Below are 54,453 nucleotides of genomic sequence, written 5' to 3'. Positions count from 1 at the left end.
TCAATGACACCGGCCCGTATGACGTCAACAAGAACTCGAACACCAAGTTCCCGCCGTTGATCAACACCACCCAGGACCGCGAGAACCTGTTCCGCCTGCGCGCGCGCCTGGGCATGAAAGCGGTGATCTCGCCGGAGTGGACCGCGGGTATTCGCCTGGGCACCGGCTCTGACAATAACCCGGTGTCCACCACCCAGACCCTGGGCGGTGGCTTTGGCAAGAAGGACATCTGGCTCGACCAGGGTTACCTGAGCTGGAAAGCCAACGATGCCATGACCCTGACCGCGGGGCGTATCGCCAACCCGTTCTACTCCACCGACATGATGTATTCCACCGACCTCAATTTCGACGGCGTGGCCGCGATCTTCAATCACACGCTCAGCAACGAATGGGGCCTGTTCGGCACCCTGGGCGCGTTCCCGGTCGAATACACCTCGGATGCGGCCACTACCAACGGCATCGACAAGCAAGACAGTGAGACCAAGTGGCTGTTCGGTGGGCAGATCGGCGCGGACTGGAAGATCAACCGCAGCAACCGCCTCAAGCTGGCCGCGGCGTACTACCAGTTCCAGGATATCGAGGGTGAACGCTCCAGCCCTTGCTCGACGTGGAAGGGCGCACCCGGTTGCGACACCGACGGCACCCGCGTGGCCTTTATGCAAAAAGGCAACAGCGTGTTCAACCTGCGCAACAACACCACCAACCCGGCCACCCCAACCACCACCCCGGACCCACAATACGTGGGCCTGGCATCCAAGTTCGATGTGCTGGACCTCAACCTGGTCTGGGACAGCGAACTGCCGAGCGACTTCAAGCTGCGCACCCAGGGTAACTTCATCCACAACCTGGCCTACGACAAGGGCGAAATGCTCAAGCGCAGCGAAGGCGAGATCGTCAACAACATCAACAGCAATGGCCAGTTTGAAAGTGGCGGCAATGCCTTGATGGTCTCCTTCACCCTCGGCAGCGCGCTGGAGATGCGCAAGCGCGGCGACTGGAACGTCTTGGCCGGCTACAAGTACATCCAGCCGGACGCCTTGCCCGACGGCTTCAACGACTCCTCGTTTCACCTGGGCGGCACCAACGCCAAGGGGTATTTCATTGGCGGCAACTACGGTATCGACAAGAACATCTACGCCAGTGCGCGTTGGTTGAGCGCATCCGAAGTGTATGGCGCGCCGTTTGAAGTCGATGTGATGCAACTGGAACTCAACACGCGCTTTTGATGCGCAGGGAGATGCCACATGAACACGCGAATATGCGCGCTGCTGTTGGCGCTGGTCGCCACCGGGGCTTCGGCCGAAGGCATGGAAGAGCGCCTGCGCACGCAACTGCGCAGCACCACCCAGCAGTTGCAGGCGTTGCAAAGCGAACAGGCCCAGGCCAGCGCTGCACGCCTGGCCGCTGAAAACCAGGCCAAGCAGGCCCAGGCGCAGATCAAGCAACTGACCGCCGAGCTGGAAAAAGCCCGTGGTACCGCTGAGCAACTGGCCGGCCAGCAACAGAGCCTGCACAGCCAGGCGCAGGCCCAGGTGGCGGCGAGCAACGAGCAGATCGGCAAGTTCAAGAAGGCCTATGAAGAACTGCTGGCCCTCGCCAAGGGCAAAGAGGCCGAGCGCGCGCGGCTGCAAGCACAATTGAGTGAACGTGACACACAAGTGCAGCAATGTTCAGCCAAGAATCAACAAATGTACGGCGTGGCCCAGCAGTTGCTCGCGGCCTACGAAAAAATCGACGTGGCCGAGGTGATGAGTATTCGCCAGCCCTTCGCCAGTGGTGCGCGGGTCAAGTTCGAGGAACTGGCCCAGGGCTTTGGCGACGATTTGTACAAGACCCGTTATGACGCGCCCCAGGCAGCTGCCACTCACTGATAGACAAGGAAGAGATCCCCATGAGCGAATTGATCACCGGCGTGACCGTCCAGAGTTTAACCGAGCTGTTGCAAGAGGCCGGCTACCGGGTCAACCAGAGCGAACAGAACGGCATCGTGCAACTGCTCAGCGCCAGCCAGGGCATTGGCTTTGCCGTGCGCTTTGGCAACCCGTCGGCAGAGCCGGGCAGCTATGTGGACTTCACCTACAGCTGCGCGCTGCGGGTGCAGGGCGCATTGCCCGAGGGCCTGGCCCAGGTGTGGAATGCCTCGCGCCGCTTTGCGCGGTTGTCGTTGCAGGGCGAGTTCCTGTTGATGGAAATGGACGTGGTGGTGGCCGGCGTCGGCGCCACGCACCTGCGCAGCCAGCTGGAGCTGTGGGACCGCCTGTTGCAGGAATTTATCGTCTACCTGCGTGAATACAGCCAACAGGCTGCGCAGTTGCAGGCCCAGGCGACTGAACCCGTGGCTGAAGAGGCGCCGATCCTGTGAAAAAGCCAACCTTGCTTGTCGGCGCCGGTGCGCTGACGTTGCTGGTGGTGGCGGTGGGGCTGAGCCTGCGCCCGGGCAGCGACCCGGTCGCCGCGCAGCAGCCGGCGCCCGCCGTCAGCCCCGAACAGAGCGGGCCAGCCGTGGCGCGCCTGGGCAACCAGCACATTGACCTGACTGAACTGAAAAGCGTGCTGGCGAGCCTGCCGGCCGAAACCCGCGAGCAACTGCGCGGTAACCGCGGCGCCCTGGAGACCTGGCTGCGTTCGCGCCTGGCGCAGAAGGCCGTGCTCGAACAGGCCGACGCCCAGGGCTGGCGCCAGCGCCCGGAGGTGGAGCAACAGACCCGCGCCGCCACCGAGCAGATCGTGTTCCGCGACTACATGCTCTCCGTCAGCCAGGTGCCGGCCGACTACCCCAGCGCCGCCGAGTTGCAACAAGCCTACGACAGCGGCAAGGCGCAGTGGGTGACGCCGCCGATGTATCGGGTCAGCCAGATTTTCCTCGCGGTGGATGGCCCGCAAAGCGTCGACGCGGTGCGGCGCCAGGCCCAGGAACTGAGCCGCAAGGCCCAGGCGGCGCCGGCGGATTTTGCCGCCCTGGCCGCGCAATATTCCCAGGACCCTGGCACTGCGCAACAGGGCGGCGATTCGGGCTTGCAGCCGTTGCAGCAACTGGTACCGCAGGTGCGCGAGGTGGTCTCGCGGCTCAAGGTCGGCGCGGTGTCGGACGCGGTGCAGAGCGCGGCGGGTTTTCATGTGCTCAAGCTCACCGCGCAGCAACCGGCGCGTACCGCCACCCTCGACGAACTGCGCGAGCGCCTGACCCAGGCCCTGCGCGCCCAACGTCAGGAGCAGATTGCCAAGGCGTACCTCGAAGGCATGCTCAACACCGCCACCTTGAGCATCGACGGAGCACAGCTGAACACCGTGCTGGAGTGATACGCGTCGACCGCATTGGATGCACAAGCCCCACAAGACAGGGAGTCTCCCATGGCATTTCTAGAACCGTCCGGCCCCCAGGGGCCTGCACCCTATCGCGAGCCGAACCCGGTGCGCGGCGCCTGGCTGGCATTAGCCAGCGAGATCGAGCCGGAGGTGGTGCGCTACTTCCTGGTCAGTGCGCGTTGCGGCTGTTTCATGCAGGCCGCGCGCAGCCTGAATATCAAGGCGACCCTGCTGCGCAAACGCCTGGCGCAGCTGGAGGAACAGCTGCACCATTCGCTGTTCAGCTACCAGGGCAATGGCCTGGTCCTCAGTCGCGACGGCCAGCAACTGCAAGCGCAATTGGTCGCCCTGGCCCATGAGCGGCGCCTGCCGGTGCTGGAGCAGCCGTTGATCCGCCTGGCGGTGGCCGAACCGATCCTTCACGACATCCTTGGCCGCGACCTGATCGCCTTGCTGCGCCGCAACGCCAGCGTGCGCCTGGAGATCATCTCCCTGGACAGCCAACTGTCACTGCAGGCGGTGGACGTGGATGTGGTGCTGTGGCTCTCCGACGCGGATGGCCCCGCGCCGGGCCCGAGTTTCCACACTGAGCAACCGAAGCGCCTGGCGCGCTTGCACTACTTGCCGCATATCGCCAAGCGCTACTCGCGACTGACGACCCGCCCCGACAGTGTCGACGACCTCGCCGACTACATGCTGGTGCAGTGGCGACCCGACATACAGGTCGACGCCTTGCAGCCCTGGAACCGCGTGGTGGAACAACGCCTGGCGGCAGTGGTGCAGGTGCAGGCCTATTCGCTGATGTTGGAGATGATTCGCTGCGGCGCGTGCATCGGCTTGTTGCCCCATTACATGAGCAGCTTCGACCGTGGGCTGGTGGCCTTGCCGGGCTTGCTCGCCGAGAGCATGCAGCGCCAGGTGTGGCTGGCGGTGAACGCACAGGTGCAGCACGCCGAGGCCGTGCAGATGATTGTCGAGTTGATCGTCAGTACGTTCGACGGGCGGCGCGAGTGGTTTGATTAACGCTGCAACACCCCACGAAACGTCGCGCTCAGGGCACGCAATGTTTCACGGGAGCGCGTGTCACTGATGCGGCTGTAGAGCACCACTTCACTCACGGGCAAGGCGGGCAAACCGTATTGCCCACTCACCTCCACAGCGCCGGCCGGTGCCACGCGGTGGGCGAGGGCGGCCACGCCCAACCCGGCGCTGACCGCTGCCCCCACCGCCATCACGCCGCCGCCGACAAACACTTCGGCCCAGTCGATGCGCGCGGCATCCAGTGCCTGTGTCGCCAACTGGCGAACGCCGCAGGGCGCGGCCATGGTCGCCATGCGCAACGGCGTGCCCGGGCTGTGTTGCCAGCCGGGCGCGGCAAACCAGCCAAAACGTTCCACCGCCAAGACTTCGCCGTCCTGGCGATCGCCCTCGTTGCGCACGATCACGGCGTCCAGTTCGTTGCGGTCGAACGCGCCGACCAGGTCGCGGGAGGAGGCGATGCGCACTTCCAGGATCACCAGCGGGTCGTAGGCGGCGAGACGGCTTAGCCAGGAGGGCAAGTCCGGCCCGGCTACATGGTCGCTGATACCGATCACCAGGCGCCGGGAGGCGTGACTGCCGAGGTCGGCCAGGGCGCGTTCATGCGCGTTGAGCAGGGCGCGGGCTGCGACGATAAAGCGTTCGCCCTGGGGCGACAGCCGCACATGGCGGGGGGTGCGCTCCAGCAGGCGATAACCCAGGCGCTCTTCAAGGCGCTTGAGCTTAAGGCTGATGGCGGCCTGGGAGGTGTCGAGGGCTTCGGCAGCGCGGGTGAAACTGGCGAAATCGGCGACCAGCACAAACGCCTGCACGGTGTCGATATCCAGGGGTTTGGGCGCATCGGTCATATCGAATCCTTATCGCACTTATATTGGGTGATATCTTGTTGAAATCATCGCCGCTGCGCAAGCTGGACCCTCAATTTGCACGGGAGCTTTTCCATGTTTGCCAAACAGTATTCACATCGCTTGCCTGCCGACTACGACATGGGCGTGATTCGCCAGCGCGCGACGCAATTGGGGCCGTTATGGGACGGCACCGAGGGTTTGATTTTCAAGGCCTTCATTGCTCAGGAACACGGGCAGGGACCGGGCGTGGGCAACCTGTATGCCTCGGTGTACCTGTGGTCGGACCCGTTGCAGGCCGCCGATTTTCTGCTCGGCGAACGCTTTCAAAAAGTGCTCGACAGCTTTGGTCGGCCGCACATTGAAAGCTGGCTGCCGCTGGACGTGCAGCGCGGGCCGGCGCAGGGCGCCTTGAGCCTGTATCGAGAGGAGTGGGCGCTGGAACCGGGCGCAGACCGGGCCGCGAGGCTGGCTGAGGAGAAAGTGCGCAACCGGCAGGTGGCGGACCGCCGCGATACGTTCGCGGTGCTCCTGGCCCTGGATGTGCAGGCCTGGCGCCTGGTGCGCATCACCGTATCGGCCCAGCCGGTGGCGGCGGAGCATCCGGGCACGGGCTACCAGGTGCTCTATCTGGCGCAAGGCGTTGCGTCACAGGGCTAAGTGCGCCAGTCTTGGTGGCTTGATCTTTCCTGTCGCAGCGACTTGCAATGCATGCCACCCGTTTGACATTGATTTGCCATGCCCTCACCCCGCTGCAAAAGCGCGGGCGCTTCCCCGATGACGAATCGCTGGCGCTGAATGGGCAAGGTGCAACGCTGCACCTGGCTGGCAGTTTCAAGAAAGGCCGACGCCTGCTGTGTGGGCCTGAGGCCCGGACCCGCGAGACCGCGCGTCTGTTCGGCGTCGACGCAGTGATCGAGCCGGCGCTGCGCGATGGCGATTTCGGCGAGTGGAAAGGCCAGGACATCGGTCAACTGGACAGCGATGCCTTGACGACCTGGCTCACCGACAGTGCCAGCGCTCCCCATGGCGGCGAGTCGGTGGACCAGATCTGCACGCGGGTGGCGCTGTGGATGGAATCCCTGGAAAGCCAGCCTGGCCATGTGTTGGCCGTCACCCATCCGTTTGTTATCCGCGCGGCGATGCTGTACGTCATGCGCTATCCCGTCGCGCTGTTCCACCGCATTGATGTCGAGCCGTTGTCCGCCACCGAGCTGCGCTTCAACGGTGTCTGGCGCCTGCGCCTGGAAACTCACGCCTGGCCCCCCGAACATGGCAAAATCGCCGCCCCGCAATGAGAGCAACCCATGAAACGCATCCTGATCATCGGCATTGGCGCCGGCAACCCTGACTACATCACGATGCAGGCCGTGAAAGCACTGAATCGCACGGATGTGTTTTTCCTGATGGACAAGGGCCAGAGCAAAGACAAGCTGATCGACCTGCGCCGCGAGATCTGCGAGACCTATATCACCGAGCCTGGCTATCGCTTCGTCGAGGCCGATTGCCCCGAGCGGGTGCGCGGTGACATCGACTACACCACCGCCGTGCAGGACCTCAATCGCGACAAGCAGCAGACGTTCGAGCGCATGATCAACGAGCACCTGGCGGACGGTGAGGTGGGGGCTTTCCTGGCGTGGGGCGACCCGGCGTTGTACGACAGCACCATTCGTATCTTGCAGGCGATCCTGGCCAGCGGCCGCTGTGCCTTTGAGTTCGAGGTGATCCCCGGCATCACCAGCGTGCAGGCCCTGGCCGCACAACACAAAGTACCGCTGAACCGCATCGGCAAGTCCATCGAGATCACCACCGGGCGCCGCTTGGCGGCGGGGCAGGCGAGTGATGCCGATACCCTGGTGGTGATGCTCGACGCGGAAGATTCCTACCGTACGGTGGCCGACCAGGACCTGGATATCTACTGGGGCGCCTACCTGGGCACGCCGGATGAAATCCTGATCAGTGGCAAAGTCAGTGACGTGGCTGAACAGATCGAACGGGTGCGCAAGGCCGCGCGCCTGGACAACGGCTGGATCATGGACACTTATTTATTGCGCAAACCCTGAGGTCATTTCCCATGCTCAAACTGTTTGCCCTGGCGCTGACCCTGGTGGCCGGCGCCGCCCAGGCCGATGCTACCCTGCACACCGACTTGCCGTTGTCCTACCTGGAACAGACCCAGGGCGATGCGCGTAACCAGCCGTTGGTGATTTTCCTGCACGGGTTCGGCAGCAACGAGGAAGACTTGTTTGGCATCAAGGATGCGCTGCCGTCGACCTGGACCTACCTGTCAGCCCGCGCGCCCATGCCCGTGGACCCCCACGGGTTTCGCTGGTTTACCAAGACGCCCGGTGAGGGCGATTACGATGGGGTGACTGAGGATCTGCAGAGCAGCGCCAGGCTGATCAAGGACTTTGTCGCCAAGGCCACCGCCAAGTACCACACCCAGCCTGACCGGGTGTTCCTGGTGGGGTTCAGCCAGGGCGCGATCATGTCTTACGAGGTGGCATTGCGTGATCCGGAGCTGGTGCGCGGCATCGCGGCGCTCAGTGGCAGCGTGCTGCCGGTGCTCAAGGCTGAGCTCAAGCCGGATTCGCGATTGGAACCCCTGGCGATCTTCATTGGCCACGGCACGTTGGACCAGGCACTGCCCTATGCGTCGGCAACGCGGGCGAATGAGGTATTGGAGAAGATCGGGCTGAAGCCGGAGTTCCATACCTATCCGGGCATGAACCACACCGTCAGCGCAGCGGAAATCCAGGACCTGAAAGCCTGGTTGGAAAAGAATTTGAAGTGAGCGCGCTGAATAAAGGTGGGAGGGGGCTTGCTCCCGATAGCGCAGTGTCAGTGAACAGATTCATTAGCTGATCCACCGCCATCGGGGGCAAGCCCCCTCCCACATTTGATTGGTGTTGTCAGGACTACTTGTTACTTACCGCCGGTAATCTGCTTCACCAACTCCGCATGCCCCTTCACATCATCCGCCCGCGAAATGGCCTGGATCACCAGCAGGTGGTTGCCCGAACCACCGAGGAAGGTGGAGTTCAAGGTCTTGCCGCCGCCCTGGGTGGCGGTGCTGTCCACCTGGCGCAGGCCCAGGCCCTTGAAGGTCAGTTTCTTTTCGTTTTGCTTCTTGAAGTCGGGCAGGGCCGCGCTTTGGTCCTTGACGAAACCGGCGACCGCGCCGTCGAGGAACTGCGGGTCGTTATCCTGGATGGTCACCCCATCGTTACGCACGGTTTCGGCGACAATCACCACACTTTTCGTGGTCTGGTTCGCGTACATCGTGCCTTGGGTATCGGCGGTGCCATCCTCGGCCTTGCCGGCCGGCAAGGTATCGGCCGCATAGGCCTTGGGCAGGCTGAAGGTGAACTTGCCGCCCAAGGTGGAGATGGTCTGCGTGGCCGGCTTGGCCGCGGCGAAGGCGCTGCCGGCGTTGAGCGCAAGGGCCAGCAGGACGGCGGTCTTGGTGAAAGTGGCCATGGGGAAGCGCTCCAGTGGTGAACGAAATTGCGCGGTATTCTGTCAGAAATTTCGCAAGATCGTTCGTCCACTGCCTTACACCTTGTCGGACTCTTCCTCAAGTCGGTCCATTTCAAACAGTCGCGCCAGTTCCGCACGGGCTTCCTGGGCGGTTTGCATCACCTTGGCCGCGTCGTCATACACCGCGTGCTGGGCGGCGAGGACTTGCAGGTCGTGGTTCTTGAAGCGGTTGATGCGCGCATCGGCCTGGGCCTGGCTCAAACCGAGGCCCACCAAGGTGCGGCGGCTCATTTCCAGGCTGGAATAGAAGGTCTCGCGCACCGGTGACGCGTCCAGGTCCACCAGGCGGTGAACGTGCTGGCGGTTACGGGCGCGGGCGATGATTTTCATGTGCGGGAAGAGGCTGCGCACCAGTTCGGCGGTCTTGATATTGATCTCCGGGTCGTCCATGGCGATCACGAAGAACTCGGCCTGGTCGACCTTGGCCGCGTGCAGGATTTCCGGGCGCTGCGGGTCGCCGTAGAACACCGGCATACCGCCGAAACTGCGGGTCAGCTCGATGGTTTCCACCGAGGTGTCGAGGGCGATGAACGAGATGTTCTGCGCACGCAGGATCCGCGCGACGATCTGGCCCATGCGGCCCATCCCGGCGATCACCACGCGCGGTGCGTCGCTTTCGATGGCGCGGTACTCCTCGGGCACTTCCACCGGTTTGACCCTGGGCTTGAACAGCTTCGGGCACACCAGCAACAGCAGCGGCGTAATGGCCATGGACAGGGTGATGGTCAACACCAGGATGTCGTACAGGTGCGGTTCGAACAGGCCCTGGTCGCGGCCGATCTTGAACACCACAAAGGCAAATTCACCGCCGGCCGCCAGCACCACGCCCAGGCGCAGGGCACTTTCGCGGTTGAGGTCGCCCACCAGGCGGCCCACGGCATACAGCAGCGGCAGCTTGAGACCGATCAGCAACAGGGTCAGGCCGATCACCACCAGTGGCGAACTGAGCAACAGGCTGAGGTTGGCGCCCATGCCTACGCTGATAAAAAACAGACCCAGCAGCAGGCCCTTGAACGGTTCGATCTGGGACTCCAGCTCATGGCGGTATTCCGAGTCCGCCAGCAGCAGGCCGGCGAGGAACGCGCCGAGGGCCATGGACACGCCGACCAGCTCCATCAGCCACGCCGTGCCGATCACCACCAGCAGGGCCGTGGCGGTGGACACTTCGCGCAGGCCGGTCTTGGCGACAATGCGAAACACCGGGCGCAACAGGTAGCGCCCGCCGATGATCACCACGGCGATGCTGCCGAGGATCTGCAACACGTGCTGCAAGCCTTGCGCTTCGTTGGTCGGGTGGTCGCTGCCGGCAAGCAGCGGCACCATGGCGATCAGCGGGATCGCGGCGATGTCCTGGAACAGCAGGATGGCAAAGGCCAGGCGCCCGTGGGGCTGGTTCAGCTCCTTGCGCTCGGCCAGGCTTTGCAGGCCGAAGGCGGTGGAGGACAACGCCAGGCCCAGCCCCAGCACGATTGCGCTGTTCCACGCCTGGCCAAACAGCCACAGCGCTACCGCGCCCATCACCAAGCCGGTGAGCAGCACCTGGGCCAGGCCGACACCGAACACCGCCTTGCGCATTACCCAGAGACGCTTGGGCGACAACTCCAGCCCGATGATGAACAGCAGCAACACCACGCCCAGTTCAGAGAACTGCGCAACGCTTTGCGGGTTGCCGATCAGCCCAAGCACTGACGGGCCGATGATGACGCCGGCGAACAGATACCCGAGCACCGCGCCCAATTGCAGGCGCTTGGCGAGGGGCACGGTCAGCACGGCGGCGAGCAGGAACACCACGGCTGCTTGTAACAGGTTGCCTTCATGGGGCATTGCGAACTCCAAAATCTTTAAAACCAATCGACAGGCGGCTATTAGAGCGCTTTTTACCGCTTCAAAATTGTGTTTTTGAGAGGTGTTTGCTTGAAGGCGGGGGAAGCATTTGAAGAAACCGGCGAAGGTCGGTCCTGAATACGCTGCCTGGCTGCATGCGTGCGATGTACGCGAACCGGGACATTATCCCGTGGTTTCCCGACGTTCAGCGCAAGATCGCTCCTTTCGCTGACGGCGTGTTTTGCCGTGCGCCGGGGTGGGCCTGCGGTATAACCCCACCGCCAGGCCAACGAGGATGATGGCAATCGAGATGAGGTTCGGCGTGGAAAGACGCTCGCCGAGGATCAGCATCGAACTGGTCATTCCGAATACTGGAATCAGCAAGGACAGCGGTGCCACGGTGGACACGGGGTAGGCCTTGAGCAGTGAGTTCCAACCCCAGTAGGCAACGTGCGTGGCCAGGTAGACCTGGAACAGGATGGCGCCTGCCGCCGTCAGGTCCAAGTGGGCGCCCAGGCGTTCGAACGGTGCGCTGCCGTGCAGCCACCACGCCATGAAGAACAGGGGGATCGGCGGAAACAGGCTGGCCCACACCATGAACGAGAAGATCTCTTTCACCCCTGATTGCTTGATGATGACGTTGCCGATGCTCCAGGCCAGCGCGCTGAGCACGATCAACATGACGCCCAGCAGCGCACGGTCGCCTTGCTGGGTCCAGATGATCCCCACCAGCCCGATCAAGGCGAGACAGGCACCGAGCACTTGCACCTTGTGGAGCTTTTCGCCGAACAGCACGAAGCCCCAGCCCATGGTGAAAAACACGCTGAGTTGGATCACCAGCGAGGCGATACCCGGGCTGACGCCGACCTGAATGCCATAGTTGATCACGCCCCACATACCCAGCCCGAAAATAAAGCCGTAGGCGGCCACGTAGCGGAACCGTACGGCGGGGCGTGCAATGAAAAATACCAGGGGCAAGGCGGCGAGGGCGAAGCGTATGCCGGTGAGCACAAACGGATCGATCGAGCGCAGGCCCAGTTTGGTGAGGGGGAAGTTCACGCCCCAGATCAACGTGACGAGCACGGCAAGCGCCAGGTGTTTTTTCAGCATGGGGGTTCCTTGAGGCAGTACGCAGTTTCAAAGGCGTTGAGGTTAGGGCGCTGGAAAATGGCCCGCTTGCCAGGTTGGGTCATGGTTTGACATTATCGGGCCATGATTCCGACCTTTGATGCCAACAGCCCTGATGCGCTGGTGACGCTGCGCGAATACCCCTCCGGCACGGTGTTCGCGCGGCATACGCACGCGCGAGGGCAGTTCGCCTATGCCGCCACCGGCGCGCTGAAAATGTTCACCGACCTGGGCAATTGGGTGGTGCCGCCGCAGCGGGCGATCTGGGTGCCCGGCGGCGTGCCCCATGAAATGCATATGCGTGGTGATGTGGTGATGCTCAACACCTACCTGGACACGGGCGCCGCCGCGCGGGCCGGCTTGCAGGCGCGCTGCCAGGTGTTTGACGTGTCGCCGCTGCTCAGGCATCTGTTGGAGGCGGCGTTGGCGATGGGGCCGTCGCCCGTCGCCAGCGTCCGCCATCACTGTGTGCTGACGCTGTTGATCGATGAAATGGCCAGCATGCCCGAACTTCCCCTCAGCGCACCGCTGCCGAGCGAGCCCCGGTTGGCACGCGCTTGCCAGCGCTTTTTGGAGGCCCCGACGCAAACCATCTCCATCGATGAGATGGCGGCGTGGTCGAGCATGAGTCGACGCACGTTTACCCGGCATTTCCTCCAGGACACCGGTATGACGTTCGTGTCCTGGCGCCAGCAGGTCTGCTTGCTGGAAGCCACGGCCCGGCTCAGCCATGGGGTGTCCATCACCGAGGTGGCACTCGCGCTGGGCTTCAGCAGTTCCAGCGCGTTCACCGCGGTGTTCCGGCGCAACCTGGGAGACGCCCCGGCGCGCTATCTGGCCAAGTCCAAGGCGGCAGCGTTGTTCTGAGACCTCGCCGCTGCCGCGTCGGTCAGGATTCACCTTCCAGCGGCCCGCCCTTTGTTACTATCGCTCCCCCTTGTCACCAGGAGTCACCGGCCCATGCAACACCAGTGGGATGAAATGCACCGCACCCGCAAGCCCACGTTCGTTCTGTGTGGCGAGCCCCAGGGGGATGTGCTCAATCTCTACGTTCACGGTTATTCGGCATTCTTCAACCGGCAACAACTGGGCAACTTCAAGGAACAACTGGCGGCAATCGAAGGTTCGACCAACCTGATGCTGTTCTGGCCAGCGGGGCATTTCCTGGAAAATGTGTTTGCGCCCTTCAAGGACGTGATCACCTCGATGCTCGGCGGGGGTGGCCTGGGAGCGGCAACGGTGGGGGTGGGCAAGGCGATCGCGTATTTTCTCGATCACTACAAAAGCGTCGAGGCGCGCGTCGATGAAGTGGCCAAGACCTTATTGCCCGAGCTGGCCAGCTACCTGCACGGCGAATCGCTGGACGTGCGGCGCATCAACCTGATCGGCCATTCCCTCGGCGCACGGATCCTGGTCAAGAGCGTGCTGGCCAACCCCGACACCGCCCGCGAACTGCCGTTGGACAATTTGCTGTTGATGGGCGGCGCGATCTGTACGTCGAGCCCGTGGGATGAAATAGCGGCGCCGCTCAAGGGGCGGGTGATCAACTGCCACTCCAGCAAGGACTGGGCCCTGGCGCTGAAACCCGACACCGAGCGCTGCATCGGTCGATATGCGATTCCCGTCACGCCGGCGCTCAAGGCCAAGGTGACGAATGTGCACCTGGCCAGCTTCGATCATGCCGCGTATTGGCCGCAGTTGCGCACGGTGGTGCAGTACACCGACCTGTTGCAGGAGCGGCGCGGCATGATCCGCGCCGACCAGCGCAGCGCGCAGGTGCGCTTTGCCGAGGAAGACGTGGACCTGTTTCCGGCGTTGGTACAGGCACGCGCGGAAGAGCTGAAATTCCTCGCCGAGTTGATGGCGCAAAAACGCAGCGCCTCGATTGACGCCAGCGTGCGCGAGCCGCTGAAGCTGGCGATCGAGCTACAGCGCATGGGCGGTGACAGCTTTATGAACCTGGCCCGTGGCCATGGCGTGAGTTATCGCCAGATTGCCGAGGACGTGGCGCAGCGGTTGGGGATCAAGTTCGATGATCCAGTGGACACCGTTGCATTGGCCGACATTGAAGCCCAGGTCGCGGAAAAACTGATCGAGCAGTACAAGCACAAACTCAGCAACGCCGACCGGCAAGTATTCGACGCCGAACTCCAGGCCGCCGCGCAAAAGGAACAGGGGCTGTTCAATCGTTTCGATGTCGGCCGTTCGGCCGCCACGGCCCTCAGCGGCACCGCCTTGGCGGGGCTGACCGGGTTTATCCTGCGCCGGGGGGCGGCCTCGGCGATTCCGGTAGTGGGCCAGGCGCTGGCGGCGGCGATGCTGGTGGTAAGCGGTGTGCGTGCGTTCTCCGGCCCGGCGTACTCCATTACCACCCTGGCGGTGCTGGTGATCGGCGTGATTCGCCAACGCATGGAGCGCGAGGCGCTGAACCAGGAGATGGACCTGGTGGTGCAGGTGGTCGAGGCATTCGATTTGCCTCGGGAGACGGTAATGCGCACGGTCGCGTCCGACTGATAAGCTGCGCCTCTGTCTTGTGTGTTTGCCTGGGATACCGCGTGAAATTCAGTCTGCCGAAAGTCGCTACCGCCCCGTTCTGCCCGCCGGAAGTTGCCGGCTCTATCATCGTTGACCCCAAGGCCTCGTTTTTCAAACGGGTGCTGATGTTCGCCGGCCCCGGCTTGCTGATCTCCATCGGCTATATGGACCCAGGCAACTGGGCCACGGCCATCGAGGCCGGTTCACGCTACGGCTACAACCTGCTGTTTGTGGTGCTGCTGGCCAGCCTGGCAGGCATGGCGGTGCAGTGCTTGTGCTCGCGCCTGGGTATCGCCACCGGCAAGGACCTGGCGCAACTGTGCCGCGAGCGCTACAGCCCGCGCTCTGCGCGCACCCAGTGGGCGCTGGCGGAAATCTCCATCATTGCCACCGACCTCGCCGAAGTACTCGGCTGCGCCCTGGCGTTCCACCTGCTGCTCGGCGTGTCCCTGACCACCGGCATTGTCATTACCGCATTCGACACACTGCTGATCCTGGCCCTGCAAAACCGTGGGTTCCGCCGCCTGGAAGCGATCATGCTGGCGCTGGTGGCGACCATCGGCGTGTGCTTCTTTATCGAGCTGGTGCTGATCAAACCCTATTGGCCGGACGTGCTCAGCGGCTTCACCCCGTCACTGTCGGCCATCAGCGATGCCGCACCGCTGTACCTGGCTATTGGGATCCTCGGCGCCACGGTGATGCCCCATAACCTTTACCTGCATACCTCGATCGTGCAAACCCGCCTGATCGGCAAAGACCTCGCCAGCAAACAGGACGCGGTCAAGCTGGCACGCATCGATACCATCGGCTCCCTGGCCCTGGCGTTGCTGGTCAACGCCGCGATCCTGATACTCGCCGCCGCTGCCTTCTACAAGACCGGTCATACCGATGTGGTGGAAATCCAGGACGCCTACCACCTGCTTGACCCGTTGGTGGGCGGTGCCTTTGCCAGCATCCTCTTTGGTGTCGCCTTGCTGGCGTCCGGGCAGAGTTCGACCTTTACCGGCACCATCGCCGGCCAGGTGATCATGGAGGGTTACCTCAACCTGCGTATTCCGTGCTGGCAACGCCGCCTGATCACCCGTGGGCTGGCGCTGATCCCGGCGTTCCTTGGCGTGTGGCTGATGGGCGATGACGCGATTGGCAAGCTGCTGATCCTCAGCCAGGTGGTGCTCAGCCTGCAATTGCCGTTTGCGCTGTACCCGCTGATCCGCATGACCGGCGACCCGCAATTGATGGGGCCGTTCGTCAATCGGCTGCCGACGCGGTGGCTGGCGTGGTTTCTGTTTGCGGTGATCAGCGGGGCGAATGCGTGGTTGCTTGGGCAGTGGTTGTTTTGAATCAGCTGGGTAGCTCGGGCGGTCTACACCAGGATCGCCAGCAGGACGTCCGGTAGAGGCACGTCGAAGTCATCGGGGATAACGGGTTTTCCTTTTGTGCCTGGGGATAGTTACCCGAAAAATCAGAACGAACCTACGTTTTCAAGAAGGACGTGTCCTCTGGGGACGTGTTCTGCACAACCGGTACCTCCCCTCGATCCCAGTACGGCACGGCCCCAAAACACTCCACGAAGTAATCGATCACCGTCCGCACCTTCAGCGACAAACGCCGGCTCCCGGGCCACAACGCCGCAATCTGCTGGGGCTCCAGGGTGGTTGCCACTTCGTACTCTGTCAGTACCGCCTGTAAGGTTCCGGCCCGCAGGCTTTCGCCGATCAGCCAGGAAGGAAACACCACCAGCCCCAGGCCCTGTTCGGCGGCGTGGGTCAGGGTGTCGGCGTGGTTGCCGGTGATCGGGCCCTTGACGCTGTAGGGCGTCCAGTCGCCCTGGCCCTTGCGGAAGAACCAGCGCTGCTGGCCGGTGATGCCTTTATAGGCCAGGCACTGGTGATTGAGCAGTTCGTCCGGGTGCCTGGGCGTGCCGTGCCGGGCCAGGTAGGCGGGGCTGGCGGCGATGCGAAAGCGCTGGGGGGCGAAGATGCGCGCCTGCATGCTGGAGTCGTTGAGCACGCCGATGCGGAACAGCAAGTCGGTGCCATCTTGCAGCGGATCAACGTAGGTGTCGGTTTGCTGGATATCCAGTTGCAGCTTCGGGTAGCGCCGGCATAACGCCCCCAGCCACGGTGACAGGTGGCGCTGGCCGAACACCATCGGCGCGTTGATCCGCACCAGCCCGCTGGGTTCGCTGTCCTGTTCCTGCAGGGCCTGGCTGGCGGCTTCCAACTGCTCCAGCATCACGCGTGCATGCCGTCCAAGTAGGCGCCCGGCCTCGGTGGGGGTCACTGCGCGGGTGTGGCGGTAGAGCAACTGCTGGCCGAGGGCCTGTTCCATCAATTGGATCTGCCGCGAAATGGAGGAGGGCGCCAGGCTTTCGCGACGTGCCACTTCAGAAAAGCTGCCATGGTCCAGCACCGCGACGAACAGGCGCAGCGCCTTGAAACTCAATTCATTCAAACCCTGCATCGTGTCCCCAGGCTGTGCGTAATGCGCAAAGGTGTTGTCCGTATGCTCCCATTTATCGCACAGCACGGCCACCGGATAATGCCCACCATCCAATCCTTTGTTAAAGCGCAGGTGATGTATGCAGGCCAGTTCTATCGAGGGTGTGGCGCGGGCCACCGCGAAAAAAAATGTGCTCAGGTTGCTGTTGTTGCCACTGGTGATCCTGGCGGGCATGGGCTTGTCCGTGGAAGCCGGTTTGCTCGGGCCGTTGGGTGTGCAGGTGGGCCACTTGTGGGCGACCTTGAGCATCTTCGGCGTCGGCTCGGCCATCCTGTATTTGCTGCTGTTGTTCAGCGGCCCGCAAAAGGGCCCGGCGTTGACCGACTTGCCGCGCTGGCAGTTGATCGGCGGCTTCCTGGGGCCGATGTATGTGGTGGTGTTGACCCTGGCCACGCCGCATATCGGTATCGCGATGACGATGATCGCGATTCTGTCGGGCCAGGTCGGCAAGAGCGTGCTGATTGACCATTTCGGTTGGTTCGGCACCGCGCGCAAGCGGGTCAATGGCGAGCGTTGGATCGCCTTGGCGTTGATTGTGGCGGCACTTGTTTTGATTGCACGAGGGTAAGGCAATGAACCTGATTCTGTTATTGGTGCTGGTGATTGCCGCGGGTGCGGTGTTGAGTGTGCAGGCGGCGATCAATGGTCGCCTGGGCCAGGCGGTGGGGGTATTGCGCAGCAGCCTGCTGACCTTTGCGGTGGGCGCATTGACCACTGCGCTGTTGATTTTCTTCTTCGAGCCGGCCCAGGCCTTGAGCCTGCTGGACGTACCGAAATGGCAACTGACCGGCGCGCTGTTCGGCGTGGTGTACATGATGGTCATGGTCGGCGCGGTACCGGTGGTCGGCACGGCGGTCGCCACTGTCGCGGTGATCGTCGGGCAGTTGGGCATGGGTATGTTGATCGATAACTTCGGCTGGCTGGGCAACCCGGCGATCGAATTGTCGGGCAGCCGCATCGTGGCCATGGCCTGCCTGGCCCTGGCGCTGGTGTTCATGTACCGCAGCAATACCCGTACCGATTGATGGTTGGAACCATCCGCGCCGGCCCGCAGTCACTGCTTAAGGTGCTGGCGCTCGCCGCACCGGACGACCATGAAGAAGGAGTCTGACCATGCCAGATGCAACCTGTGCCTGCCCACACTGCAAGTGCGTGTTGGGGGCTGATGCAGTAATGAAAGACGGTAAGGGTTATTGCTGCCAGGGCTGTGCCGAGCACCATGCCCATGGCGAACCCTGTGCAGCGCCGACGGGGTGTGAGTGCGCCAAGTCGGCCAAAGGCTGAGCGCAGTTATGACGGTGGGAGGGGGCCTGCTTCCTCCCACGCTTCAGCGGTTCGATTTGGGCTATTGGGTTTCCAGTTCCAGGCGCAGGCTGTGATCGGCCAGGCGGTGGCTGTCTTTCACCACGGCGCTGGTGCGCCGCCCCTCCAATGCAAACACTACGGTTTGCGCGGCATGTAGATCATCGGGCAGTGGCTGGAACACCTTCAACACCAGCCATCCGGCCCTTTGCTGCACACTCACTTGGCATTCGACATGCTTGGCCAGTGGCCCGAACAGCGTGTCCTGGGTGTAGTCAATCCGGGCCTTGCCGTTGACTTGCCGGGTCGAATCCATGGGTATCGCTCCTTGATCAAGCCTGGGCGCGCGCATCCGAGCGGCGCCATTGTACGTTTTCAATGCCGAATTTCTCGGCCTGCTCCTGGCTGGTTTTCTTCACTTGCTCACGGGCAAAGCGACCGATGCGCCCCACGCCGGCGTCACAGCTCGCCCAATGCCAGGCTTGAGCGGCATCGAGCTGTTCCAGGCGAATGATGAATGACTTGGGTTCGCCATGCAGGGTGTAGTCGATCACAAACAGTTTTGCGTTATTCATGGGCCCATCAAACCTTCAGGTGTAAGCAAGTGATCCTCGTGGGCCGCAAAAATTCACTCGGATTGTCGAGCGGTGGTCATTACCATGGCGGCTCACCCTTGAACGATGTGTTTCCCATGGCCCAGGCCGCGCCCCCCGACCTCAGTGACCACGCCGTCCCCGTACTGCCCCTGGCGCGCACCTACCCGCGCGGTTTGTACGTGGAGCCCCATAGCCACGACTGGGGCCAGTTGCTCTACGCCATGAGCGGCGTGATGTGGGTCGAGACACCCCAGGAGGCGCTGGTGGTGCCGCCCCAGCGGGCGGTGTGGTTGCCACCGGGGGTGGAGCACGGCATCCGCGTGGTCTCGGATTTGCAGATGCGCAATATCTACTTGCGTCCAGCCTTGGCGACGACGCTGGACAGCCAGGTGCAGGTCATCGAAGTCGGTGGGTTGCTGCGCGAGTTGATCGTCACGCTGGTGGAGCAGGGGGACACTGGCGATGCAGGCTATTACGACGCGGTGGTCGGCCTGGCCTTGCTGGAGCTGCAACGTGCGCGCCGCTCGCCCATTCGCATCGCCATGCCGGTGGGCGTCGACCGGCGGCTGATCAATGCCTGCCAGGCGGTCATGGCGGCGCCGTCCCTGGAGATTCCCTTCGAGCAACACGCCGAAGCGGCCGGCGCCAGTGTGCGGACGCTGGCGCGACTGTTCCAGAACCACCTGGGCATGGGCTTCGCCGAATGGCGTCGCCAGGTGCAACTGGCCACGGCGGTGGCTGAGTTGATCCAGGGCCAGTCGGTGAGTGCTATCGCACGCTCCCTGGGCTATTCGCCGAGCAGTTTCAGCGACATGTTCCGCCGCGAGCTCGGTGTGGCACCGTCGCAGTACAACGGCTGAGGGTTGGCCGAAATCCTGAAGCACTTGGCCGATGCTTCAGCGATGGGCTCTCTACACTGGGCCCATCTACCCATCAGGCACTCACCACCATGAACTATCTGATTTCCCTGGCTATCGGCCTGTTCGTCGGCTTGATCTACGGCGCCCTGGACTTTCGTTCGCCCGCACCGCCGGCCATCGCGCTGGTGGGCCTGATGGGCATGCTGCTCGGTGAGCAGCTCTGGCCCATGGGCCGGCAGTTGGTCGCCGGTTGGTTGTCCTGATCCCTTTCTTCCCCTCGATGGATATTGGCCATGAATGCACTGCAATTTTCCGCCACCGGCGACCTCACCGCCCTGCGCTTCGTCGAGGTTGCCACCCCGGTGCCCGCCGCCGATGAGGTGCTGGTCCAGATCAAGGCCGCGGGCCTTAACCCCAGCGACGTGAAGAACGTACTCGGGCGTTTCCCCTACACCACAGTGCCGCGCATACCTGGCCGCGACTTTGCCGGCGTGGTCGTGCAAGGTCCGCAGGCACTGGTGGGCCAGGAAGTCTGGGGCACCGGCCGCGACCTGGGGTTTTTCGCTGACGGCTCCCACGCCCAGTACCTCACCGTGTCGGCCAAAGGTGTCGCGCATAAACCTGCGCACCTGAGTTTTTCCCAGGCCGCCAGCCTGGGAGTGCCGTACACCACGGCCTGGGATGCGCTGGAGCGCAGTGGCGTGGGCAAAGGCACGCGGTTGCTGGTGATCGGCGCCAATGGTGCTGTGGGCGGTGCGGCATTGGCCTTGGCGAACATCCGCGGCGCCCACGTGTTGGCGGCGGTGCGCAAGGCTGACCAGGTCGAGGTGTTGCAGGGGCAAGGGTTCGACGCCATTGCGTTGGGCAAGCCCGAAGAACTGGGCGCGCAGGTTCATGCGGTGTTCAAGGGCGGCGCCGATGTGATCTTCGACACCACCGGTTTCTGGCTGCCAGCCGCCGTGGCCGGCCTGGCTCCGTTTGGCCGCATCGCGATCATTGCCGCACCGGTGGACGGCCACGTACAACTGCCGGCCCTGGCCCTGTACCGCAAGGGTGGCTCGGTGGTGGGCATCAATTCATTGCTCTACAACTGCGAGCAGTGCGCGGTGATGCTGGAGCAGTTCGGACGCTTTTTCGATGAAGGGCAACTGCCATTGCCGACTGGCCTGCGCGAAGTGGCGCTGGCCGATGGCGTGCAGTGCTATGAGGACGTGAATCAAGGCAGCGCCGACAAAATCATCTTGCTGCCTTGACACGATCAGGGCAGTTAAGGCCTTTCTGTAGGAGCGAGCTTGCTCGCGAAAAACCTCAACGATAACGCGCGCTTCCTGAATGAACGCGGCGCCTGTGAGTTTTTCGCGAGCAAGAACTAGGCGTCCCCCTCGCTCCTACAGACGGCGATGGACGCTGCCCCCTACATTTCGCTCGGCACTAGGCGTCGGGAACGCCTTTTTCCCATGCCGACCAGTTCTTCAGGATCGCCTGTACCAACGGATTGCCCGTGCGGTACAGGTTTTCCAGCGCGGGTACGAACCCTCCCTGGTCGGCGTATTTGAGCAGGTTGTCCACTTCGCTGTAGCCAGGGTACGGGCGGTCGAAGTCCGATCCGGCACGTACGACGGCCAGGCGCTGGATATCCACTAACCCTTCACGGCTGGCGCGTAGCAAAGCTTCATAGGTGGAGTTGTCTTCCTGCTGGGTGGTGCAGTATTCGCCTTTGTTGTCCGTGAGCAGCTTGGTCCACACCTCGGCGCGCTCGCTCAGGCGCGTGCCGGAGAACCAGGTATTGCCCGCCAGGGTGTCGCAACGGGTGACTTGCGGCGGCTGGTTGGCGGGGGCGGTGGGGTAGTGTTTGCGCCAGGCGGCGGACTCTTTGCTTTCCGTGAGTTCGACCTTGTGCGACAGGGCGAACGCCTTGGCCTGCAGCTTGGGGTTCAGCTCGAACACTTCGGTCTTGTAGTCCAGCGGCGGCTTTTCGTTGGGCCCCTTGGTGTTGATGCCGATATACCCGGTCGGCCAATCCTTGGGTGCATCCCGCGAATCCAGCTCCCACTGGGTGCCGAATTCCACCAGGTAGTGGGCCCAGGCGGCGGTGCCCAGGGTGCCGTGTTTCGGGCTGATGCCGGCGATCCCGGCGATCAGGAAATAGCTGTGGCGCAGGTCGAACTTGGGCGACAGCGCCAGGGCCAGGGTGGACGCGGCGGCGTTGGTCTGGCCCATGCCGGTGACCAGCAGGCATACGTCCTGGGTGTTGCAGCGAACCACCGGGTAGTCGGCAGACAAGCCCGGTACGCGCACCTCCTGCTTGAGTTCCAGGCGCTCGATCCAGGTTTGCGCCTCAGGGGCGAACATGGTGATCAGCATCACTTTCGGTTTGATCGGCGTGGGTGTGTCAGCCAGCACCATGTGGGGCAGCAGGGTCAGGCCGATAGCCAGCGTGAGACGGGTAAACGCTTTCATCCAGTACTCCTTGCTCAGAATTGGTAGCCCACGCCAGCGTAGTAACCCCAGCCGTCGGAGCGTGCGCGGAAGTTGCCTTCGCCGAAATTCAATTCGCTGCCATCCTCCCAGTTGCCGCCGTTATGAAAATAACGGCCGACCAGGGTGAAGCGCAAATGGGTGAATGAATACAGCAGCACGTTGGTTGCCACCAGCGAGTTGGCGGTACGGGCCGGGTTGTCCTTGTGCAGGTCCGAGCCGAAATCGTAGTTGGTGAAACCGATGTAGGTCAGCGAGGCACCGTTGTCGAACGTGTCGATGGGCACGATGTATTTCATTTGCGCACGGTAGCCGTCCCACGAATATTCATTGCTGGCGCCATAGTTTTCCCACTGGTAACGCCCATAGAAGTTCGCCGAGAGGTTGACACGCGAGTGGGTGTCGATATCGGTGCCGAGGCCGCTGTACAGGGTGTTGGCACGGTTGGCCTGGTTGCTGCCGTGGTCATAGATCCAGTCAAAGGCCACGTACCATTCCTTGAAGGGGCCGATGGCCAGGCTGCGGCCGGCCAGGTAATCGATGGAGATACGCGGCTCGTGCTCCATGAACACCGGCGAGCCATGGTCCCACGCGCCTTTGTCGTGACTGTTGCCGATGCCGAGGATCTTCGGCACGTCGATGTAGCCGTACAACTCGAAGGGGCCCTTGCGGCCGAAGTACTCGTATTCCAGGTAGACATCGTCCTGCGGCTTGGGGCCGAAGCTGATGTCCTTGCTGCCGATCAAGGTCAGGTCCTGGTTAAACCAGTCCGACAGGTACACGCCTTTTTTCGCCGGGCTGGCTTCCGGGCTGAGGGTTTCGCCCTGTGCTGAGTCATCGATGGGCGGTTGCTGCGCCAAAATGGGCGGGCTGAGTACTCCCGTAACGGCAACCAGTAGCAGGGAAACACCAAAATAAGCAGGACGCCTTGAGGTCAAGTGCATTGAAAATCCCTATTCGTACGCGGTTTGAACCCGATTCTTCGGGTTGAGGCGAACTTGGCGACCAAGTTCGTTCCGCACACGCTCGCACAGGTCGTACCAACTTTGCGCAATGGCTTGAATGGACTGGAAAAAATCGCGATTAATCGACCTTTTGATCAGAAATGACGCGGTGTCATTGTTTCAATCCGATTGAACAAGTGCATGGCGGTTTCGCGCCGGTATTCGCTGGGGGTCTGGTGCATCTCGATGCGAAAGTGCCGGTTGAAGTTGGACAGGTTGGCGTAGCCCACTTCAAAGCAGATATCCGCCACCGACATCTCGCTTTGCAGCAACAGGCGACAGGCGCGCTGCACGCGGAACTTGCGCATCAGGTCAATGAACCCGTGGCCGGTGTTGCGCTTGAAGAAGCGTGAGAAGCCCGGTTCGCTCATCTCCAGTTGCTGCGCGATGACCGACAGGCGCAAGTCGCCGGTCAGTTCACGCATCAGGTAGTCGAACGCCTTGTTGATGCGCTCGGCGCTGCGCGCGTCCAGGGTTGGTGCGTAGCAGGCGCTGGCCAGGGCTTTCACCTCGGGGGGCGGGGCGTTCCTCAGGGTGTCGAGCAGTTGCAGGAACAGGATCAGGCGTTGCAGGCCGTGGGCGCTGCCGATGGCCTCGAGCAAACGCGCAGCCTGCGCGGCGGTGTCGCCGCTGAACTCCAGGCCGCGCCGGGCCTGTTCGAACAGCGTGTGCAAGTCGCCGAGCTCCGGCAGGGTCTTGCGCAGGGCGAGGAGGGCGGCGCCGTCGAATTGCAGCACCACATCACGACCCTTCAGGTATTCGCCGGGTGCCAGCTCGCCAATCCAGTCGTGGGGCAGGTCCGGGCCGATCAGCGCCACATGCCCGGCGCTGAACGCCCCGATATAGTCGCCCGCTACCAGCTTGCCACTGCCCTGGCGGATCAGGTGGATTTCGAATTCGGGGTGGTGGTTCCAGCGCGCCAGCTCAAAAGGGTAGTCATGTTCGAACCAGCGAAAGCCGTGCTCAGGTTCGGGCAGGATCACTTCCAGCTCGGCAGGGCGGTGTTCGAACAGGGCGGCGCGGTCGACGGGCATGCTGATGCCTCTTTTGCTTGTGGAATCGCCTCAAAATACGCGGGTTGGCAACGGCAGCGCTACCTCTGGTTTCGTCCGGCGCTGATACTTTTTTGATCCGGGGCCGGCGGTTAAAAAAGTATCAGTCGTGCATGCGCCATGGGTTTGTTAGGGCCTGGCCAAGCTGCTGTAATCGGCCCTCGACAACAAAAACAACAGGTGCAAACCGCCATGCTCCAGTCCTGCAAAGCCACGTTCCCGCAAGCACTGTTCCTGCTGTCCGGCCTGGCACTGGCCGTGCCCAGCCAGGCCGCCGACACCGTGACCATCGCCACGGTCAACAACAGCGACATGATCCGCATGCAACGCCTGTCCAAGGTGTTCGAGCAGCAGCACCCAGACATCCGGCTCAACTGGGTGGTGCTGGAAGAAAACGTGCTGCGTCAACGCCTCACCACCGATATCGCCACCCAGGGCGGGCAGTTCGACGTGCTGACCATCGGCACCTACGAAACCCCGCTGTGGGGCGCCAAGCACTGGCTGGAGCCGTTGACCCAACTGCCCGCCGACTACGACGCCGAAGACATCTTCCCCTCGGTGCGCCAGGGCCTGTCGGTCAACGACACCCTGTACGCCTTGCCGTTCTACGGCGAAAGCACCGTCACTTATTACCGCACCGACCTGTTCAAGCAAGCCGGCCTGAGCATGCCCGCGCACCCCACCTGGACCCAGCTCGGCGAGTTCGCCGCCAGGCTCACGGCTAAAGACCAAGACCAATACGGGATGTGCCTGCGCGGCAAGGCCGGCTGGGGCGAGAACATCGCGCTGCTCAGCACCATGGCCAACGCCTTTGGCGCACGCTGGTTCGATGAGCAGTGGAAGCCGGAATTGACCAGCCCCGAGTGGACCGCGGCGGCCACCTTCTACGTCAACACCCTCAAGCAATACGGCCCGCCGGGTGTGTCCAGCAACGGCTTCAACGAAACCCTGGCACTGTTCAACAGTGGCAAATGCGCCATTTGGGTGGATGCCAGCGTCGCCGGCTCGTTCACCACCGACAAGAGCCAGAGCAAGGTCGCCGACAGCGTAGGGTTCGTCGCCGCGCCCACCGAAGTCACCGACAAAGGCTCTTCCTGGCTCTATGCCTGGTCCCTGGCGATCCCCGCCACGTCCAAGCACAAGGACGCCGCCAAGACCTTTATCACCTGGGCCACTTCCAAGGACTACATCCAGTTGGTGGCTGACAAGGAGGGTCTCGCCAACGTACCGCCGGGCACGCGCCAATCCACCTACAGCGCGGCCTACCTGAAGGCCGCACCGTTCGCCCAGGTCACCCTGGAGATGATGAAGCACGCCGATCCCGCGCATCCCTCGGCCCAGCCGGTGCCGTACGTGGGCATCCAGTACGTGACCATCCCCGAGTTCCAGGCCATCGGCACTTCCGTCGGCAAGCTGCTTTCGGCGGCGTTGACCGGCGGCATGTCGGTCGATCAGGCATTGCAGCAGGCCCAGTCCACCACCGAGCGTGAGATGAAACGCGCCGGCTATCCCAAATAACGTTGACGGACAAACCCATGAAACGACTCGAAGGAAAGAGCGCGCTGATCACCGGATCGGCGCGCGGCATCGGCCGCGCCTTTGCCCAGGCCTATATCGCCGAAGGCGCGACCGTGGCCATCGCCGATATCAACCTGCAACGCGCCCAGGCCACAGCGGCCGAACTCGGGCCCCAGGCTTACGCGGTGGCGATGGACGTCACCGACCAAGCCTCCATCGACAGCGCGATTGCCGCCGTGGTGGCCCAGGCCGGCAAGCTGGATATCCTGGTCAACAACGCCGCACTGTTCGACCTGGCGCCCATCGTCGATATCACCCGTGACAGTTATGAGCGGCTGTTCTCGATCAACGTTGCCGGCACGTTGTTCACGTTGCAGGCGGCGGCACGGCAGATGATCAGCCAGGGCCATGGCGGCAAGATCATCAACATGGCCAGCCAGGCCGGGCGTCGTGGCGAGCCGCTGGTGGCGATCTACTGCGCGACCAAGGCGGCGGTGATCAGCCTCACGCAATCGGCGGGGCTGAACCTGATCAAGCAGGGCATCAACGTCAACGCCATCGCGCCGGGAGTGGTGGATGGCGAGCATTGGGACGGGGTGGATGCATTGTTCGCCAAGCATGAAGGGCTGGCGCCGGGCGAGAAGAAGCGGCAGGTGGCGGCCGAGGTGCCGTTTGGGCGGATGGGGACGGCCGAGGATTTGACCGGGATGGCGATTTTCCTGGCGTCGAAGGAGGCCGATTATGTGGTGGCGCAAACCTATAACGTCGATGGCGGCAACTGGATGAGCTGAAGCCATACCCCAATCAAAATAATGTGGGAGGGGCGGTGCGACGATTCGACTTGCCCCCGATGGCAGTGTGACAGTTAGTACATATATAGACCGATCTACCGCCATCGGGGGCAAGCCCCCTCCCACATTTGAACGTCATCGTTCTTGAAAAGGGTGCTTAGTCAGCAAAACTGCGATCAAAGAAATAAACCTCCCCAGGTCTCAGGTTCTCCACCGTCGCCTGGGGCCTGCCGCCTTCGCCTTGCTTCTTGCGCCCCGTCTCGCGCAAATACCCTGCCTCCGTCAGTTTCAACAGGCGCTGGCGAATACTGGTCTTCAACACTGGCCGCGCCAGCACCAGCGAGAAGATCGTCGTCGCTTCCGGCGCGCTGAACTCATGGCCCAGGAACATCAAGGGCAAGTTGCTGTACAGCGACTTGGACAACAGCCGCTCCTGCACGGCCGCGACGATGCTGTTGTGATCGAACGGCAACTTGATGCTGCCATCGGCCACCGCCTTCAGCGAAAACCAGCCCTGATGCTCACCCAGCGCCACCTCATCGGCGACGATCGCCAGGTAATAAGTGGACGATGACCAGCAACGCGGGTCGCGAAACGCATCGCCCACCGTGCCCACTTGCTCGCTCCAGGCCAACGCCAGGCCAACCTTGCTGCTGGCGCGCAAGCGTTCCACGGCATCCTGGAGGCTCAGATCCTGCACCCCACCATTCACCACCACGCCCGGCAGCGCCCAATGCCCGGCGAACGGCTCGGCGTCGCGTTTATTCAGCAGCAGCTTTAATTCTCCCGCCGCGCGGCAGTAGCACAGCACGCAGAGGTCGACGGTGTGGAGGTAGGCGCTCAGTGGCATGTGGAGTCCTTGTAAACAGCGGTGGGGCACAGTCTAACGGATCGAATAGATATGTCATGTACTGAGTCCAGAATAGATAAACAAATGTTTCTTGCAATGAAAGTACATGACGTGTACTTTTGTTTCCAGGCCACAGGAGAACCGCCATGACCCTCTCGAAAACTGCCATCGCTTCATTCGACGTCGACGCCCAGAAGAGCTTTACGCCGCTGTGCCCCAACGAGTTGCCGGTGGCGGGTGGTGACCAGATCGGTGCCGAACTCAACTACATGGCCAGCCTCGCCGGCCACCGCATCGGCAGCAAAGATGCCCACAGCCCGCACGCCCCCTGGGTGGTTGCCCTGCCCAGCGAGATGCTGCAACCCACCGGCCTGGCGCACGCCGATGTCACCTGGGTCAGCCACTGCGTGCCGGGCACCGAGGGTTTCACCCTGCTGGACGAGTTGCCCGCCCCATATGACTACGATTACTTCATCTGGAAAGGCGTCGAACCCGACCTGCACCCTTACGGCGCCTGCTACCACGACCTGCACGACAAGCTCTCCACGGGCGTGATCGAATACCTCAAGGCCCAAGGCGTGGTCCGTGTGATTGTCGGCGGCCTGGCCCTGGACTACTGCGTCAAGACCACTGCGCTGCAACTGCTCAAGGCTGGCCTGGAGGTGGTCCTGCACCTGCCGGCATGCCGAGGAATCAGCGACGAGGGGAGCGTGCAGGCCGTCAATGAGTTGCTCAAGGCCGGGGCTGTGATCAGCAGCACCCGCGAAGAACTGGCCGCGATGGCCACGCGTTAAGGAGACACACCATGGAAAGTGCCTACGACTACGAAGCCCCGGTGATCCAGGGCTTGCTCGACACCGACTACTACACCTTCACCATGATGCAGGCGGTGTTGCACCAGCACCCCAACGTCGACGTCGAATACAACTTCATCGTGCGCTCCAGGGAAAAACTCGGCCACTTGATCCCTGAGTTGCGCGCCGAGCTGGAGAAACTCGCCGGCCTGCAAATGCGCGAAGGCGAGCTGCGCTTCCTGTTCAACCCACGCTTTCGCGAATACCTGACCCCCGACTACGAACGCTTCCTCGGCCTGTTCCGCTTCAACCTGCGCTACATCCACGTCAGCGAAATCGACGGCCAGCTGAATATCCGCGTGGTCGGCCCGATGCTGCACTGCATCATGTTCGAGCAGCCGGTGCTGGCGCTGGTCAGTGAGTTGCGCAACCGCGACAAGTACCCGGACGTGACCCTGGAAGACGTCACCCGCAAGCTCTACCAGAAATTCGATTGGCTGGAGAAACACCTCAGCCGCGACGAGCTGGCCGACCTGCGCGTCTCTGACTTTTCCACCCGTCGGCGCCTGTCATTCAAGGCCCAGCGTGAAGTGGTGGACATCATGCGCCGCGACTTCCCCGGCCACTTCGTGGGCACCAGCAACGCGCACCTGGCCTATGAATTCGACCTGCCGCTGATTGGCACCATGGCTCACCAGTGGATGATGGTGCACCAGCAACTGGGGCGCTTGCGCGAAAGCCAGAACGCCGGCCTGGAAAACTGGGTACGTGAATACCGCGGCCGCCTGGGCATTGCCTTGACCGACACCATCAGCACCGACTTTTTCCTCAAGGACTTCGACCTGTACTTCGCCAAGTTGTATGACGGTTTGCGCCAGGACTCCGGCGATCCCATCGCCTGGGCCGACAAAGTCCTGGCCCGCTACAAAGCATTGGGCATCGACCCGATGACCAAGGACCTGATGTTCTCCGACGGCCTGAACTTCGAAAAATGCCTGCCGATCCTGCGTCACGTGCGTGGCAAGGCCAAGTTCGGTTTCGGCATGGGCACCAGCCTGGCGTGCGATGTGGAGGGCGTCGAGCCGCTGAGTATCGTCATGAAGCTGGTGCGGGTGCACGGCGAACCGGTGGTGAAATTCTCCGATGATCCGATCAAGAATGTCTGCGAAGACGCCTCGTTTTTGCAGTACGCGGCACAGGTGTTCAACGTGGGCAGGGTGGAGGTGTGACATGCAAGAACGTATCGCGCAGGAACTGAATATCGATCGGCAACTGGTCAAGGGCGGTGAAGCCAAGGAAATCCAACGGCGCATCGACTTCATCAAGACCACCTTGCGCCACTCAGGCTGCAAGGCCCTGGTACTGGGCATCAGCGGCGGCGTCGATTCGCTCACCGCCGGTCGCCTGTGCCAGTTGGCGGTGGAGCAACTGCGGGCCGAGGACTACGCCGCGCGTTTTATCGCCATGCGCTTGCCCTACAAGAGCCAGGCCGACGAACACGACGCCCAGGCCTCCCTGGACTTCATCGCTCCGGACCAGATCGACACCCTCGACATCGCCGCCAGCGTCGACGGCCTGATGGCCAGCCTGAGCGCCACTGAAGCCAGTGCGGAGCATGTCGACTTCATCAAAGGCAACGTCAAGGCCCGTACCCGCATGATCGCCCAGTACGCCGTGGCCAACCTGCACAACGGCCTGGTCGTCGGCACCGACCACGGCGCCGAGGCATTGATGGGCTTCTTCACCAAATTCGGCGACGGCGCCTGTGACCTGGCACCGCTGTCGGGCCTGACCAAGACCCAGGTGCGCCTGTTGGCCAGTGCCCTTGGGGCCCCGACGAACCTGGTGCACAAGCAGCCCACTGCCGACCTGGAAGAACTCGTACCGGGCAAGCTGGATGAACATGCCTATGGCTGCACGTACGAAGAGATCGATGCCTACCTGATGGGCGAGCCGGTGAGTGAGCGGGTGAGGACGATTGTCGAAGGGGCGTACAGCAAGACAGCGCACAAACGCGCGCTGCCGATAGTTCCCGCTTGAACGGACGATCAAATGTTGATGTGCTCGCGAATATTCCAGCCGAACCGGATCGGCCCGCCATCGGCTTTCTGCGGCGGTACCTTTCCCATTCCCAGGATTGACTACAAGGCGCTGAGACCAGATCGGGAAGTGCCTGTCTTAAAAAAGGAAACCTTCCTACATTCTTGACGGATATTGATTCTTTACGCTCTGCGCTCTTGTGAGTTCAGGAGCAAAGGAATGGCTAGCAGCGTATTGAAGGACGGTTTCCCCTGGGCCCACCTCACCCCCCGTGAACGGGTAGAAAGTCGCAGGGTTCGACGTTTCAACGAACCATTAAACGATGTTCTGGGCGGGATTTCGGGGCTGGCTGGAAGTTATCAACATGGTCACGTTGGAAATGCCACGACGATAGTTGTGGGCTGGTACGAGGAGATTTCAGAGTGAATGAGTCACCTCTCCGTTTTCTCCGCCGTAACTTTCCAGTGTTCATGAGCACGATATTCATGGCTATCTTCTCAACCGCTATGGTGACCGTGCTGGTTGATGATCACTATTTGCGCAAGCTCGAGCCGTCACTGAGAACCGAATTGATGGGGTGGGGGCTTCTGTCGCTGACGTTTTTCTTCGGGTTTTCCAATTTCATGATTGTGCGTGGCTTCAACTGGGCAGTTGGACTCCTGGCGGGCTATTTCGCTTTCTGCCTGATGCTGGTCATACCAACGATTCAATACCGCCCGCATACCGTGGCGTTTTCTCTGGGCGTTGTATTTCCACTCCTGGGATTGCTTCTGCTCAATACCGAACGCCACCGGGAAATGCGGCAAAAATTATTTGAAATCCGCATTCAACGAAATACCGCGAGAGCGATCTACAAAAATTACTGCAATAAACTCAAGGCCAGGGCGGGCAGGGAAGGGTAACGGCGGCTCCCACGTCAACAACGTGGGAGCGCAAGCTATACCCGCCTACCGCTCAATCGACCGACTCCACCGCGCATTCCACTCCGGCCGCGCCTGGTTCACCTGGTCCCAATCAATCGAAATCGCCGTCTGCAAATACCCCTGCATCGCCTCTACCCGCGCGCGGGTCTTGTCGGTGGTCGGGGTGGTCGGGTTCGACGGGATCTGGTCGCCTTCCTCCAGCGCCGGGGCCTGGGCCTCGGCGGTCAGCAAAAAGGCGGCGAGTTTCTGTGCCAGTTCCGGTTGGTCATTACGCGCGATCACGCACTCGGCCACGTTCAGCACCACGGCGCCTTCCTTGGGTTGCGCGTATTCCATTGGCACACCGAGCAGTTTCTGGGTGGCCACCTGGGTTGGGGTGAGGGGGAAGATCGCCGCTTCGTCGGTTTGCACCATCTCGGAAATTTTCGCGGAGCTGGCGATATATTCCAGCACGTTGGGGCCGACGGTTTTTGGCCAGGCCTTGAAGCCGGGCTCCACGTTGGTTTCGTCGCCGCCCTGGAGGCGGTTGAACATGAGGAAACCGTGCAGGCCGAAAGTGGAAGAGGCCACGGACTGGAACACCACTTTGTCCTTGAAGCGCGGGTCGGCCAGGTCCATCCATGAGGTGGGGGCGGCCCAGCCTTTTTCCTTGAACATCCTGGCGTTGTAGCCCAGGCCGGTGACGCCCAACGTCACGGCCACGGCCTGGTCCTTGATCTTCGCCTTGGCCGGGATCTGTTCCAGGGTCGGGCTGGCTGCCAGTTTGTCGCACAAGCCCATGGAGATGGCGCGGTACATGATGCCGTCGTCGAGGAACATCACGTGCATCTGCGGATTGTCTTTGTTGGCCTGGACCTTGGCGAGGATGTCCGACGACGTGCCGGGCACGATCACCACCTTGACGTTGTTGGCCTTCTCGAACGCAGGCAGCACCTTGTCGGCGTACACCCGTTCCATGGTGCCGCCGTTCATGCCCAGGTACAGTGTCGGCGCGGCATGGGCGGTGGAGGCGAGCAGAGCGAGGGACAAGCAGGACAGCGCAATACGAGTGTTCATGGATGTTTTTCCTCTCAGGCTTGGAAACGACGGATGGAAAACGCTTCGATGGGTTGGCGGCTGGCCCCGTCGCAGACGATCTCTGCCAGGGCTTCACCGACCGCTGGGCCCAGCTGGAACCCGGCGCCGGCAAAGCCGAAACCGTGGAGCAGGCCAGGTTGGGTGCTGCTGGGACCGATCACCGGCTCGTGATCGGGTAGGTAACCTTCGGTGCCGCTCCAGGTGCGAATCGCCTGGGCGCCCTTGAGGAACGGGTACAGCTCGGCGGCATTGCGCAGGATTTCCAGCACTGCCGCTTGCCCGGGGCGCGCCTGCCGGGGGCCAAGGGCAAAGCCGCGCCCGCCGCCAAGGATGCAATTGCCGCGGGCCACCTGGCGTGCATAAATCCCACCGCCTTCGACACCGGTGCTCACGTTCATCACCACCGGCAGCGGTTCGGTGACCAACATGGCCGGGTGCGCCGAAATGATCGGCACCGGCTCGCCGAATTGCGCGGCGAGGGTGCCGGCCCAGGCTCCGGCGCAGTTCAATAACCAGGGGGCTTGCAGGTGCAGGCCGTTGGCGCAGTGCACGCGGAAATGGCGGCCGTCATGTTCGATGCGGATCACCTCGGCCTGCTCGTATACCGATGCGCCCAGGCGTTGCGCCGCACGGGCGAAGGCGGGGGACACCAGTCGCGGGTTGGCGTGCCCGTCCTCAGGGCACAGTGAAGCCCCCACTGCGATATCGCCGACCCAAGGGAAGCGTGCGCGCAGTTCGGCGTGATCGAGCAGCTGCAAGCCCAGGCCAAAACCTCGGGTTTGCTCGGCATAGGCCTGCAACGCGGCGAAATCCGCATGGCTGCGCGCCAGTTTCAGATGCCCGGAGCGCACGTATTCGCCCTCGATACCGATCAACCCCGGCAGGTCGGCCCACAGCTGGTGGGCGCGCTGCGACAGCGGCAACTGATGCAACGGCCGACCCTGGCGCCTGACGCCGCCGTAATTCACGCCACTGGAATGCGAGCCACAAAAGTCCCGCTCTACCAGGGCCACGCGCTGGCCTTTGTGCGCCAGCATCAAGGCCGCCGAAGCCCCGACGATCCCGCCGCCCAACACGATGACGTCGATCATGGCTGCACCTGCACGCCAAACGGCAGCGGCTTGATCGGTGCCTGGCCACGCAAGCGGCCGACGTGTTCAATCCCGCGGCCACTGCGCTCAGCGACGATCTCGGCTGCCGCCAGCCCGCACATGCGGCCCTGGCAGCGGCCCATGCCAACCCGGCAATGGGCTTTGACCCGGTTGATCTCCCAGTGGCCTTCATCCACCACGGCGCGTACATCGCCGACGCTGACTTCTTCACAGCGGCACACAATCAATTCATCCGGTGCCTGCGCCGCCCAGTCTTCAGGGAAGGGGAACGCAGTCTCCAACCCCTGGCGAAAGCGTTGGATGCCTGCCAATTGCTGCTCCAGCACAGCGGGGCGGCGATGATCGATGGCCACGCCTGCGTCTTCCAACACCGCCAACGCCGCCCGCTCGCCCGCCATCTGTGCGGCATCCGCGCCCATGATCCCGGCGCCGTCGCCTGCCAGGTACACGCCTGCGAGGCTGCTGCGCCCAGCGTTGTCCCGGCGCGGCAACCAGGCACGGTTCAAGGCATTCCATTCAAATTCACAGCCGAGCAGATCCGCCAGTTGGGTTTCGCTGCGCAGGGCGTGGGCGAAGGCCACGGCGTCACAGGCCAAATCTTGCCTATCCCAACGAATACCGCTGACCCGCTGTTCGCCCTCGATCTGCTGGAGCGTCACGCCCTGATGCACGGGAACCCCGTGGGCGCTCAGCCAGGCGCGGTAATACAAGCCCTTGGCCAACGTCGCCGGTTGACCGAGCAGCGCCGGCAACGCACGGCATTGCGCACTGAACGGCGCGCTGTCGAGCACCGCCACCACCTTGGCCCCGGCCTTGGCGTATTGATAAGCCACTAAATACAGCAATGGCCCGCTGCCACAAAACGCCACCCGTTCGCCGATGGCGCAGCCCTGGTACTTCAAGGCGATTTGCGCGGCGCCCAGGCTGTAGACGCCGGGCAAGGTCCAGCCCGAAACAGGCAGGATGCGGTCGGTGGCGCCGGTCGCGACGATGATCCGCGAATACTCGAGGCTCTCGGCACGGCTGCTCTTGAGCGTGTCCAGGCGACCGTCCTCGGCATTCCACACCAGGGTTTCGGGCCGATAGTCGATCAAACAGGCCAACTCATCCATCGTGCGGTGCACGGCGTCTGCCTTGCGCGCGTCAAAACCGTAGACCTGCTTGGCTGAGCGTTGGAAACCCGCTGGTTGGCGCCGATAGATCTGCCCGCCACCGCGCAGGCTCTCATCGATCAGGCAAGGTTTGATGCCGTGGTCGAGCAGCGTGCGCGCCGCGCTGATCCCCGCCGGGCCTGCGCCCACAATCACCACCGGCTTCATAGCTGGCGCCCCGGATCACGGCTGATCACCTGACCTTCTTCCAGCAACGTCGAGCAGGCGCGTACCCGCCGCCCATCCTCCAGGCGCACCCAGCAGTCCTGGCAGGCGCCCATCAGGCAAAACCCGGCGCGGCGCTCGGCGCTGAAATCGCTGCCGCGCAGGTGCTCGGCGCAGGTCAGCACGGCGGTCAGCAGGGTGTCGCCGCGCAGGCCGGTGGCCGGTTGCCCGTCGAGGGTGAAGGCCACGGCAGGGCGAGCGATTTCAGCCAATCGTTTGAACAGAGCCATCAATGTTTCCCCACCAGCACGCGGTCCAGGCCGTAGACCCGGTCGAGCAGAATCATGGTCGCCGCCGTCAGCGCAATCACCAGCGCCGACACCGCCGCCATCATCGGGTCGATGGACTCGGTGGCGTACACATACATGCGCACCGGCAGGGTTTGCGTGGCTGGCGAGCTGACAAAGATCGACAAGGTCACCTCATCGAAACTGTTGATGAAGGCCAGCAACCAGCCACCGGCCACGCCGGGCAAAATCATCGGCAACGTCACCCTGAGAAACAGCGTGATGCGCCCGGCGCCGAGGGACTCGGCGGCCTGCTCGGCGCTGCGATCCATGCCGACCGCCGCCGCCAATACCAGGCGCAGCACATAGGGCGTGATGATCACCACGTGCGCCAACATCAGCCAGGTGAAGCTGCCATTCACCCCCATCAGCGCAAACAGGCGCAGCATCGCCACGCCCAGTACCAGGTGCGGGATGATGATTGGTGACAGGAACAAGGTGCTGAAGAAGTTGCGCCCCGGGAACTGATAGCGACTGATCGCCAACGCTGCCGGCACCGCGATCAGTGTCGCCAAGGTCGCGGCGGTAAACGCCAGGATCAGGCTGTTATAGAACGCCTGGATAAAGTCGGCCCGCTCGAACACGGCGCGAAACCAGCGCAGTGAGAAACCCGAGGTGGGCAGGCTCAAGGTGTTTTCCGGGGTGAAAGCCACCAGGCACACCACCACCAGCGGCGCCATCATGAACAGCACCACCAAACCGTGGAAACCGAGGGCCAAAGGACCGTTTCTGGACATTCGCTTAAACCCCCAGGGACTTTTTGTAGCGGCCTTCGACCATGCGGTTCCAGCTCAGCATGATCAGCAGATTGACCAGCAACAGCACCACCGCGATGGTCGCGCCCATGGGCCAGTTGAGTTCCGAGAGGTACTGGTCGTACACCACGGTGGCGACCATTTTCAGGCGGCGTCCGCCGAGCAGGCCGGGGATCGCAAAGGAGCTGGCGGCCAGGCCGAACACAATCAAGGTGCCGGACAGCACGCCGGGCATGACCTGTGGCAACACGATCTTGCGCATCACCGTGGCCTGGCTTGCGCCCAGCGACAACGCCGCCTGTTCGGCCGAGGGGTCGAGCTTTTGCAGCGAGGTCCACACCGGAATGATCATGAACGGCAGCATCACGTGCACCAGCGCAATGATCACCGCGAACGGCGTGTACAACAGCTTCACCGGGCGCCCGCCCAGCGCCTGGATCATCTGATTCACCAGCCCGTCGGCACCGAGCAGCAGGCTCCAGCCGAACGCCCGCACCACCACCGAAATCAACAGCGGCGTGAGGATCAAAATCAGGAAGATCGAGCGCCACGGTGTGCCCATGCGGCTGAGGATGTAGGCCTCGGGCACGCCAATCACCACGCACAGCAAGGTCACCAACGCGCTGATCCAGAAGGTGCGCCAGAAGATCTCGTAGAAGTACGCATCGCTGAACAACGACAGGTAATGGGCCAAGGTCCATTCATCCGCCTTTACACCCACCTGATAGTCGAACACGTTGAACGACAGCACCAGCGTCAGGCCCAACGGCAGGATCAGCAGCCCGGCGAACAGCACCAGCGCCGGCAGCGAGAGCCAATAACCCCGACTCATGCGTGCACCTCATCCGTCGCCAATACCCGCAGCAGGTCGGCCTGCCAATCCAGGCCGACCGTTGCGCCATGGCCCAACGGCGCGCTGCCGTCGTTGCTGCGCACCACGGTGATTTCGCCCAGCGCGGTCTGGAGGCGGTACAGCCACTGGCTGCCGAAGAAGTAGCGGTTGATGACCTGGCCTTGCAGGCGGCCGGTGCCGGCGTCCACCAGCTGGATTTTTTCCGGGCGCAGGCTCAACACCAACTCGCCGTCGCCCTTGGCGTGGCGGACCTGCGCAGTGCCGAGCTCGTCATAGTCGCCGGGCAGCAGGTTGGCCTTGCCGACGAAGTCCGAGATAAACCGCGTGCGGGGGTGTTCGTACAGGGTGTACGGCACATCGATCTGGGTCACGCGCCCGGCTTGCATCACCACCACACGATCGCTGATGGACAGCGCCTCGGCCTGGTCGTGAGTGACCATCAAGGTGGTGATGCCCACCGCGCACTGGATACGGCGGATTTCAAACTGCATCTCTTCGCGCAGGTTGGCGTCGAGGTTGGACAGCGGCTCATCCAGCAGCAACACCGGCGGCTCGATCACCAGGGCGCGCGCCAGGGCCACGCGTTGGCGCTGGCCGCCGGATAACTCCCGTGGGTAGCGGTCGGCGTGGGGGGCCAGGCGCACCAGCTCCAGCACGGTCTTGACCTTGGCGGCGATCTCGCTGCCCGGCACCTTGCGCATCTTCAGGCCGAAGGCGACGTTGTCGCGCACGCTCATGTGCGGGAACAGCGCGTAGCTCTGGAACACCACGCCCAGGCCACGGCTGGCGGGCTTGGCATGGGTGATGTCGCGGCCGTCGAGCAGGATCTGGCCGCCGCTCACCTCGACGAAGCCGGCGATCATTTGCAAGGTAGTGGTCTTGCCGCAGCCTGAGGGGCCGAGCAGGGAAACGAACTCGCCTTTTTCCACGGCCAAGTCAGTGGCGACCACCGCGTCGACGGCGCCGTAGCGTTTGCTCAAGGCGTTGAGTTGGAGAAATGCCATGTCTGCGTTCCACCTTTTTTTCAGTCGCGTCGAAACGCGCTTTTTTGTTTTGGGCAGATGCGAAAAGAGTGTTGCGGGTGCGTTGGCGCTCGATCTCAAGTCGGCTGCCGGTTGTTGTTCATTTCGCCCCTGTGGACGCAGATTAGGACGAAGACTAGGATGGGCGGAAGGTGGAATTTCACTGAGTGAGCAATTATTTTAAGATTTATTCACTGAACAGAATTATTCATGAGATAGCGTGTTATGGATTCCACTGAGCGGAATAATAACAGTAAGGAAGTAGGGGCGGGCGGGGTGTCCCGTCTGTTCGCGTTGCTGCGTACCCTGGGTGAGGTGCCGGAAGGTGGTGAGCGCGTCACCCAGCTCGCCCAACAGGTCGGCCTGTCCCAGCCCACTACCCACCGCCTGCTGCGCAGCCTGATGGACGAAGGCATGGTCGAACAGGACGCGCGCAGCAAACGTTATCGCCTGAGCCTGGAGTTCTTCGCCCTGGCGGCGAACGCGGGCAAGACCGGCAACCTGCGCGACCTGGTGCGCCCGAGCATGCTGCGCTTGAGCGCGTCCTTGGGCGACTCATTGTTTTTGCTGGCGCGCAGCGGCTTTGACGCGATCTGCCTGGACCGCAGCGAGGGCCCGTACCCGATCCGCACCTTCACCGGCGACATCGGCGGGCGCGTGGCATTGGGCGTGGGGCAGGGCAGCCTGGCCATCCTGGCATTCCTGCCGGAAGAAGAGCGCGAGACGGTGATCCGCTACAACTTGCCACGGCTCAAGGACTTCCACCTGTATGACGAGGTGCTGTTGCGTTCGGAGGTGGAGAATGTGCGCAACCTGGGCTATGCGGCGCGCAACACCGGGGTGCTGGAAGGCATGGCGGGGCTGGCGGTACCGATCCTCAACCGGGACGGGCATGCGGTGGCGGCATTGAGCGTGGCGACCATCAGCGATCGCCTGGGGCCTAGCCGGTTGCCGATGGTGGTGGAGTTGTTGAAACGCGAAGCGGCGGCGATCGGTCCCAGGATCAACCCGTTTGACCCGACATTGCGCCGGCCCTCACAAACCTTCGGCGGTTAACTTATTCCCGGCAATGAAGATCCCATGGGGGAACCGCACTTCAGTGCCGAGCGGACTGTTGTGGCAGACGGACTGGTTGTGGCATGTGGGCTGTTGTGGCAGACGGGCTAACTGTGGCGAGCGGGCTTGCCCCGCGTTGGGCTGCGAAGCAGCCCCAATAAGGCCGCCGCATTCCTTCTGGTAGAACCGGGAGACTGGTTTCAGGGCCGCTTCGCGCCCCAACGCGGGGCAAGCCCGCTCGCCACAGGGGGGCCGCAGATTTGGCGGGACCTTCCACATCAGATTGCCGCTAACGCCACTGACGTCGCGGCGGTGCGGGTCTCCACTCCCAACTTCACATACACATGCTCCAGGTGCTTGTTCACCGTGCGCGGGCTCAACCCCAGGATATCGCCGATATCCCGGTTGGTCTTGCCGCACGCGACCCAGCGCAACACCTCCACCTCACGCTCGGTCAGTTGGAACCTGGCGGACAACAGCCGGTGCGCCGGCTCATCCTCCAGGGTCAACGCACTCGGTTGCGTCGCCGCCCGTGCAGACATCAGGATGCGTGAGGTGCGCAAGTGCGCCGCCACCCGCGCCAGTACTTCGTCGGTCTGGATCGGCTTGGTCACGTAGTCGCTGCCACCGACCTCGAAGCCTTGCACAACATGCTTGCTGTCGGTCAGCCCGGTCATGAACACCACCGGGATATCCGCGCTGGCCGGCATTGCCTTGAGCCGGCGGCAGGTTTCGAAACCGTCCAGGCCCGGCATCATCGCGTCCAGCAGGATCAGGTCGGGGCGCCGGCGTTGCACGCGGTTCAGCGCGCTGAGGCCATCGAGGGCCACCAGCACCATGTAGCCGGCGTCGTCGAGGGCGTCGGAGAGCATCGCCAGGTTGTCCGGCGTGTCGTCGACGATCAGCACCACGCCAGGTTCAGTGCTGCGGGTGAGAGCATTCATCTTCGGCCTCCTTGAGGGTTCGGTTGAGTTCATCCAGGCGAAAACCCTTGAGCAGCCCGCGGACTTGAGTGATGAACGGCTCTACGTCGGGGCGCTGGGCAAGGATCGTATCGAGTTTTTCGTGCAGGCCACGTACATAGCCAATGGCGCTGAGTTCGGCGAGTACCGCGAGGTCGTCGGCGCTGGGCAGCACGCTGGGTGGCGGCGGCGGGACCAGGCTCTTGGTACGCCGTACCCACTGCAAGCCCAGGTGCTGTTGCAGGCACCCGAGCAGCTCCGGGGTACGCACTGGCTTGGCCAGGTAGTCGTTGCAGGCGGCGGCGATGCTGCGTTCGCGATCGTCGGTAAACGCGTTGGCCGAAATCACGATGATCGGCGCGGTGGACAGCGCATTGCGCCGGATCAGCCGGCTGGTCTCCCAGCCGTCCAGGGTCGGCATCGACAGGTCCATCAGGATCAGGTCCGGCGCCAGCAACGCCACCTGGCGAATGGCGTCCTGGCCGTTGCTCGCCTGGATCACCTCGAAGCCCAACGGCGTGAGCATGCCGCTGAGCACCTTGCGGTGGTCCACATGGTCATCCACCACCAGGATGCGTCGGCGCTCGCCTTGATAGCCGATGATGTCGTGTTCCACATGCACCACCGCTTGCGGCGCGCGCACTTGCGACAGGAACAGCCGCACCTGGAAGCAGGTGCCCTTGTCCAGCTCGCTGGTCACGCGTAATTCGCCACCCATCAAGGCAGTAAGCATGCGCGTAATGGTCAGCCCCAGGCCCACGCCGTTGTCCTGGCGCATCAGGTCGCCGCGCTCGAACGGCTGGAAAATTCGCTCGATCTGCCCCGGATCAATACCGATACCGGTGTCGATGATTTCAAAATTGGCCGTCTCGCGCATGTAGCTGACCCGCAGGCACACCTCGCCGCTGTCGGTGAAATTCACCGCGTTGCCCAGCAGGTTGATCAGGATCTGGCGCACGCGTTTTTCATCGCCGCGCACCACCGCCGGGATCTTGCCCACGCAGTCCAGGCGAAAGCGCAGGCCCTTGTCCTGGGCCTGGGGGGTGAACATCTGCTCCAGGTCGTGGATCAGTTCGGGGAAGGGGATTTCCGTCAGCTCCAGGCGCAGCTTGCCGGCCTCGATCTTCGCCACATCGAGCAGGCCATCGATCAGCGACAGCAAGTGCGAGCCACTGCGCAGGATGGTCGCCAGCGCGTCCTGGTGCTGCTCGGGCATGGCGCTGTCACGCTGCAGGATCTGGGTGAAACCGAGGATGCTGTTGAGCGGCGTGCGCAGTTCGTGGGACAAGCCGGTGACGTAGCGGCTTTTGGCGGCGTTGGCCGCTTCCGAGGCTTCCTTGGCCTGTTGCAAGGCCTGGTCGGTGAGGCTGTGGGCGTCGATTTCCTGCATCAGCAACAGGGTCTGGCGGTCGGATTCCTGCTGGGCGACGCGGCGGCTTTCGCGGGTCAGCACCACCCACCAGGCGAGCACGGCGGCCAGCACCGAGAGGGTGAGGAACGCCTTGAAGAACGCCTGGTACAACGTCTCCGAATGCGGCAACCCTTGGGCGGCCTGCACGTAGATCAAGGCCAAGGCGCCGGCGAGCAGCAACACCAGGACCAACAGCAGCCCCAGGTAATGGGCCAGCCGCGTATGCAGGCGCGGCATCAGCGTGTTGGGCAGCAACCCGCGCAACACGCCTTCGAACTGGCTGACCAATCGCGCATGGGGTTTGCAGCGGTCGCCACAGCGCGCATCCAGCGAGCAACACAACGAGCAGATCGGCGTGCTGTAGGCCGGGCAGAACGCCATGTCGGCGGTCTCGAACGGGTTACTGCACAGCCCGCACACGGCATGGGTCGCCGGTGCAACCGGGTGAATCAAGCGCACGTCGCTGCTGCGCGCGATGTAGTACTTGCCCTTCGTCAGCCAGGCCAACAGGGGCGCCATGATCAATGCCGTGCCCAGCGCCACGAAGGGCGGCGCCGCCTGTGCCAGGGCGCCAAACAGGCCGAAGTGGGCGAGGATCGACAGCAGTGAGGCAATCAGCATCGAGCCGACGCCCACCGGGTTGATGTCGTACAGATGCGCGCGCTTGAACTCGATATGTTTGGGTGACAGCCCCAAGGGTTTATTGATCACCAGGTCGGCCACCAACGTGCCGATCCAGGCAATCGCAATATTGGCGTACAAGCCCAGCACCTGGTCGATCACATCGAACACGCCCAGCTCCATCAGCATCAGCGCGATCGCCACGTTGAACACCAGCCACACCACGCGCCCAGGGTGGCTATGGGTCACGCGGGCGAAGAAATTCGACCAGGCCAGGGAGCCGGCGTAGGCGTTGGTCAGGTTGATCTTCATCTGTGAAATGAACACGAACAGCACCATTGCGCCGAGGGCCCATTCCGGCGAGCTGAACACATAGCGGAAGGCGACCAGGTACATCTGGGTCGGCTCGGCGGCGCGCTCCATGGGGATTTCATGTTGCAGGGCGAGGAAGGCCAGGAACGCCCCGCCAAACATCTTCAACGCGCCCGGGATAATCCAGCCGGGGCCGGAGCAGAGCAGGGCGGCCCACCAGCGCTTGCGGTTGGCCGCGGTTTTTTCCGGCAGGAAGCGCAGGTAGTCCACCTGTTCGCCGATCTGCGTCACCAGCGACAGCGCCACGGTACAGGCGGCGCAGAACGCCAACAGGTTGAAACCGCCGCCATCGCCGCTGCGCCCGACAAAACTGGTCCAGTCGCTGAAGGCATCGGGGTTTTTCCACCACACGAAGCCGTACGGCAGCACCAGCAACAGCAGCCACAACGGTTGCGTCCACAGTTGCAGGCGGCTGATCAGGGTCACGCCGTAGGCCACCAGCGGGATCACCAGCAACGAGCAGATCACATAGGCAAAGGCCAGCGGTATATGGAAATACAACTCCAGGGCCAGGGCCATGATCGCCGCTTCCAGGGCGAAGAACAGGAAGGTGAAGCTGGCGTAGATCAGGGAGGTGATGGTCGAGCCGATATAACCGAAGCCGGCTCCACGGGTCAGCAGGTCCATGTCCACGCCGTAGCGCGCCGCGTAGTAGCTGATGGGCAGGCCGGTCAGGAAGACCACCAGGCTGATGGCAAGGATCGCCCAGAAAGTGTTGGTGAAGCCGTAGCTCAGGGCCAATACACCGCCGATGGCTTCCAGTGCGAGGAACGACACCGCGCCCAGGGCCGTGTTGGCAATGCGCAGCTCCGACCATTTGCGAAAGGATTTGGGCGTGTAGCGCAGGGCATAGTCTTCCATGGTCTCGTCGGCGACCCAGGTGTTGTAGTCGCGGCGGATCTTGACGATGCGCTGGGTGCCGGGAGGGGATTGCACGGTGGGGAGGCTCCGCAGGGTGGACGAAGGGAGTGAGCAAGTTCCATGCCCTCGCGGGCGCTGCGAGTCAAATGTGGGAGGGGGCTTGCCCCCGATAGCGGTGGGTCAGTAGCCCATCCGTTGACTGACCCACCGCAATCGGGGGCAAGCCCCCTCCCACAGGGGATCGCAGTGGCTGGGCGGACGCGATCCTGCCCTGCATTGGTGCGCAGTGGCATACGTCAAATGACGTATCCCGTTACGTCAGGCTGCGTATACCCGCGCGGGTCGGCTGCCGCCATGCTGGAGCCCTCATTGCAGAGGAGTCGCCCCATGGAACCACGATTGATCCGCTCCAAACCGCTGTTGGCCCTGTCATTGCTGGCGGCCGCGCTGTTCAGCCAGGGCGTGCTGGCCGATAACGAAGGCCTGGCCGTGACGCCTACCGAAGTCACTGTCGGCCAGTTGCACTCGGCCACCGGCACCATGGCGATTTCCGAGACTGGCTCGATCCAGGCCGAGCGCCTGGCCATCGAGCAGATCAACGCCTCGGGCGGGATTCTGGGACGGCAGATCAAAGTGATCCAGGAAGACGGCGCGTCCGACTGGCCGACCTTCGCTGAAAAAGCCAAGAAACTGCTGGTCAACGACAAGGTGGCTGCGGTATTCGGCTGCTGGACCTCGGCCTCGCGTAAAGCGGTGCTGCCGATCTTCGAGAAAGAAAATGGCTTGCTCTACTACCCGACCTTCTACGAGGGCCTGGAACAGTCGAAAAACGTGATCTACACCGGGCAGGAAGCCACCCAGCAAATCCTCGCCAGCCTCGACTGGATCGCCAAGACCAAGGGCGCCAAAACGTTCTACCTGGTCGGCTCCGACTACATCTGGCCGCGCACGTCGATGAAGATCGCGCGCAAGCACATTGAAAATGTGCTGCACGGTACCGTGGTCGGCGAAGACTACTACCCGCTGGGCAACACCCAGTTCGGCTCGCTGATCAACAAGGTCAAGCTGAAAAAACCGGATGTGGTCTTTGCCGCAGTGGTGGGCGGTTCCAACGTGGCGTTCTACAAACAGCTCAACGCGGCGGGTGTGAACGCGTCCAAGCAAACCCTGCTGACCCTGTCGGTCACCGAAGACGAACTGCTCGGCATCGGCGGCGAAAACATGGCCGGCTTCTATGCCTCGATGAAGTACTTCCAGAGCCTGGACAACCCCAACAACAAAGCCTTCGTCGAAGCTTTCAAGGCCAAGTACGGCAAGGACGCGGTGATCGGCGACGTGACCCAGGCGGCCTACCTCGGCCCTTGGCTGTGGAAAGCGGCGGTGGAGAAGGCCGGCAGTTTCGACGTGGACAAAGTCGTCGCCGCCTCCCCGGGCATCGAGCTGAAAACCGCGCCGGAAGGCTACGTGAAGATCCACGAAAACCATCACCTGTGGAGCAAGTCGCGCATCGGTGAAGTGCAGCCGAACGGGCAGTTCAAGGTGATCTACGAATCGGATCTGATCGAGCCGAACCCGTTTCCAAAGGGTTACCAATAACCCTCAGGCATAAAGAGATCTAAATGTGGGAGGGGCGGTGCGACGATTCGACTTGCCCCCGATGGCGGAGTGTCAGTCGACATTTCTATAACTGAACCACCGCTATCGGGGGCAAGCCCCCTCCCACATAGAGCAAAAGCACATCGCATTCCAACTATCACCTCCCGCTCTCAGGAGACCATCATCATGGAATGGCTATCGGAATTTGGAGCCATCGCGGCGATGCAGGGGTTCAACGGCTTGTCCGTGTTCTGCGTGCTGCTGTTGATGGCATTGGGGCTGGCGATCATTTTCGGGCAGATGGGCGTGATCAACATGGCCCATGGTGAATTCCTGACGATCGGTGCCTACACCACCTACGTGTGTTCCAGCCTCACCGCGCACTTTGCGCCGAGTTTCCAGCCCTATTACTTCTTCTTCGCCATCGCCCTGTCGTTCCTCGTTGCCGGCGCCGTTGGCTGGCTGGTGGAATGGGCGATGATCAGCCGCTTGTACAAGCGCCCGCTGGACACCTTGCTGGCGACCTGGGGCCTGTCCCTGGTGATGCAGCAAACCTTCCGCTCGGTGTTCGGCGCCCGTGAGGTCAGCGCTGAACCACCGGCCTGGTTGATGGGTTCGGTGAACTTCACCGACGCCATCGAGATCCCGCGCAACGGCCTGTTCATGATGGGCCTGACCCTGCTGCTGACCGGTGCGATCTTCCTGATGCTGTACCGCTCGCGCTGGGGCCTGCAGGTGCGCGCCACGGTGCAGAACCGCTTGATGAGCCGCGCGGTGGGCATCAACACACGCAAGGTCGACCGCATGACCTTCGCCCTCGGCTGTGGCGTGGCCGGGGTGGCCGGTGCGGCGTTCACCACCATCGGCTCCACCGGCCCCACGGCGGGCTCGCAGTACATCGTCGACACCTTCCTGGTGGTGGTGTTCGGTGGCGCGCAAAGCCTGTTCGGCACGATTGCCTCGGCGTTCGTGATCGCCCAGACCCAATCGCTGTCGGAGTTTTTCCTCAGTGGCTCGATGGCCAAGGTACTGACCTTGTCGTCGGTGATTCTGATCCTGATGCTGCGCCCGCAAGGGTTGTTCTCCATCAAAGTGCGCAAGTAGAGGCGAGCAGATGAAGGCTTTAGACAAGCTGCTGGGCGGCCAGCAAAACCTGATCGGCATCGTGCTGTTGGCGCTGTTGATCCTGGTGGTGTTTCCCCTGACCCTGGATGCGTTCCGGCTGAATATGGTCGGCAAGTACCTGACCTACGCGTTCGTCGCGGTGGGGCTGGTGCTGTGCTGGGGCTATGGCGGCATTCTCAGCCTGGGGCAGGGCGTGTTCTTTGGCGTTGGCGGCTATTGCATGGCGATGTTCCTCAAGCTGGAGGCCCCGGACCCGCAGAGCACCAAGATCCAGTCCACACCCGGCATTCCGGACTTTATGGACTGGAACCAGATCACCGAATTGCCCTGGCTGTGGCAGCCGTTCCACAGCTTCAGTTTCACCCTGGTGGCGGTGATCGCGGTGCCGGTGCTGCTGGCCTTTATCATCGGCATGGCGCTGTTCAAGCGGCGCGTGGGCGATGTGTACTTTTCCATCGTCACCCAGGCGATTGCGCTGATCCTCACGGTGCTGATCGTCGGCCAGCAAGGCTTGACCGGTGGCGTCAACGGCATCACCGACCTCAAGACCCTGCTCGGCTGGGACCTGCGCACCGACAGCGCAAAAATGCTGCTGTACTTCATCAACGCTGGCTTGCTGTTCGGTTGCATCTTCATTGGCCGCTTTATCCTCGCCTCCAAGCTGGGCCGGCTGTTGATGGCGATGCGCGACAAGGAAGAGCGCGTGCGTTTCTCCGGGTATGACGTGGCCAGCTTCAAGATCTTCGTGTTCTGTGTGGCGGCGGCGTTCTCGGCCATCGGCGGGGCGATGTTTGCCTTGCAGGTAGGCTTTATGTCGCCGTCGTTCGTCGGCATCGTGCCGTCGATCGAGATGGTGATCTTCGCGGCGGTGGGCGGGCGCATGTCGCTGCTCGGCGCGGTGTATGGCGCGCTGCTGGTGAACTACGGCAAGACCTATTTCTCCGAGTCCTTCCCCGAGTTGTGGCTGTACCTGATGGGCGGGTTGTTTATCGCCGTGGTCATGTACTTCCCCAATGGCCTGGCCGGGTTGTGGGACAGCCACGGGCGCCAGGCGCTGGCCAAGCTGCTGCGCCGCCCACCGCCGATGAAAGCCGTGGCCCCCAAGGCCAGACCCAAGGCTGAAAGCAAGATCCTGGAGACCCAACCATGACCGCCGTTGGCTTTGAAATGAACAAACCGGTGCTGGCCATCGAGGGCCTGACGGTGTCCTTCGACGGCTTCAAGGCGGTCGACAACCTCAACCTGTATATCGACCGCAACGAAGTGCGCGTGGTGATCGGCCCCAATGGCGCGGGCAAGACCACGGTACTGGACCTGATCTGCGGCAAGACCCGCGCCACCAGTGGCAGCATCCAGTTCGATGGCCAGGAGCTGACCAAGATGCGCGAGTACAACATCGTGCGCGCAGGCGTGGGGCGCAAGTTCCAGAACCCGTCGATCTACGAAAACCTCACCGTCTTCGAAAACCTCGAGATGTCCTACCCGGCCGGGCGCAAGGTGTGGGGCGCGCTGTTCTTCAAGCGCAACGCCCAGGTTATCGCACGGGTGCAAGAGGTAGCGCGGGAGATCTTCCTCGGCGACCTGTTGCAACAACAGGCCGACCTGCTGTCCCACGGGCAAAAGCAGTGGTTGGAGATCGGCATGCTGCTGATGCAGGACCCCGAGCTGCTGATGCTCGATGAACCGGTGGCGGGCATGAGCGTCAACGAGCGCGCGCAGACCGCCGAGCTGCTCAACCGCATCAGCCAGGGCCGTTCGGTGCTGGTGATCGAGCACGACATGGAATTCGTCAAGAGCATTGCCCACAAGGTCACGGTGCTGCACCAGGGCAAGGTCCTGGCCGAGGGCAGCATGGAGTCGGTGCAAAGCAATCCGAAAGTCATCGAAGTGTATTTGGGCCACTGAGGAGCCGCGCATGTTCAAGATCGACCAGTTGTCCTGCGGCTACGGGCAGAGCCAGATCCTTCACGACCTGGACCTGCACGTGGCCAAGCGCGAGATCGTCGCGGTGATGGGCCGCAACGGCATGGGCAAGACCACCCTGTTCAAGAGCCTGATGGGCATCCTGCCGCAGTGGCAGGGCCAGGTCAGTGTGGACGGCCATGAGGTGTCGGCGCTGGAAACCCATGAGCGGGTAGCGCAGGGCATTGCCTATGTGCCCCAGGGCCGCATGATTTTCCCCAGCATGAGCGTGCTGGAAAACATCCAGACCGGCCTGCCGGCCTCGGCCCGAGGCAAGGTGCCGGAGGACTTGTATGCGCTGTTCCCGGTGCTCTACGACATGCAGTCGCGCAAGGGCGGCAACCTGTCGGGCGGGCAGCAACAGCAGTTGGCGATCGCGCGGGCCTTGGCGACCAACCCCAAGGTGTTGCTGCTGGATGAACCGACCGAGGGCATCCAGCCGTCGATCATCAAGGACATTGCACGCACGCTGAAGGAAATCCGCAACCTGCGCGACCTGACCATCGTGGTGTCGGAGCAGGTGCTGTCCTTCACCCTGGAGATCGCCGACCGTTTCCTGGTGATCGAGAAGGGCCGCTTTGTGATCGAAGAGACCCGTGATCGAGTGGACGAGGCGACCATCAGTCGCTACCTGTCGGTGTGACGAGGGCGGTCCCAGGGCCGCCGCATAGACAGCACGTACATGCAATTTTCCCCTGCCCGATAGCGCCACACTTCCCCCATCGCTCAACGTTCCAGGGGGGAAGACACCATGGACCCGACACCCAAGACCAGCCCTGACGAAGTCGTCACCCTGGTCGTCAAACACCGCATCAAGCCAGGCCTTGAAGCCGACTACGAAGCCTGGCTGCGGCGTATCGTGCGCATCGCCGGCGAGCGCCCCGGCCACCTCGGTGTAGACGTGGTGCGCAGCAAGCAGGGCGGCCTGGCGCTGTTCACCTGCGTACTGCGCTATGGCACCACCGCTGCGCTGGAGCAGTGGCTCGACTCCCCCCAACGCAAACAGCTGATCGCTGAAGCTGCGCCGATGCTGGCCGACGGCGACCAGACTGAAATCGGCGCGGCCAACGAGTTCTGGTTCACGCCCCTGGCCGACAGCGCCGCCAAGCCGCCGCGCTGGAAGCAGGCGGTGGTCAGCCTGTGTGTGATTTTGCCGCAGACCTTGCTGTTGCCGTTTATCTGGGGGCCGATCCTGCGTCTGCACCCGTTCCTGTCCAACTACGTGGTCTCCACCTTCCTGGTCACCCTGACCATCGTCCTGCTGGTGGTCTACCTGCTGATGCCGGCGGCTACCCGCCTGTTCGCTCCCTGGCTTGAAGCCTCTGTAAAGGAAACCCTATGAACGCCGATCTGATTCTGTTCAATGGCCAGTTCCACACCGTGGACCGTGAAAACCCGCGGGCAACCGCCGTCGCCATTCGCGAGGGGCGTTTCGTCGCCGTCGGCACTGACGGTGAGGCCATGGCCCTGCGCGGCAGCGGTACCCAGGTCATCGACCTCAAGGGTCGTACCGTGATCCCCGGCCTTAACGACTCGCACCTGCACCTGATCCGGGGCGGGCTGAACTACAACCTCGAACTGCGCTGGGAAGGCGTGCCATCCCTGGCCGATGCCTTGCGCATGCTCAAGGAGCAGGCCGACCGCACCCCTACGCCGCAATGGGTGCGCGTGGTCGGTGGCTGGAACGAATTCCAGTTCGCCGAAAAGCGCATGCCAACCCTGGAAGAGCTCAACCAGGCCGCGCCGGACACCCCGGTGTTCGTGCTGCACCTGTATGACCGCGCCTTGCTCAACCGCGCCGCCCTGCGCGTGGCCGGCTACACCAAGGACACGCCGAACCCGCCGGGTGGCGAGATTGTGCGTGACAGCCAAGGCAACCCTACCGGCATGCTGGTGGCGCGGCCCAACGCGATGATTCTGTATTCGACCCTGGCCAAGGGCCCGAAACTGCCCCTGGAATACCAGGTCAACTCGACCCGCCAGTTCATGCGTGAACTCAATCGCCTGGGCCTCACCAGTGCGATCGACGCCGGTGGCGGTTTCCAGAACTACCCCGATGACTACGCGGTGATCGAGCAACTGGCCAAGGATGAACAGCTGACGGTGCGCATCGCCTACAACCTGTTCACCCAGAAGCCCAAGGAAGAGCTCAGCGATTTCAAGAACTGGACCGGCAGCGTCACCCTGCACCAGGGCGACGACTACCTGCGCCACAACGGCGCTGGCGAGATGCTGGTGTTCTCCGCGGCGGATTTCGAAGACTTCCTCGAACCGCGCCCGGACCTGCCGCTGACCATGGAGCAGGAGTTGGAACCGGTGGTGCGTCACTTGGTGGAGCAGCGCTGGCCGTTCCGCCTGCACGCCACCTATGACGAATCGATCTCGCGCATGCTCGATGTGTTCGAGAAGGTCAACCGCGATATTCCGTTCAATGGCCTGCCATGGTTCTTCGACCACGCCGAAACCATCACCCCGAAAAACATCGAGCGCGTACGCGCCCTGGGTGGCGGCATTGCGATCCAGGACCGCATGGCGTTCCAGGGTGAGTACTTTGTCGAGCGCTACGGTGCCAAGGCCGCCGAAGCCACGCCGCCGATCAAACGCATGCTGGCCGAAGGCGTGCCGGTGGGCGCGGGCACCGATGCTACGCGGGTGTCGAGCTACAACCCGTGGACCTCGCTGTACTGGATGGTCAGCGGGCGTACCGTCGGCGGCCTGGAGCTGCATGCCGAAGGCTTGCCACGCCTGACCGCGCTGGAGCTGTTCACCCACGGCAGCGCCTGGTTCTCGTCCGAGCAGGGCAAGAAGGGCCAGATCAAGGTCGGCCAGTTGGCGGACGTCGCCGCGCTGTCGGCGGATTTTTTCAGCGTCGATGAAGAAGCCATCAAATGGATCGAATCGGTGCTCACCGTGGTCGGCGGCAAGGTGGTGTACGGCGCCGGCGACTTCGAAGGTTTCGCGCCACCGCGTGTACCGGTGCTGCCGGACTGGTCGCCGGTGGTCAAGGTGCCAGGGCACTGGCGTCCGTCTTCGCCGTTGCAAGCCCAGGTCCACCAGTGCAGCGGCCCCTGTGGCGTGCATTCCCATAGCCACGAAAAGGCGCGCCTTTCCAGCGTGCCGGTCAGCGACTTCCAGGGTTTCTGGGGGGCGTTTGGCTGTTCTTGCTTTGCCTTTTAATCAACCCGACTCTTTCGACAAACAGGAGCAACTCCCATGACTTACAAACGCCTGAATAAAGATGATGCCGTGGTGCTGTTGGTGGATCACCAGACCGGCCTGATCTCCCTGGTGCAGGATTTCTCCCCCAATGAGTTCAAGAACAACGTACTGGCCCTGGCCGACGTGGCGAAGTTCTTCAACCTGCCGACCATCCTCACCACCAGTTTTGAAGGCGGTCCTAACGGCCCACTGGTACCCGAGCTGAAGGAACTGTTCCCGGACGCGCCGTATATCGCCCGTCCTGGCCAGATCAACGCCTGGGACAACGAAGATTTCGTCAAGGCCGTCAAGGCCACCGGCCGCAAGCAGATCATCATTGCCGGGGTGGTCACGGATGTGTGCGTAGCGTTCCCGACCCTGTGCGCCCTGGAAGAAGGCTTCGAGGTATTCGTGGTCACCGACGCCTCCGGCACCTTCAACGAAACCGTGCAACAAGCCGCCTGGGCGCGTATGACCGCCGCCGGTGCGCAACTGGTGAACTGGTTCGCCGTGGCCTGCGAGCTGCAAGTGGACTGGCGTAACGACATGGAAGGCCTGGCCAACCTGCTGTCGCCGCGCATCCCGAACTACCGCAACCTGATGAACAGCTACTCGGCGTTCACTGCCAAGTAACCGGTTTTCAAGCCTGTCGGTAATCCCCTGTGGGAGGGGGCTTGCCCCCGATTGCGGTGTGTCAGTCTCAGTATTGTTGACTGATGCACCGCTATCGGGGGCAAGCCCCCTCCCACATTTAAATTGTGGTGATGCGACTATCCAGTTATAAAACAGCCAAATGTCCACCGAGAAGCGACAATGAACCCCTTCGAAGACATGCGCCTGTTCTGCCAGGTCATGGAGTCCGGCAGCTTTACTGCCGCCGCCGAGCAACTCGGCCTGTCCAAGCAATTTGTCAGCCGCCGCCTGATCCAGCTCGAAGACCGCCTCGGCGTGCGCCTGCTCAACCGCTCCACCCGCCGCCTGGATGTCACGCCCCTGGGGCAAAGTTACTACGAATCCGCCTTGCGCCTGCTCAACGACGTCGAGCAAGTGGAGCAGGGCATCGCCGGCCAGAACAGCGAACCGCGCGGCACCCTGCGCCTGAGCGCGCCGCTGTCGTTTGCCATGGCGCACTTGGGCTGCCTGCTGCCGCAGTTCTTGCAGCGCCACCCCCAGGTGTCGGTGGAGGTCGACCTCAGCGACCGCCCTGTGGACCTGATCGGCGAAGGCTACGACCTGGTCCTGCGCATCGGCACCCTGGAAGACTCCACCCTGATCGCCCGCCGTATCGCCAGCATCCCGCGGGTGTATTGCGCCAGTCCCGACTACCTGGCCCTGCGCGGTACCCCGCAAAAACCCGAGGACCTCGCCGACCACGACTGCCTGCCCTATGGCCATGGCCGCCAAGTGCAGTGGCGCTTCAAAGGCAAGGTGCAGGCACTGCATGTCAGCGGCCGCATGCGTGTGAATAACGGCGACCTGCTGCGCGACACCGCCATCGCAGGGCTGGGTGTGACCTATTTGCCGACCTTTATCGTCGGCGATGCCTTGAAGGACGGTCGCCTGGTGAGCGTACTGGACGACTTCGCCCCCGAAGACCTGACCCTGTCGGCGGTGTATCCCCAGCATCGGCAAAGCTCACGGCCGGTGCAGGCGCTGGTGGAGTTCCTGCGCGAGCGCCTGGCTAGTGGCTGTTGAATAGCTGGCGGATCAGGCTCGGCGTGCTGCCGGTCCAGCGCTTGAATGAGCGCCGGAAGTTCGCCGCATCGTTGAAGTTCAGGTACGCCGCTACCTCATCATTGCTGTAGCCCTTCACCTGATACAGGTGCAACGCGACTTGCTTGCGCACCCGATCCACCTGCTCCTGGAAGCCGGTGTCGTGTTTGTGCAGCTTGCGCTTGAGGGTCGCCGGGCTCATGGCGAAGGCCTGGGCTGCCTGTTCCAGGCTCGGCGGCTGGCGCACCTGGTCGTGCAGGTAGTCGTACAGGCAGTCGAGAAAGCTGCAGGCAAAACCCAATTGTTCGATCTGCTCGCGCGCTTGCTGGCGGGCGACCTGGCCTGCGGTGGCCGAGGCGCCCGGCCAGGCGCGGGTGAGGTATTCGCGCGGGATGCTCATCATGTCCAGCGGGCGCTCGAAGCGCGTGTGTTCGCCCAGGTTGACCCAGTACTGTTCGACATAGCGCGGCTCGCCGTGGCTGAAACTGCACGCCCACGGCAGGCGCTGGCCGCTGAGCCATTGGCTCATGGCAACCAGCGAGGTCATGCTCGCTTCCAGCAGGAAGCGCCAATGCTCGCCGGCGCCGCAACTGTCCCGCCAGTACAGGTAGGCGTGGTGTTCATCCAGCTCCAGTTGCAGCGTGGCCAATGGGCTGAGCAGCACCTGTTGCTGGATCAGGATCTCCAGCGCCTGGTGCAGGTGCTGCGCATGGCCCAGGGCGTGACTGGCCGCGCCGTAGTAACCGGGCAATAGCCGCTGCCCCAACAAAAAGCTGCTGTCGTCGGCGTCCAACAGCTTGCGGCTGTTGCCGATCAAGCCGAGAAACTGCTGCGGGCTCAGGCGTGCGGTACCCGCCAGGATGTCCTCATGAAACAGCCCGGTGCCGCGCAGCAGGCGGTGGCTGTCGATGTCGCGGGACAGCGCCAGGTCGATCAGCGTGGCGGGTTGGTAATGGCCGGGGATGAAGCGGCTGTCGGCTTCATACCAGCTGGTTTTCACGGCCATCTCAGGCACTTTTCGCAAGCGGTTGCTTGGCCCTGGCCAACGCCAGGTTCAGGCGCTTGAGCAAGTCCTGGGGCGGTTCTTCAAGCGCCATCACCACGGCGGTGGTCGCGGCCAGTTGCAGGCGTTCGCCCTGTTGCCGGGTCTTGTGGGCCAGGCCGCGCACCGCTTGCTGCAACTCCAGCGCCAGCTCCTTGGCCTGGCGTTCGCCGGTATTGGGCAGCAGCACGACAAAGCGGTCACCGGCCAGGCGGCACAGCAAGTCCTGGCGGCGCAGGTTGAGCAGGAGCAAATGGCTCAACGCCTGCAACACCGCATCGCCCTCGGCGTGGCCGTAGGCCTGGTTGATGGCGGCGAAATTGTCCAGGTCCAGGGCCAGCAACGACAGCGGTTGTTGTTGCTCGCGGCTGTCTTGCAGGCTGTCGGCCAACTGACGCTTGAGGTAATCGGCGCCGGCCAGCGGCGTGAGTTTGTCGAACAGGCGATGTTCGCGAAACAGCCGTTCGCGTTTCTCCATCTGCGCGCTGATCGCCAGTTGTTCGCGGTGCCAATGGTAGATGCCGATGGTCAGCAGGATCATGCCCACCGGCATCGGCCCGGACTCCAGCCAGTGGTCCCAGGTGATGCTGTCGGGCAGGCGGATGAATTCGTCGAGGCTGTCGATCCACCAGGAGAAAAAGATGCACGACAGGCCCAGCGCCAGGTAGTTGGTGACGCGGCCGGCGGGGCGGCTTTTCAGCACCAGGCCCAGCCACACCAGGGCGAGCAGGGCGGAACCGCCTTCGCCGAAGATATCCAGCCATACCCACTCACTGACGCTTTTCAACTCGCCACAGGCCAGGTGCAGGATCAGCCCGAGGTTGGCGGCGATCAGCAGCAACGAGAGTTTCCAGCGGTGGGGCTTGAGCACGGAAAACATGGCCGCGGGTCCTTGGACAAGTGAGCGAGGAGGCCAGCACAGCAGATGGATGTGACCGTTGGATGACGGTGGGGGAGGGTCGAATCAGCTCATCTCACAGACAACAAAGGTCAAAAAATGTGGGAGGGGGCTTGCCCCCGATGGCGGTGTATCAGTCAACAGATATACCAGCTGACCCACCGCCATCGGGGCATGGGTATCTACACAATGTTGTATTAGCCAACGCTAACCACGATGCGAAGCGAG

At 62.8% G+C, this 54,453-nt stretch carries 57 protein-coding genes (1 of these 57 only partly in view); 35 read left to right on the top strand and 22 right to left on the bottom strand.

The features are described 5' to 3' along the window. The 5 genes in view from ACODSV_RS23465 to ACODSV_RS23445 are tightly spaced (at most 51 nt apart) and all read left to right on the top strand, a layout consistent with a single transcriptional unit that may run on beyond the window. A protein-coding gene (locus tag ACODSV_RS23465; RefSeq protein ID WP_024074823.1) for a putative porin crosses the window boundary here: on the top strand, positions 1-1,226 show its 3' portion. The gene continues 475 nt to the left of window position 1, outside the view; 1,226 of the gene's 1,701 nt are visible here — the last part of the coding sequence; the start codon falls outside the window, past its left edge; the stop codon is at positions 1,224-1,226. Positions 1,227-1,244: 18 nt separating this feature from the next. After that, positions 1,245-1,871 carry a hypothetical protein gene (locus tag ACODSV_RS23460; RefSeq protein ID WP_024074824.1) on the top strand — a complete coding sequence of 209 codons (627 nt, stop codon included), beginning with the start codon at positions 1,245-1,247 and terminating at the stop codon, positions 1,869-1,871. Between the two features lie 20 nt (positions 1,872-1,891). After that, a complete protein-coding gene (locus ACODSV_RS23455) occupies positions 1,892-2,362 on the top strand; it encodes a YbjN domain-containing protein (RefSeq protein WP_024074825.1) in 471 nt (156 codons plus the stop codon). After that, positions 2,359-3,300, top strand: a complete 942-nt coding sequence (locus ACODSV_RS23450; protein WP_024074826.1) for a peptidylprolyl isomerase — start codon at positions 2,359-2,361, stop codon at positions 3,298-3,300. The genes ACODSV_RS23455 and ACODSV_RS23450 overlap by 4 nt, the downstream gene beginning before the upstream one ends. Before the next feature lie 51 nt (positions 3,301-3,351). Then, positions 3,352-4,329: a LysR family transcriptional regulator gene (locus ACODSV_RS23445; RefSeq protein WP_150053726.1), complete on the top strand. Its 978-nt coding sequence runs from the start codon at positions 3,352-3,354 to the stop codon at positions 4,327-4,329. Here ACODSV_RS23445 and ACODSV_RS23440 read toward each other — a convergent pair. Next, complete coding sequence (locus tag ACODSV_RS23440) at positions 4,326-5,192, bottom strand: LysR family transcriptional regulator (RefSeq protein ID WP_069075763.1); 867 nt, start codon at positions 5,190-5,192, stop codon at positions 4,326-4,328. The genes ACODSV_RS23445 and ACODSV_RS23440 overlap by 4 nt on opposite strands. A gap of 93 nt (positions 5,193-5,285) precedes the next feature. On the opposite strand from ACODSV_RS23440, the gene ACODSV_RS23435 reads away from it, so the two are divergent. From ACODSV_RS23435 to ACODSV_RS23420, 4 genes are read left to right on the top strand one after another with little or no spacing between them, the layout of a single operon-like run. Further along, on the top strand, positions 5,286-5,849 hold the full coding sequence (locus ACODSV_RS23435; RefSeq protein ID WP_150053725.1) for a DUF4865 family protein: 564 nt from the start codon (positions 5,286-5,288) through the stop codon (positions 5,847-5,849). 47 nt (positions 5,850-5,896) lie between these two features. After that, on the top strand, positions 5,897-6,487 hold the full coding sequence (locus tag ACODSV_RS23430; RefSeq protein ID WP_150053724.1) for a histidine phosphatase family protein: 591 nt from the start codon (positions 5,897-5,899) through the stop codon (positions 6,485-6,487). A 9-nt stretch (positions 6,488-6,496) separates the two neighbouring features. Next, a complete protein-coding gene (cobF, locus tag ACODSV_RS23425) occupies positions 6,497-7,252 on the top strand; it encodes a precorrin-6A synthase (deacetylating) (protein ID WP_024074831.1) in 756 nt (251 codons plus the stop codon). Between the two features lie 11 nt (positions 7,253-7,263). Next, on the top strand, positions 7,264-7,983 hold the full coding sequence (locus tag ACODSV_RS23420; RefSeq protein ID WP_150053723.1) for an alpha/beta hydrolase: 720 nt from the start codon (positions 7,264-7,266) through the stop codon (positions 7,981-7,983). Between the two features lie 131 nt (positions 7,984-8,114). Here the strand turns inward: ACODSV_RS23420 and ACODSV_RS23415 are convergent, their stop codons facing one another. From ACODSV_RS23415 to ACODSV_RS23405, 3 genes are all read right to left on the bottom strand, one after another. After that, entirely contained in the window at positions 8,115-8,669 is a 555-nt protein-coding gene (locus tag ACODSV_RS23415) for a DcrB/PsbP domain-containing protein (protein WP_150054647.1), read from the bottom strand. A 75-nt stretch (positions 8,670-8,744) separates the two neighbouring features. Then, a complete protein-coding gene (locus tag ACODSV_RS23410) occupies positions 8,745-10,553 on the bottom strand; it encodes a monovalent cation:proton antiporter-2 (CPA2) family protein (protein WP_150054648.1) in 1,809 nt (602 codons plus the stop codon). A 183-nt stretch (positions 10,554-10,736) separates the two neighbouring features. Further along, positions 10,737-11,663 (bottom strand): EamA family transporter, encoded by a 927-nt coding sequence (locus ACODSV_RS23405; protein WP_150054649.1) that lies wholly within the window; start codon positions 11,661-11,663, stop codon positions 10,737-10,739. Between the two features lie 102 nt (positions 11,664-11,765). On the opposite strand from ACODSV_RS23405, the gene ACODSV_RS23400 reads away from it, so the two are divergent. The 3 genes from ACODSV_RS23400 (at position 11,766) to ACODSV_RS23390 (ending at position 15,556) form a co-directional block, all read left to right on the top strand. Beyond that, positions 11,766-12,548, top strand: coding sequence for an AraC family transcriptional regulator (locus tag ACODSV_RS23400; RefSeq protein WP_150054650.1), 783 nt, complete (start codon positions 11,766-11,768; stop codon positions 12,546-12,548). A gap of 93 nt (positions 12,549-12,641) precedes the next feature. Continuing rightward, positions 12,642-14,195, top strand: a complete 1,554-nt coding sequence (locus tag ACODSV_RS23395; RefSeq protein WP_150054651.1) for a DUF726 domain-containing protein — start codon at positions 12,642-12,644, stop codon at positions 14,193-14,195. A 41-nt stretch (positions 14,196-14,236) separates the two neighbouring features. Beyond that, positions 14,237-15,556 (top strand): Nramp family divalent metal transporter, encoded by a 1,320-nt coding sequence (locus ACODSV_RS23390; RefSeq protein ID WP_024074836.1) that lies wholly within the window; start codon positions 14,237-14,239, stop codon positions 15,554-15,556. Between the two features lie 133 nt (positions 15,557-15,689). Here ACODSV_RS23390 and ACODSV_RS23385 read toward each other — a convergent pair whose 3' ends face one another. Continuing rightward, positions 15,690-16,679, bottom strand: a complete 990-nt coding sequence (locus ACODSV_RS23385) for a LysR family transcriptional regulator (RefSeq protein WP_150054652.1) — start codon at positions 16,677-16,679, stop codon at positions 15,690-15,692. A gap of 118 nt (positions 16,680-16,797) precedes the next feature. On the opposite strand from ACODSV_RS23385, the gene ACODSV_RS23380 reads away from it, so the two are divergent. From ACODSV_RS23380 to ACODSV_RS23370, 3 genes are all read left to right on the top strand, one after another. Beyond that, on the top strand, positions 16,798-17,286 hold the full coding sequence (locus tag ACODSV_RS23380) for a DMT family transporter (protein WP_150054653.1): 489 nt from the start codon (positions 16,798-16,800) through the stop codon (positions 17,284-17,286). 4 nt (positions 17,287-17,290) lie between these two features. After that, the gene (locus ACODSV_RS23375; protein WP_024074839.1) at positions 17,291-17,743 is read left to right on the top strand and encodes a DMT family transporter; all 453 of its coding nucleotides are present in this window, start codon (positions 17,291-17,293) and stop codon (positions 17,741-17,743) included. Positions 17,744-17,831: 88 nt separating this feature from the next. Then, positions 17,832-18,002, top strand: coding sequence for a metallothionein (locus ACODSV_RS23370; protein WP_081329179.1), 171 nt, complete (start codon positions 17,832-17,834; stop codon positions 18,000-18,002). A 61-nt stretch (positions 18,003-18,063) separates the two neighbouring features. On the opposite strand, the gene ACODSV_RS23365 is transcribed toward ACODSV_RS23370, so the two are convergent. Next, entirely contained in the window at positions 18,064-18,336 is a 273-nt protein-coding gene (locus ACODSV_RS23365; protein WP_024074840.1) for a hypothetical protein, read from the bottom strand. A gap of 16 nt (positions 18,337-18,352) precedes the next feature. Continuing rightward, the gene (locus tag ACODSV_RS23360) at positions 18,353-18,595 is read right to left on the bottom strand and encodes a DUF6555 family protein (protein WP_024074841.1); all 243 of its coding nucleotides are present in this window, start codon (positions 18,593-18,595) and stop codon (positions 18,353-18,355) included. 116 nt (positions 18,596-18,711) lie between these two features. Between ACODSV_RS23360 and ACODSV_RS23355 the strand changes: the two genes are divergently transcribed. The 3 genes from ACODSV_RS23355 (at position 18,712) to ACODSV_RS23345 (ending at position 20,729) form a co-directional block, all read left to right on the top strand. After that, a complete protein-coding gene (locus ACODSV_RS23355; protein WP_024074842.1) occupies positions 18,712-19,476 on the top strand; it encodes an AraC family transcriptional regulator in 765 nt (254 codons plus the stop codon). An 89-nt stretch (positions 19,477-19,565) separates the two neighbouring features. Next, a complete protein-coding gene (locus tag ACODSV_RS23350; RefSeq protein ID WP_024074843.1) occupies positions 19,566-19,739 on the top strand; it encodes a DUF1427 family protein in 174 nt (57 codons plus the stop codon). Between the two features lie 30 nt (positions 19,740-19,769). Further along, positions 19,770-20,729: a quinone oxidoreductase family protein gene (locus ACODSV_RS23345; protein ID WP_150054654.1), complete on the top strand. Its 960-nt coding sequence runs from the start codon at positions 19,770-19,772 to the stop codon at positions 20,727-20,729. 178 nt (positions 20,730-20,907) lie between these two features. Here ACODSV_RS23345 and ACODSV_RS23340 read toward each other — a convergent pair whose 3' ends face one another. The 3 genes from ACODSV_RS23340 to ACODSV_RS23330 all read right to left on the bottom strand — a co-directional run bounded on the left by ACODSV_RS23340 (position 20,908) and on the right by ACODSV_RS23330 (position 23,992). Further along, positions 20,908-21,936 carry a purine-nucleoside phosphorylase gene (locus tag ACODSV_RS23340; protein ID WP_150055082.1) on the bottom strand — a complete coding sequence of 343 codons (1,029 nt, stop codon included), beginning with the start codon at positions 21,934-21,936 and terminating at the stop codon, positions 20,908-20,910. Positions 21,937-21,950: 14 nt separating this feature from the next. Continuing rightward, positions 21,951-22,898 carry a nucleoside-specific channel-forming protein Tsx gene (locus tag ACODSV_RS23335; RefSeq protein ID WP_150095550.1) on the bottom strand — a complete coding sequence of 316 codons (948 nt, stop codon included), beginning with the start codon at positions 22,896-22,898 and terminating at the stop codon, positions 21,951-21,953. A 155-nt stretch (positions 22,899-23,053) separates the two neighbouring features. Beyond that, positions 23,054-23,992: an AraC family transcriptional regulator gene (locus ACODSV_RS23330; protein WP_024074847.1), complete on the bottom strand. Its 939-nt coding sequence runs from the start codon at positions 23,990-23,992 to the stop codon at positions 23,054-23,056. Between the two features lie 210 nt (positions 23,993-24,202). Here ACODSV_RS23330 and ACODSV_RS23325 point away from each other — a divergent pair, with 210 nt between their 5' ends. Both ACODSV_RS23325 and ACODSV_RS23320 read left to right on the top strand, forming a co-directional pair. After that, the gene (locus tag ACODSV_RS23325; protein WP_150055081.1) at positions 24,203-25,528 is read left to right on the top strand and encodes an ABC transporter substrate-binding protein; all 1,326 of its coding nucleotides are present in this window, start codon (positions 24,203-24,205) and stop codon (positions 25,526-25,528) included. A 17-nt stretch (positions 25,529-25,545) separates the two neighbouring features. Then, the gene (locus tag ACODSV_RS23320) at positions 25,546-26,319 is read left to right on the top strand and encodes an L-iditol 2-dehydrogenase (protein ID WP_069075774.1); all 774 of its coding nucleotides are present in this window, start codon (positions 25,546-25,548) and stop codon (positions 26,317-26,319) included. A 157-nt stretch (positions 26,320-26,476) separates the two neighbouring features. On the opposite strand, the gene ACODSV_RS23315 is transcribed toward ACODSV_RS23320, so the two are convergent. Further along, the gene (locus ACODSV_RS23315) at positions 26,477-27,169 is read right to left on the bottom strand and encodes an NUDIX hydrolase (RefSeq protein WP_069075773.1); all 693 of its coding nucleotides are present in this window, start codon (positions 27,167-27,169) and stop codon (positions 26,477-26,479) included. Positions 27,170-27,315: 146 nt separating this feature from the next. Between ACODSV_RS23315 and ACODSV_RS23310 the strand changes: the two genes are divergently transcribed. From ACODSV_RS23310 to ACODSV_RS23290, 5 genes are all read left to right on the top strand, one after another. Continuing rightward, on the top strand, positions 27,316-27,963 hold the full coding sequence (locus ACODSV_RS23310) for a nicotinamidase (RefSeq protein ID WP_150054878.1): 648 nt from the start codon (positions 27,316-27,318) through the stop codon (positions 27,961-27,963). An 11-nt stretch (positions 27,964-27,974) separates the two neighbouring features. Further along, positions 27,975-29,192, top strand: a complete 1,218-nt coding sequence (pncB, locus tag ACODSV_RS23305; RefSeq protein ID WP_024074852.1) for a nicotinate phosphoribosyltransferase — start codon at positions 27,975-27,977, stop codon at positions 29,190-29,192. A 1-nt stretch (position 29,193) separates the two neighbouring features. After that, positions 29,194-30,003: an NAD(+) synthase gene (nadE, locus tag ACODSV_RS23300; protein ID WP_024074853.1), complete on the top strand. Its 810-nt coding sequence runs from the start codon at positions 29,194-29,196 to the stop codon at positions 30,001-30,003. A gap of 219 nt (positions 30,004-30,222) precedes the next feature. Beyond that, positions 30,223-30,429: a hypothetical protein gene (locus ACODSV_RS23295; RefSeq protein WP_150054877.1), complete on the top strand. Its 207-nt coding sequence runs from the start codon at positions 30,223-30,225 to the stop codon at positions 30,427-30,429. A 59-nt stretch (positions 30,430-30,488) separates the two neighbouring features. Beyond that, positions 30,489-30,905 (top strand): hypothetical protein, encoded by a 417-nt coding sequence (locus tag ACODSV_RS23290; RefSeq protein ID WP_223817850.1) that lies wholly within the window; start codon positions 30,489-30,491, stop codon positions 30,903-30,905. Between the two features lie 45 nt (positions 30,906-30,950). Here the strand turns inward: ACODSV_RS23290 and ACODSV_RS23285 are convergent, their stop codons facing one another. From ACODSV_RS23285 to ACODSV_RS23255, 7 genes are read right to left on the bottom strand one after another with little or no spacing between them, the layout of a single operon-like run. Beyond that, entirely contained in the window at positions 30,951-31,982 is a 1,032-nt protein-coding gene (locus tag ACODSV_RS23285; RefSeq protein ID WP_024074856.1) for an ABC transporter substrate-binding protein, read from the bottom strand. Positions 31,983-31,996: 14 nt separating this feature from the next. Next, positions 31,997-33,094, bottom strand: a complete 1,098-nt coding sequence (locus ACODSV_RS23280) for an NAD(P)/FAD-dependent oxidoreductase (RefSeq protein WP_150054876.1) — start codon at positions 33,092-33,094, stop codon at positions 31,997-31,999. Next, the gene (locus tag ACODSV_RS23275; RefSeq protein WP_150054875.1) at positions 33,091-34,434 is read right to left on the bottom strand and encodes an FAD/NAD(P)-dependent oxidoreductase; all 1,344 of its coding nucleotides are present in this window, start codon (positions 34,432-34,434) and stop codon (positions 33,091-33,093) included. The genes ACODSV_RS23280 and ACODSV_RS23275 overlap by 4 nt, the downstream gene beginning before the upstream one ends. Next, positions 34,431-34,721 carry a (2Fe-2S)-binding protein gene (locus tag ACODSV_RS23270; RefSeq protein ID WP_150054874.1) on the bottom strand — a complete coding sequence of 97 codons (291 nt, stop codon included), beginning with the start codon at positions 34,719-34,721 and terminating at the stop codon, positions 34,431-34,433. The genes ACODSV_RS23275 and ACODSV_RS23270 overlap by 4 nt, the downstream gene beginning before the upstream one ends. Then, the gene (locus ACODSV_RS23265) at positions 34,721-35,515 is read right to left on the bottom strand and encodes an ABC transporter permease (RefSeq protein ID WP_024074860.1); all 795 of its coding nucleotides are present in this window, start codon (positions 35,513-35,515) and stop codon (positions 34,721-34,723) included. Before ACODSV_RS23265 ends, ACODSV_RS23270 begins: the two co-directional genes overlap by 1 nt. Before the next feature lie 4 nt (positions 35,516-35,519). Next, positions 35,520-36,365 carry an ABC transporter permease gene (locus ACODSV_RS23260; protein WP_069075768.1) on the bottom strand — a complete coding sequence of 282 codons (846 nt, stop codon included), beginning with the start codon at positions 36,363-36,365 and terminating at the stop codon, positions 35,520-35,522. Then, positions 36,362-37,390 carry an ABC transporter ATP-binding protein gene (locus ACODSV_RS23255; protein ID WP_150054872.1) on the bottom strand — a complete coding sequence of 343 codons (1,029 nt, stop codon included), beginning with the start codon at positions 37,388-37,390 and terminating at the stop codon, positions 36,362-36,364. Before ACODSV_RS23255 ends, ACODSV_RS23260 begins: the two co-directional genes overlap by 4 nt. A 243-nt stretch (positions 37,391-37,633) precedes the next feature. Between ACODSV_RS23255 and ACODSV_RS23250 the strand changes: the two genes are divergently transcribed. Further along, a complete protein-coding gene (locus ACODSV_RS23250; RefSeq protein WP_069075767.1) occupies positions 37,634-38,464 on the top strand; it encodes an IclR family transcriptional regulator in 831 nt (276 codons plus the stop codon). A gap of 278 nt (positions 38,465-38,742) precedes the next feature. Here the strand turns inward: ACODSV_RS23250 and ACODSV_RS23245 are convergent, their stop codons facing one another. Together ACODSV_RS23245 and ACODSV_RS23240 are read right to left on the bottom strand one after the other, a co-directional pair. Then, positions 38,743-39,408 carry a response regulator gene (locus tag ACODSV_RS23245; protein WP_024074864.1) on the bottom strand — a complete coding sequence of 222 codons (666 nt, stop codon included), beginning with the start codon at positions 39,406-39,408 and terminating at the stop codon, positions 38,743-38,745. Beyond that, positions 39,383-42,766 carry an ATP-binding protein gene (locus ACODSV_RS23240; protein WP_102625387.1) on the bottom strand — a complete coding sequence of 1,128 codons (3,384 nt, stop codon included), beginning with the start codon at positions 42,764-42,766 and terminating at the stop codon, positions 39,383-39,385. The genes ACODSV_RS23245 and ACODSV_RS23240 overlap by 26 nt, the downstream gene beginning before the upstream one ends. Before the next feature lie 312 nt (positions 42,767-43,078). On the opposite strand from ACODSV_RS23240, the gene urtA reads away from it, so the two are divergent. From urtA to ACODSV_RS23195, 9 genes are all read left to right on the top strand, one after another. Further along, positions 43,079-44,287, top strand: a complete 1,209-nt coding sequence (gene urtA, locus ACODSV_RS23235) for an urea ABC transporter substrate-binding protein (RefSeq protein ID WP_024074866.1) — start codon at positions 43,079-43,081, stop codon at positions 44,285-44,287. 186 nt (positions 44,288-44,473) lie between these two features. Beyond that, positions 44,474-45,391 carry an urea ABC transporter permease subunit UrtB gene (urtB, locus tag ACODSV_RS23230; RefSeq protein WP_024074867.1) on the top strand — a complete coding sequence of 306 codons (918 nt, stop codon included), beginning with the start codon at positions 44,474-44,476 and terminating at the stop codon, positions 45,389-45,391. A 10-nt stretch (positions 45,392-45,401) separates the two neighbouring features. Continuing rightward, positions 45,402-46,562: an urea ABC transporter permease subunit UrtC gene (gene urtC, locus ACODSV_RS23225; protein ID WP_489046431.1), complete on the top strand. Its 1,161-nt coding sequence runs from the start codon at positions 45,402-45,404 to the stop codon at positions 46,560-46,562. Next, positions 46,559-47,317 (top strand): urea ABC transporter ATP-binding protein UrtD, encoded by a 759-nt coding sequence (gene urtD / locus ACODSV_RS23220; RefSeq protein WP_024074869.1) that lies wholly within the window; start codon positions 46,559-46,561, stop codon positions 47,315-47,317. The genes urtC and urtD overlap by 4 nt, the downstream gene beginning before the upstream one ends. Positions 47,318-47,327: 10 nt before the next feature. Beyond that, complete coding sequence (urtE, locus tag ACODSV_RS23215) at positions 47,328-48,017, top strand: urea ABC transporter ATP-binding subunit UrtE (protein WP_150056120.1); 690 nt, start codon at positions 47,328-47,330, stop codon at positions 48,015-48,017. A gap of 108 nt (positions 48,018-48,125) precedes the next feature. Beyond that, entirely contained in the window at positions 48,126-48,716 is a 591-nt protein-coding gene (locus ACODSV_RS23210; protein ID WP_024074871.1) for an antibiotic biosynthesis monooxygenase, read from the top strand. Then, complete coding sequence (locus tag ACODSV_RS23205; RefSeq protein WP_024074872.1) at positions 48,713-50,551, top strand: amidohydrolase; 1,839 nt, start codon at positions 48,713-48,715, stop codon at positions 50,549-50,551. Before ACODSV_RS23210 ends, ACODSV_RS23205 begins: the two co-directional genes overlap by 4 nt. Positions 50,552-50,587: 36 nt before the next feature. Then, a complete protein-coding gene (gene ycaC, locus ACODSV_RS23200) occupies positions 50,588-51,205 on the top strand; it encodes an isochorismate family cysteine hydrolase YcaC (protein WP_024074873.1) in 618 nt (205 codons plus the stop codon). 180 nt (positions 51,206-51,385) lie between these two features. Continuing rightward, positions 51,386-52,267: a LysR family transcriptional regulator gene (locus ACODSV_RS23195; protein ID WP_150095595.1), complete on the top strand. Its 882-nt coding sequence runs from the start codon at positions 51,386-51,388 to the stop codon at positions 52,265-52,267. Here ACODSV_RS23195 and ACODSV_RS23190 read toward each other — a convergent pair. Both ACODSV_RS23190 and ACODSV_RS23185 read right to left on the bottom strand, forming a co-directional pair. After that, positions 52,254-53,291, bottom strand: coding sequence for an AraC family transcriptional regulator (locus ACODSV_RS23190; protein WP_024074875.1), 1,038 nt, complete (start codon positions 53,289-53,291; stop codon positions 52,254-52,256). The two genes, ACODSV_RS23195 and ACODSV_RS23190, sit on opposite strands and share 14 nt — an antisense overlap. Position 53,292: 1 nt before the next feature. Continuing rightward, positions 53,293-54,207 carry a GGDEF domain-containing protein gene (locus tag ACODSV_RS23185; RefSeq protein WP_024074876.1) on the bottom strand — a complete coding sequence of 305 codons (915 nt, stop codon included), beginning with the start codon at positions 54,205-54,207 and terminating at the stop codon, positions 53,293-53,295. Between the last annotated feature and the right edge of the window lie 246 nt (positions 54,208-54,453).

The sequence above is a fragment of the Pseudomonas sp. FG86 genome (assembly GCF_057808775.1).
This window is presented reverse-complemented; position numbering and strand designations above follow the sequence as displayed.

Excerpts from the sequence above, each read along its gene's own strand:
- ACODSV_RS23210 (WP_024074871.1), top strand. The coding sequence starts at position 48,126 with ATGGACCCGACACCCAAGACCAGCCCTGACGAAGTCGTCACCCTGGTC.
- ACODSV_RS23410 (WP_150054648.1), bottom strand. The coding sequence starts at position 10,553 with ATGCCCCATGAAGGCAACCTGTTACAAGCAGCCGTGGTGTTCCTGCTC.
- ACODSV_RS23250 (WP_069075767.1), top strand. The coding sequence starts at position 37,634 with ATGGATTCCACTGAGCGGAATAATAACAGTAAGGAAGTAGGGGCGGGC.
- urtA (WP_024074866.1), top strand. The coding sequence starts at position 43,079 with ATGGAACCACGATTGATCCGCTCCAAACCGCTGTTGGCCCTGTCATTG.
- ACODSV_RS23330 (WP_024074847.1), bottom strand. The coding sequence starts at position 23,992 with ATGCCCGTCGACCGCGCCGCCCTGTTCGAACACCGCCCTGCCGAGCTG.
- ACODSV_RS23365 (WP_024074840.1), bottom strand. The coding sequence starts at position 18,336 with ATGGATTCGACCCGGCAAGTCAACGGCAAGGCCCGGATTGACTACACC.
- ACODSV_RS23280 (WP_150054876.1), bottom strand. The coding sequence starts at position 33,094 with ATGATCGACGTCATCGTGTTGGGCGGCGGGATCGTCGGGGCTTCGGCG.
- ACODSV_RS23415 (WP_150054647.1), bottom strand. The coding sequence starts at position 8,669 with ATGGCCACTTTCACCAAGACCGCCGTCCTGCTGGCCCTTGCGCTCAAC.
- ACODSV_RS23345 (WP_150054654.1), top strand. The coding sequence starts at position 19,770 with ATGAATGCACTGCAATTTTCCGCCACCGGCGACCTCACCGCCCTGCGC.
- ACODSV_RS23440 (WP_069075763.1), bottom strand. The coding sequence starts at position 5,192 with ATGACCGATGCGCCCAAACCCCTGGATATCGACACCGTGCAGGCGTTT.
- ACODSV_RS23435 (WP_150053725.1), top strand. The coding sequence starts at position 5,286 with ATGTTTGCCAAACAGTATTCACATCGCTTGCCTGCCGACTACGACATG.
- ACODSV_RS23190 (WP_024074875.1), bottom strand. The coding sequence starts at position 53,291 with ATGGCCGTGAAAACCAGCTGGTATGAAGCCGACAGCCGCTTCATCCCC.
- urtE (WP_150056120.1), top strand. The coding sequence starts at position 47,328 with ATGTTCAAGATCGACCAGTTGTCCTGCGGCTACGGGCAGAGCCAGATC.
- ACODSV_RS23385 (WP_150054652.1), bottom strand. The coding sequence starts at position 16,679 with ATGCAGGGTTTGAATGAATTGAGTTTCAAGGCGCTGCGCCTGTTCGTC.
- ACODSV_RS23405 (WP_150054649.1), bottom strand. The coding sequence starts at position 11,663 with ATGCTGAAAAAACACCTGGCGCTTGCCGTGCTCGTCACGTTGATCTGG.
- ACODSV_RS23295 (WP_150054877.1), top strand. The coding sequence starts at position 30,223 with ATGGCTAGCAGCGTATTGAAGGACGGTTTCCCCTGGGCCCACCTCACC.
- ACODSV_RS23205 (WP_024074872.1), top strand. The coding sequence starts at position 48,713 with ATGAACGCCGATCTGATTCTGTTCAATGGCCAGTTCCACACCGTGGAC.
- ACODSV_RS23445 (WP_150053726.1), top strand. The coding sequence starts at position 3,352 with ATGGCATTTCTAGAACCGTCCGGCCCCCAGGGGCCTGCACCCTATCGC.
- ACODSV_RS23460 (WP_024074824.1), top strand. The coding sequence starts at position 1,245 with ATGAACACGCGAATATGCGCGCTGCTGTTGGCGCTGGTCGCCACCGGG.
- pncB (WP_024074852.1), top strand. The coding sequence starts at position 27,975 with ATGGAAAGTGCCTACGACTACGAAGCCCCGGTGATCCAGGGCTTGCTC.
- ACODSV_RS23335 (WP_150095550.1), bottom strand. The coding sequence starts at position 22,898 with ATGCACTTGACCTCAAGGCGTCCTGCTTATTTTGGTGTTTCCCTGCTA.
- ACODSV_RS23325 (WP_150055081.1), top strand. The coding sequence starts at position 24,203 with ATGCTCCAGTCCTGCAAAGCCACGTTCCCGCAAGCACTGTTCCTGCTG.
- urtC (WP_489046431.1), top strand. The coding sequence starts at position 45,402 with ATGAAGGCTTTAGACAAGCTGCTGGGCGGCCAGCAAAACCTGATCGGC.
- nadE (WP_024074853.1), top strand. The coding sequence starts at position 29,194 with ATGCAAGAACGTATCGCGCAGGAACTGAATATCGATCGGCAACTGGTC.
- ACODSV_RS23195 (WP_150095595.1), top strand. The coding sequence starts at position 51,386 with ATGAACCCCTTCGAAGACATGCGCCTGTTCTGCCAGGTCATGGAGTCC.
- ACODSV_RS23255 (WP_150054872.1), bottom strand. The coding sequence starts at position 37,390 with ATGGCATTTCTCCAACTCAACGCCTTGAGCAAACGCTACGGCGCCGTC.
- ACODSV_RS23420 (WP_150053723.1), top strand. The coding sequence starts at position 7,264 with ATGCTCAAACTGTTTGCCCTGGCGCTGACCCTGGTGGCCGGCGCCGCC.
- ACODSV_RS23310 (WP_150054878.1), top strand. The coding sequence starts at position 27,316 with ATGACCCTCTCGAAAACTGCCATCGCTTCATTCGACGTCGACGCCCAG.
- ACODSV_RS23370 (WP_081329179.1), top strand. The coding sequence starts at position 17,832 with ATGCCAGATGCAACCTGTGCCTGCCCACACTGCAAGTGCGTGTTGGGG.
- ACODSV_RS23260 (WP_069075768.1), bottom strand. The coding sequence starts at position 36,365 with ATGAGTCGGGGTTATTGGCTCTCGCTGCCGGCGCTGGTGCTGTTCGCC.
- ACODSV_RS23315 (WP_069075773.1), bottom strand. The coding sequence starts at position 27,169 with ATGCCACTGAGCGCCTACCTCCACACCGTCGACCTCTGCGTGCTGTGC.
- ACODSV_RS23340 (WP_150055082.1), bottom strand. The coding sequence starts at position 21,936 with ATGAAAGCGTTTACCCGTCTCACGCTGGCTATCGGCCTGACCCTGCTG.
- ACODSV_RS23360 (WP_024074841.1), bottom strand. The coding sequence starts at position 18,595 with ATGAATAACGCAAAACTGTTTGTGATCGACTACACCCTGCATGGCGAA.
- ACODSV_RS23185 (WP_024074876.1), bottom strand. The coding sequence starts at position 54,207 with ATGTTTTCCGTGCTCAAGCCCCACCGCTGGAAACTCTCGTTGCTGCTG.
- urtD (WP_024074869.1), top strand. The coding sequence starts at position 46,559 with ATGACCGCCGTTGGCTTTGAAATGAACAAACCGGTGCTGGCCATCGAG.
- ACODSV_RS23245 (WP_024074864.1), bottom strand. The coding sequence starts at position 39,408 with ATGAATGCTCTCACCCGCAGCACTGAACCTGGCGTGGTGCTGATCGTC.
- ACODSV_RS23290 (WP_223817850.1), top strand. The coding sequence starts at position 30,489 with ATGGCTATCTTCTCAACCGCTATGGTGACCGTGCTGGTTGATGATCAC.
- urtB (WP_024074867.1), top strand. The coding sequence starts at position 44,474 with ATGGAATGGCTATCGGAATTTGGAGCCATCGCGGCGATGCAGGGGTTC.
- cobF (WP_024074831.1), top strand. The coding sequence starts at position 6,497 with ATGAAACGCATCCTGATCATCGGCATTGGCGCCGGCAACCCTGACTAC.
- ACODSV_RS23395 (WP_150054651.1), top strand. The coding sequence starts at position 12,642 with ATGCAACACCAGTGGGATGAAATGCACCGCACCCGCAAGCCCACGTTC.
- ACODSV_RS23350 (WP_024074843.1), top strand. The coding sequence starts at position 19,566 with ATGAACTATCTGATTTCCCTGGCTATCGGCCTGTTCGTCGGCTTGATC.
- ACODSV_RS23265 (WP_024074860.1), bottom strand. The coding sequence starts at position 35,515 with ATGTCCAGAAACGGTCCTTTGGCCCTCGGTTTCCACGGTTTGGTGGTG.
- ACODSV_RS23380 (WP_150054653.1), top strand. The coding sequence starts at position 16,798 with ATGCAGGCCAGTTCTATCGAGGGTGTGGCGCGGGCCACCGCGAAAAAA.
- ACODSV_RS23400 (WP_150054650.1), top strand. The coding sequence starts at position 11,766 with ATGATTCCGACCTTTGATGCCAACAGCCCTGATGCGCTGGTGACGCTG.
- ACODSV_RS23355 (WP_024074842.1), top strand. The coding sequence starts at position 18,712 with ATGGCCCAGGCCGCGCCCCCCGACCTCAGTGACCACGCCGTCCCCGTA.
- ACODSV_RS23285 (WP_024074856.1), bottom strand. The coding sequence starts at position 31,982 with ATGAACACTCGTATTGCGCTGTCCTGCTTGTCCCTCGCTCTGCTCGCC.
- ACODSV_RS23320 (WP_069075774.1), top strand. The coding sequence starts at position 25,546 with ATGAAACGACTCGAAGGAAAGAGCGCGCTGATCACCGGATCGGCGCGC.
- ACODSV_RS23375 (WP_024074839.1), top strand. The coding sequence starts at position 17,291 with ATGAACCTGATTCTGTTATTGGTGCTGGTGATTGCCGCGGGTGCGGTG.
- ycaC (WP_024074873.1), top strand. The coding sequence starts at position 50,588 with ATGACTTACAAACGCCTGAATAAAGATGATGCCGTGGTGCTGTTGGTG.
- ACODSV_RS23455 (WP_024074825.1), top strand. The coding sequence starts at position 1,892 with ATGAGCGAATTGATCACCGGCGTGACCGTCCAGAGTTTAACCGAGCTG.
- ACODSV_RS23275 (WP_150054875.1), bottom strand. The coding sequence starts at position 34,434 with ATGAAGCCGGTGGTGATTGTGGGCGCAGGCCCGGCGGGGATCAGCGCG.
- ACODSV_RS23430 (WP_150053724.1), top strand. The coding sequence starts at position 5,897 with ATGCATGCCACCCGTTTGACATTGATTTGCCATGCCCTCACCCCGCTG.
- ACODSV_RS23270 (WP_150054874.1), bottom strand. The coding sequence starts at position 34,721 with ATGGCTCTGTTCAAACGATTGGCTGAAATCGCTCGCCCTGCCGTGGCC.